This window comes from Solirubrobacter ginsenosidimutans (assembly GCF_027587205.1).
Window position 1 is genome coordinate 57,014 of sequence record NZ_JAPDOD010000008.1, and the last position, 54,450, is coordinate 111,463.

Annotated in this window: 61 protein-coding genes (1 of these 61 running past the window's edge); 33 read left to right on the top strand and 28 right to left on the bottom strand. The window is 70.8% G+C overall.

The annotated features are described in order from the left end of the window. Positions 1–28: 28 nt before the first annotated feature. Together OM076_RS11720 and OM076_RS11725 are read left to right on the top strand one after the other, a co-directional pair. On the top strand, positions 29–1,663 hold the full coding sequence (locus tag OM076_RS11720) for an ABC-F family ATP-binding cassette domain-containing protein (RefSeq protein ID WP_270040070.1): 1,635 nt from the start codon (positions 29–31) through the stop codon (positions 1,661–1,663). Positions 1,664–1,674: 11 nt separating this feature from the next. After that, positions 1,675–1,953, top strand: a complete 279-nt coding sequence (locus OM076_RS11725) for a hypothetical protein (RefSeq protein ID WP_270040071.1) — start codon at positions 1,675–1,677, stop codon at positions 1,951–1,953. A 370-nt stretch (positions 1,954–2,323) separates the two neighbouring features. On the opposite strand, the gene OM076_RS11730 is transcribed toward OM076_RS11725, so the two are convergent. Together OM076_RS11730 and OM076_RS11735 are read right to left on the bottom strand one after the other, a co-directional pair. Then, positions 2,324–4,186 carry an MDR family MFS transporter gene (locus OM076_RS11730; protein ID WP_270040072.1) on the bottom strand — a complete coding sequence of 621 codons (1,863 nt, stop codon included), beginning with the start codon at positions 4,184–4,186 and terminating at the stop codon, positions 2,324–2,326. Positions 4,187–4,189: 3 nt separating this feature from the next. Further along, a complete protein-coding gene (locus tag OM076_RS11735) occupies positions 4,190–4,825 on the bottom strand; it encodes a pentapeptide repeat-containing protein (RefSeq protein ID WP_270040073.1) in 636 nt (211 codons plus the stop codon). A 59-nt stretch (positions 4,826–4,884) separates the two neighbouring features. Here OM076_RS11735 and OM076_RS11740 point away from each other — a divergent pair, with 59 nt between their 5' ends. The 7 genes from OM076_RS11740 (at position 4,885) to OM076_RS11770 (ending at position 11,871) form a co-directional block, all read left to right on the top strand. After that, positions 4,885–5,577 (top strand): response regulator, encoded by a 693-nt coding sequence (locus OM076_RS11740; protein WP_270040074.1) that lies wholly within the window; start codon positions 4,885–4,887, stop codon positions 5,575–5,577. Further along, a complete protein-coding gene (locus OM076_RS11745) occupies positions 5,547–6,602 on the top strand; it encodes a sensor histidine kinase (RefSeq protein ID WP_270040076.1) in 1,056 nt (351 codons plus the stop codon). Before OM076_RS11740 ends, OM076_RS11745 begins: the two co-directional genes overlap by 31 nt. Before the next feature lie 51 nt (positions 6,603–6,653). Then, positions 6,654–7,001 carry a YciI family protein gene (locus OM076_RS11750; protein WP_270040078.1) on the top strand — a complete coding sequence of 116 codons (348 nt, stop codon included), beginning with the start codon at positions 6,654–6,656 and terminating at the stop codon, positions 6,999–7,001. Positions 7,002–7,005: 4 nt separating this feature from the next. Continuing rightward, positions 7,006–8,229: an RNA polymerase sigma factor gene (locus OM076_RS11755; protein ID WP_270040079.1), complete on the top strand. Its 1,224-nt coding sequence runs from the start codon at positions 7,006–7,008 to the stop codon at positions 8,227–8,229. Between the two features lie 48 nt (positions 8,230–8,277). Continuing rightward, positions 8,278–9,270, top strand: a complete 993-nt coding sequence (locus tag OM076_RS11760) for a DUF4253 domain-containing protein (protein ID WP_270040080.1) — start codon at positions 8,278–8,280, stop codon at positions 9,268–9,270. Positions 9,271–9,421: 151 nt separating this feature from the next. Then, a complete protein-coding gene (locus tag OM076_RS11765) occupies positions 9,422–10,942 on the top strand; it encodes an alkaline phosphatase D family protein (RefSeq protein WP_270040081.1) in 1,521 nt (506 codons plus the stop codon). 2 nt (positions 10,943–10,944) lie between these two features. After that, a complete protein-coding gene (locus OM076_RS11770; RefSeq protein ID WP_270040082.1) occupies positions 10,945–11,871 on the top strand; it encodes a hypothetical protein in 927 nt (308 codons plus the stop codon). Here OM076_RS11770 and OM076_RS11775 read toward each other — a convergent pair. Further along, positions 11,855–12,103 (bottom strand): hypothetical protein, encoded by a 249-nt coding sequence (locus tag OM076_RS11775; protein WP_270040083.1) that lies wholly within the window; start codon positions 12,101–12,103, stop codon positions 11,855–11,857. The two genes, OM076_RS11770 and OM076_RS11775, sit on opposite strands and share 17 nt — an antisense overlap. A gap of 76 nt (positions 12,104–12,179) precedes the next feature. Between OM076_RS11775 and OM076_RS11780 the strand changes: the two genes are divergently transcribed. After that, the gene (locus OM076_RS11780) at positions 12,180–12,935 is read left to right on the top strand and encodes a hypothetical protein (RefSeq protein WP_270040084.1); all 756 of its coding nucleotides are present in this window, start codon (positions 12,180–12,182) and stop codon (positions 12,933–12,935) included. Position 12,936: 1 nt separating this feature from the next. On the opposite strand, the gene OM076_RS11785 is transcribed toward OM076_RS11780, so the two are convergent. Together OM076_RS11785 and OM076_RS11790 are read right to left on the bottom strand one after the other, a co-directional pair. After that, positions 12,937–13,818, bottom strand: a complete 882-nt coding sequence (locus OM076_RS11785) for a WD40/YVTN/BNR-like repeat-containing protein (protein WP_270040085.1) — start codon at positions 13,816–13,818, stop codon at positions 12,937–12,939. Between the two features lie 63 nt (positions 13,819–13,881). Further along, positions 13,882–15,741, bottom strand: a complete 1,860-nt coding sequence (locus OM076_RS11790; protein ID WP_270040086.1) for an LVIVD repeat-containing protein — start codon at positions 15,739–15,741, stop codon at positions 13,882–13,884. Between the two features lie 170 nt (positions 15,742–15,911). Here OM076_RS11790 and OM076_RS11795 point away from each other — a divergent pair, with 170 nt between their 5' ends. Together OM076_RS11795 and OM076_RS11800 are read left to right on the top strand one after the other, a co-directional pair. Further along, positions 15,912–16,481 (top strand): hypothetical protein, encoded by a 570-nt coding sequence (locus OM076_RS11795; RefSeq protein WP_270040087.1) that lies wholly within the window; start codon positions 15,912–15,914, stop codon positions 16,479–16,481. A 10-nt stretch (positions 16,482–16,491) separates the two neighbouring features. Continuing rightward, positions 16,492–16,869: a DUF2203 domain-containing protein gene (locus tag OM076_RS11800; RefSeq protein ID WP_270040089.1), complete on the top strand. Its 378-nt coding sequence runs from the start codon at positions 16,492–16,494 to the stop codon at positions 16,867–16,869. Here OM076_RS11800 and OM076_RS11805 read toward each other — a convergent pair. Continuing rightward, a complete protein-coding gene (locus OM076_RS11805) occupies positions 16,857–17,792 on the bottom strand; it encodes an AraC family transcriptional regulator (RefSeq protein ID WP_270040091.1) in 936 nt (311 codons plus the stop codon). The genes OM076_RS11800 and OM076_RS11805 overlap by 13 nt on opposite strands. A gap of 75 nt (positions 17,793–17,867) precedes the next feature. Here OM076_RS11805 and OM076_RS11810 point away from each other — a divergent pair, with 75 nt between their 5' ends. Further along, positions 17,868–18,545: an SDR family oxidoreductase gene (locus tag OM076_RS11810; RefSeq protein ID WP_270040093.1), complete on the top strand. Its 678-nt coding sequence runs from the start codon at positions 17,868–17,870 to the stop codon at positions 18,543–18,545. On the opposite strand, the gene OM076_RS11815 is transcribed toward OM076_RS11810, so the two are convergent. Genes OM076_RS11815 through OM076_RS11825 form a run of 3 tightly spaced genes read right to left on the bottom strand, consistent with a single transcriptional unit; the run spans position 18,527 to position 21,016 of the window. Continuing rightward, entirely contained in the window at positions 18,527–19,960 is a 1,434-nt protein-coding gene (locus OM076_RS11815; RefSeq protein ID WP_270040094.1) for a flavin-containing monooxygenase, read from the bottom strand. The two genes, OM076_RS11810 and OM076_RS11815, sit on opposite strands and share 19 nt — an antisense overlap. Before the next feature lie 13 nt (positions 19,961–19,973). Continuing rightward, positions 19,974–20,675 carry a hypothetical protein gene (locus OM076_RS11820; RefSeq protein ID WP_270040095.1) on the bottom strand — a complete coding sequence of 234 codons (702 nt, stop codon included), beginning with the start codon at positions 20,673–20,675 and terminating at the stop codon, positions 19,974–19,976. Next, on the bottom strand, positions 20,639–21,016 hold the full coding sequence (locus tag OM076_RS11825) for a CBS domain-containing protein (protein WP_270040096.1): 378 nt from the start codon (positions 21,014–21,016) through the stop codon (positions 20,639–20,641). Before OM076_RS11825 ends, OM076_RS11820 begins: the two co-directional genes overlap by 37 nt. Positions 21,017–21,157: 141 nt before the next feature. Between OM076_RS11825 and OM076_RS11830 the strand changes: the two genes are divergently transcribed. Further along, the gene (locus tag OM076_RS11830) at positions 21,158–22,132 is read left to right on the top strand and encodes a VOC family protein (protein ID WP_270040097.1); all 975 of its coding nucleotides are present in this window, start codon (positions 21,158–21,160) and stop codon (positions 22,130–22,132) included. Here the strand turns inward: OM076_RS11830 and OM076_RS11835 are convergent. Then, positions 22,129–22,665, bottom strand: a complete 537-nt coding sequence (locus tag OM076_RS11835) for a CAP domain-containing protein (RefSeq protein ID WP_270040098.1) — start codon at positions 22,663–22,665, stop codon at positions 22,129–22,131. The two genes, OM076_RS11830 and OM076_RS11835, sit on opposite strands and share 4 nt — an antisense overlap. Positions 22,666–22,871: 206 nt before the next feature. On the opposite strand from OM076_RS11835, the gene OM076_RS11840 reads away from it, so the two are divergent. After that, positions 22,872–23,243 carry a hypothetical protein gene (locus tag OM076_RS11840; protein ID WP_270040099.1) on the top strand — a complete coding sequence of 124 codons (372 nt, stop codon included), beginning with the start codon at positions 22,872–22,874 and terminating at the stop codon, positions 23,241–23,243. Here the strand turns inward: OM076_RS11840 and OM076_RS11845 are convergent. The 3 genes from OM076_RS11845 to OM076_RS11855 are packed head-to-tail and all read right to left on the bottom strand — an operon-like array spanning position 23,236 to position 25,428. Continuing rightward, on the bottom strand, positions 23,236–23,889 hold the full coding sequence (locus OM076_RS11845; protein ID WP_270040100.1) for a response regulator: 654 nt from the start codon (positions 23,887–23,889) through the stop codon (positions 23,236–23,238). The genes OM076_RS11840 and OM076_RS11845 overlap by 8 nt on opposite strands. 54 nt (positions 23,890–23,943) lie before the next feature. Further along, positions 23,944–24,813 carry a hypothetical protein gene (locus tag OM076_RS11850; RefSeq protein WP_270040101.1) on the bottom strand — a complete coding sequence of 290 codons (870 nt, stop codon included), beginning with the start codon at positions 24,811–24,813 and terminating at the stop codon, positions 23,944–23,946. 27 nt (positions 24,814–24,840) lie between these two features. Beyond that, on the bottom strand, positions 24,841–25,428 hold the full coding sequence (locus tag OM076_RS11855) for a hypothetical protein (protein WP_270040102.1): 588 nt from the start codon (positions 25,426–25,428) through the stop codon (positions 24,841–24,843). A 107-nt stretch (positions 25,429–25,535) separates the two neighbouring features. Here OM076_RS11855 and OM076_RS11860 point away from each other — a divergent pair, with 107 nt between their 5' ends. Next, complete coding sequence (locus tag OM076_RS11860) at positions 25,536–25,925, top strand: response regulator transcription factor (RefSeq protein ID WP_270040103.1); 390 nt, start codon at positions 25,536–25,538, stop codon at positions 25,923–25,925. On the opposite strand, the gene OM076_RS11865 is transcribed toward OM076_RS11860, so the two are convergent. The 13 genes from OM076_RS11865 to OM076_RS11925 form a co-directional block, all read right to left on the bottom strand. Beyond that, complete coding sequence (locus tag OM076_RS11865; RefSeq protein ID WP_270040104.1) at positions 25,912–28,110, bottom strand: PAS domain-containing sensor histidine kinase; 2,199 nt, start codon at positions 28,108–28,110, stop codon at positions 25,912–25,914. The genes OM076_RS11860 and OM076_RS11865 overlap by 14 nt on opposite strands. Before the next feature lie 20 nt (positions 28,111–28,130). Next, on the bottom strand, positions 28,131–28,487 hold the full coding sequence (locus OM076_RS11870; RefSeq protein WP_270040105.1) for a response regulator: 357 nt from the start codon (positions 28,485–28,487) through the stop codon (positions 28,131–28,133). Positions 28,488–28,554: 67 nt separating this feature from the next. Further along, complete coding sequence (locus OM076_RS11875) at positions 28,555–28,848, bottom strand: putative quinol monooxygenase (RefSeq protein WP_270040107.1); 294 nt, start codon at positions 28,846–28,848, stop codon at positions 28,555–28,557. Then, entirely contained in the window at positions 28,827–29,993 is a 1,167-nt protein-coding gene (locus OM076_RS11880) for an XdhC family protein (RefSeq protein WP_270040109.1), read from the bottom strand. The genes OM076_RS11875 and OM076_RS11880 overlap by 22 nt, the downstream gene beginning before the upstream one ends. After that, a complete protein-coding gene (locus tag OM076_RS11885; RefSeq protein WP_270040110.1) occupies positions 29,990–30,883 on the bottom strand; it encodes an amidohydrolase family protein in 894 nt (297 codons plus the stop codon). Before OM076_RS11885 ends, OM076_RS11880 begins: the two co-directional genes overlap by 4 nt. Then, positions 30,880–31,905 carry a vWA domain-containing protein gene (locus tag OM076_RS11890; protein ID WP_270040111.1) on the bottom strand — a complete coding sequence of 342 codons (1,026 nt, stop codon included), beginning with the start codon at positions 31,903–31,905 and terminating at the stop codon, positions 30,880–30,882. Before OM076_RS11890 ends, OM076_RS11885 begins: the two co-directional genes overlap by 4 nt. Then, positions 31,902–32,741, bottom strand: a complete 840-nt coding sequence (locus OM076_RS11895) for an AAA family ATPase (RefSeq protein ID WP_270040112.1) — start codon at positions 32,739–32,741, stop codon at positions 31,902–31,904. Before OM076_RS11895 ends, OM076_RS11890 begins: the two co-directional genes overlap by 4 nt. After that, positions 32,738–33,745, bottom strand: a complete 1,008-nt coding sequence (locus OM076_RS11900) for a xanthine dehydrogenase family protein molybdopterin-binding subunit (protein ID WP_270040113.1) — start codon at positions 33,743–33,745, stop codon at positions 32,738–32,740. The genes OM076_RS11895 and OM076_RS11900 overlap by 4 nt, the downstream gene beginning before the upstream one ends. Continuing rightward, complete coding sequence (locus OM076_RS11905) at positions 33,745–35,076, bottom strand: xanthine dehydrogenase family protein molybdopterin-binding subunit (RefSeq protein WP_270040114.1); 1,332 nt, start codon at positions 35,074–35,076, stop codon at positions 33,745–33,747. Before OM076_RS11905 ends, OM076_RS11900 begins: the two co-directional genes overlap by 1 nt. After that, positions 35,073–35,552 carry a (2Fe-2S)-binding protein gene (locus OM076_RS11910; protein WP_270040115.1) on the bottom strand — a complete coding sequence of 160 codons (480 nt, stop codon included), beginning with the start codon at positions 35,550–35,552 and terminating at the stop codon, positions 35,073–35,075. The genes OM076_RS11905 and OM076_RS11910 overlap by 4 nt, the downstream gene beginning before the upstream one ends. A 4-nt stretch (positions 35,553–35,556) precedes the next feature. Further along, the gene (locus OM076_RS11915) at positions 35,557–36,264 is read right to left on the bottom strand and encodes an FAD binding domain-containing protein (RefSeq protein WP_270040116.1); all 708 of its coding nucleotides are present in this window, start codon (positions 36,262–36,264) and stop codon (positions 35,557–35,559) included. Continuing rightward, the gene (locus OM076_RS11920; protein ID WP_270040117.1) at positions 36,261–36,884 is read right to left on the bottom strand and encodes a fumarylacetoacetate hydrolase family protein; all 624 of its coding nucleotides are present in this window, start codon (positions 36,882–36,884) and stop codon (positions 36,261–36,263) included. The genes OM076_RS11915 and OM076_RS11920 overlap by 4 nt, the downstream gene beginning before the upstream one ends. Further along, positions 36,881–37,579, bottom strand: a complete 699-nt coding sequence (locus OM076_RS11925) for a FadR/GntR family transcriptional regulator (RefSeq protein ID WP_270040118.1) — start codon at positions 37,577–37,579, stop codon at positions 36,881–36,883. The genes OM076_RS11920 and OM076_RS11925 overlap by 4 nt, the downstream gene beginning before the upstream one ends. A gap of 74 nt (positions 37,580–37,653) precedes the next feature. Between OM076_RS11925 and OM076_RS11930 the strand changes: the two genes are divergently transcribed. The 6 genes from OM076_RS11930 to OM076_RS11955 are packed head-to-tail and all read left to right on the top strand — an operon-like array spanning position 37,654 to position 42,405. Further along, positions 37,654–38,394, top strand: coding sequence for an amino acid ABC transporter ATP-binding protein (locus OM076_RS11930; protein WP_270040119.1), 741 nt, complete (start codon positions 37,654–37,656; stop codon positions 38,392–38,394). A gap of 14 nt (positions 38,395–38,408) precedes the next feature. After that, positions 38,409–39,317 carry a glutamate ABC transporter substrate-binding protein gene (locus OM076_RS11935; RefSeq protein WP_270040120.1) on the top strand — a complete coding sequence of 303 codons (909 nt, stop codon included), beginning with the start codon at positions 38,409–38,411 and terminating at the stop codon, positions 39,315–39,317. A 3-nt stretch (positions 39,318–39,320) separates the two neighbouring features. Then, positions 39,321–39,974: an amino acid ABC transporter permease gene (locus OM076_RS11940; protein ID WP_270040121.1), complete on the top strand. Its 654-nt coding sequence runs from the start codon at positions 39,321–39,323 to the stop codon at positions 39,972–39,974. Next, a complete protein-coding gene (locus OM076_RS11945; RefSeq protein ID WP_270040123.1) occupies positions 39,971–40,768 on the top strand; it encodes an amino acid ABC transporter permease in 798 nt (265 codons plus the stop codon). Before OM076_RS11940 ends, OM076_RS11945 begins: the two co-directional genes overlap by 4 nt. Before the next feature lie 15 nt (positions 40,769–40,783). After that, positions 40,784–41,632: an ornithine cyclodeaminase family protein gene (locus tag OM076_RS11950; protein ID WP_270040125.1), complete on the top strand. Its 849-nt coding sequence runs from the start codon at positions 40,784–40,786 to the stop codon at positions 41,630–41,632. Then, positions 41,629–42,405, top strand: a complete 777-nt coding sequence (locus OM076_RS11955) for a nitrilase-related carbon-nitrogen hydrolase (protein WP_270040126.1) — start codon at positions 41,629–41,631, stop codon at positions 42,403–42,405. The genes OM076_RS11950 and OM076_RS11955 overlap by 4 nt, the downstream gene beginning before the upstream one ends. On the opposite strand, the gene OM076_RS11960 is transcribed toward OM076_RS11955, so the two are convergent. Next, a complete protein-coding gene (locus OM076_RS11960; protein WP_270040128.1) occupies positions 42,402–43,037 on the bottom strand; it encodes a GntR family transcriptional regulator in 636 nt (211 codons plus the stop codon). The genes OM076_RS11955 and OM076_RS11960 overlap by 4 nt on opposite strands. A 75-nt stretch (positions 43,038–43,112) precedes the next feature. On the opposite strand from OM076_RS11960, the gene OM076_RS11965 reads away from it, so the two are divergent. The 11 genes from OM076_RS11965 to OM076_RS12015 are packed head-to-tail and all read left to right on the top strand — an operon-like array spanning position 43,113 to position 53,793. After that, a complete protein-coding gene (locus OM076_RS11965; protein WP_270040130.1) occupies positions 43,113–43,985 on the top strand; it encodes a fumarylacetoacetate hydrolase family protein in 873 nt (290 codons plus the stop codon). Further along, the gene (locus OM076_RS11970; RefSeq protein WP_270040131.1) at positions 43,982–44,173 is read left to right on the top strand and encodes a ferredoxin; all 192 of its coding nucleotides are present in this window, start codon (positions 43,982–43,984) and stop codon (positions 44,171–44,173) included. The genes OM076_RS11965 and OM076_RS11970 overlap by 4 nt, the downstream gene beginning before the upstream one ends. Then, the gene (locus OM076_RS11975) at positions 44,173–45,276 is read left to right on the top strand and encodes an NAD(P)/FAD-dependent oxidoreductase (RefSeq protein ID WP_270040133.1); all 1,104 of its coding nucleotides are present in this window, start codon (positions 44,173–44,175) and stop codon (positions 45,274–45,276) included. The genes OM076_RS11970 and OM076_RS11975 overlap by 1 nt, the downstream gene beginning before the upstream one ends. After that, positions 45,273–45,932 (top strand): type 1 glutamine amidotransferase, encoded by a 660-nt coding sequence (locus tag OM076_RS11980; protein ID WP_270040134.1) that lies wholly within the window; start codon positions 45,273–45,275, stop codon positions 45,930–45,932. The genes OM076_RS11975 and OM076_RS11980 overlap by 4 nt, the downstream gene beginning before the upstream one ends. Beyond that, entirely contained in the window at positions 45,929–47,269 is a 1,341-nt protein-coding gene (locus OM076_RS11985) for a glutamine synthetase family protein (protein ID WP_270040135.1), read from the top strand. Before OM076_RS11980 ends, OM076_RS11985 begins: the two co-directional genes overlap by 4 nt. 6 nt (positions 47,270–47,275) lie before the next feature. Continuing rightward, positions 47,276–48,487, top strand: coding sequence for a cytochrome P450 (locus OM076_RS11990; protein WP_270040137.1), 1,212 nt, complete (start codon positions 47,276–47,278; stop codon positions 48,485–48,487). Next, entirely contained in the window at positions 48,484–49,350 is an 867-nt protein-coding gene (locus OM076_RS11995; protein ID WP_270040138.1) for a VOC family protein, read from the top strand. The genes OM076_RS11990 and OM076_RS11995 overlap by 4 nt, the downstream gene beginning before the upstream one ends. Further along, positions 49,347–50,141: an acetoacetate decarboxylase family protein gene (locus OM076_RS12000; RefSeq protein ID WP_270040140.1), complete on the top strand. Its 795-nt coding sequence runs from the start codon at positions 49,347–49,349 to the stop codon at positions 50,139–50,141. Before OM076_RS11995 ends, OM076_RS12000 begins: the two co-directional genes overlap by 4 nt. Beyond that, entirely contained in the window at positions 50,138–51,577 is a 1,440-nt protein-coding gene (locus tag OM076_RS12005; RefSeq protein ID WP_270040141.1) for an aldehyde dehydrogenase, read from the top strand. The genes OM076_RS12000 and OM076_RS12005 overlap by 4 nt, the downstream gene beginning before the upstream one ends. Positions 51,578–51,597: 20 nt before the next feature. Next, positions 51,598–53,109 (top strand): APC family permease, encoded by a 1,512-nt coding sequence (locus tag OM076_RS12010; protein WP_270040143.1) that lies wholly within the window; start codon positions 51,598–51,600, stop codon positions 53,107–53,109. Positions 53,110–53,121: 12 nt separating this feature from the next. Then, positions 53,122–53,793, top strand: coding sequence for a GntR family transcriptional regulator (locus tag OM076_RS12015; RefSeq protein WP_270040144.1), 672 nt, complete (start codon positions 53,122–53,124; stop codon positions 53,791–53,793). Here OM076_RS12015 and OM076_RS12020 read toward each other — a convergent pair. Next, positions 53,779–54,450: the 3' portion of a Gfo/Idh/MocA family protein gene (locus tag OM076_RS12020; RefSeq protein WP_270040146.1), read on the bottom strand. 339 nt of this gene lie beyond the right edge of the window; the window shows 672 of its 1,011 coding nt (coding positions 340–1,011); its start codon lies off the right edge, out of view — the gene reads right to left on this strand; the stop codon is at positions 53,779–53,781. The two genes, OM076_RS12015 and OM076_RS12020, sit on opposite strands and share 15 nt — an antisense overlap.

Genomic DNA, 54,450 nt, shown 5'->3' on the forward strand with positions numbered 1-54,450 from the left:
GTCCAAAGCCTGCTCGTACGCTGCAGTCATGGCCGGAACGCTCATCGCCCAGAACTTGCACAAGGCGCACGGCGCGGCCGCGATCCTCGCCGGCGTCTCGCTCACCGTGGCGCCGGGCGACGTGCTCGGCGTCGTCGGGCCCAACGGCGCGGGCAAATCGACGCTCCTACGCCTGCTGGCGGGCCTGGACCGCCCGGACCGGGGCGACGTCCGGCTGACCGCCGGCACCGCCGGTTACCTCCCGCAGGAGCCTGATCGCGCGCCGGGCGAGACGCTGCAGCACTACCTCGCGCGGCGCACCGGCGTGGCGGACGCCGACGCCCGCGTGCAGGCCGCCACCGCCGGCCTGGCGACCGACGAGGCCGGCGCCGCGGACCGGTATGCCGAGGCGTTCGAGGCCTGGCTGAACCTCGGCGGCGCCGACCTCGAGCAGCGCGCCGAGGCCGTCCTGCGCGACCTCGGCCTCGACGTGAAACTGCTCGACCTGGAGGTCGTGGCGCTCTCGGGCGGCCAGGCCGCGCGCGCCTCGCTGGCCGCGATCCTGCTGTCGCGCTTCGACGTCCTGCTGCTCGACGAGCCCACCAACGACCTCGACTTCGACGGCCTCGCCCGCCTGGAGCGCTTCGTGGCCGAGCGCCCCGGCGGCGCCGTGATCGTCTCCCACGACCGCGCGTTCCTCGCGCGCACGGTCACCCGCGTGCTCGAGATCGACGAGATCGCCCACACCGCCGCCGAGTACGGCGGCGGCTGGGCGGGCTACCTCGAGCTGCGCGCGACCGCCGCCCGCCACCACGAGGAGCGGTACGACACCTTCTCGGCGCAACGCGACCGGCTGACCGACCGCGCGCACACGCAGCGCCAGTGGGCGGATCGCGGAGTGCGGCGCGCCAAGGCCTCCGCGGGCGGCGAGAAGGACAAGTTCGTGCGCAACCGCGCCGCCGAGCGCTCGGAGAAGCAGGCCTCCAAGGTCCGCGCGAGCGAGAAGGCGATCGAGCGCCTGGAGGTCGTCGAGAAGCCCTGGAAGCGCTGGGAGCTGCAGCTGCGCTTCGGCGGCGGGGAGCGCTCCGGCGACGTCACCGTCCGGCTCGACGGCGCGGAGATCCGGCGCGGCACCTTCACCCTCGGCCCGCTCGACCTCGAGCTGGCCTGGGGCGAGCGGGTCGCGCTGGTCGGCCCGAACGGGTCCGGCAAGACCACGCTCGTCGAGGGCCTGATCGGCACCGCGCCGCTCGCGGCGGGCACGCGCTGGATCGGCCCGGGCGTCCGGATCGGCACGCTCGACCAGGCCCGCGCGGGCTTCGACGGCACGCACACGCTGATCGACGCCTTCGTCGAGCAGAGCGGCCTGCAACAGCAGGAGGCCCGGTCGCTGCTGGCCAAGTTCGGGCTCGAGCGCGACGAGGTCTCGCGCGCGGCGCGCAGCCTCTCCCCGGGCGAGCGGACCCGCGCGAGCCTCGCGCTGCTGATGGCCTCCGGCGCGAACTGGCTCGTGCTCGACGAGCCGACCAACCACCTCGACCTGCCCGCGATCGAGCAGCTCGAGACCGCCCTGGACGCCTACGACGGCACGCTGCTGCTGGTCACCCACGACCGCGAACTGCTGCAGGCGGTCAAGCTCGACCGCACGATCGACCTCGGAGCGGCTTCCGCGACCCACCGGTAGCGTGCGCGCGCATGCCCGATCTCTCGCACGCCGACACGGTTCAAGGCCACGTGATCGTCACCTTCGACGGGCACGTCCTGGAGAAGTTCTCCGAGCGCACCTCCACCACCGAGCGGATGATCGTCGGGATGCTCCACGTCGAGGTCGACGGCCCCGACCGCAAGGGCCGCCGCGAGGTGTGGTTCACGTGCCGGCCGAACAAGCGCGGCGGCGGCTTCAACCTGTGGGCCACCGGGGAGCAGTGGCCGGCGGTCGAGCCGTTCGTGCGCGAGGTCGCTTCAGCGCTCTAGGCGGGTTGAAAGTCAACTGCGCCGGGTGGGGGAGGGGGGAGTGGCAGTGCCACCCGTTCCGGGCTGCCGTGGGTCCGCTCGGCGCTCGGCTCTGTTGGGGTCGAAGTGCCGTGCTGGGATACCGACAATTACGGGCGTGGTGCTGACACCCCCATCCGCGCCGGGCCTTGCGGTGATCGGTTTCGGCGAGCAACGAAGTCATGCGCGAGGGGGTGACGAACAAATGCGTCCTGTGAGGACGCAAATGTTCATCACCCCCACCAGCGCGCCAACTCGACCAGTGCGAACCTGATCGAAACCCGCGATCTTTCCCTCAAGCGCGCACGGTCGACCACGGCGACCGCGACCGGCGCAGCTGACTTTCGGCACTCTAGGCCGGCACGGGGCTGAGCTCGACGGCCAGGCGGCGCAGGAGCGGGTCGAGCTCCGGGAAGCGATCGGGCTCCCAGTCGTCGATCAGCTCGCGCAGCGCTTCGGTGCGGGCGTCCACCAGCCGTACGCGCATCTCCACGCCCGCCGGCGTGACCCGATCGCCCGCGACGAGCCCGCCGTCGCGCAGCTCGCCCATCGCCAGCGCGAGCTTGTCGGTGCGCACGTGGGGCAACGCCGCGAGGTCGGCGACCGACGGCGCCTCGGGCGCGCCCAATCGCACCAGCGCCCAGGACGCACTGGGGGAGAGGTCCAGACCTGCCCGCTCCACCACGCCGCGCATGAACGCGAGCGTCCGCTCGCGGCCGGCCGCGCGGCTCAGGCAGCGGGTGAGCTCACGCAGCGAGTCCGTGTCGACCGGGCCGCCGAGCGTGTCACCGACCACGGTGGGATCGACGGACTTGCGCAGCGGCTGCTGCGGGATCAGCCAGCTGAGCAGGAACGCGACGCCCATGACCGCGGTCGCGACGAGGAAGACCACGTGCAGCGAGTCGACGAACGCGGTGACCTGCGGGTCGCCGGCAGCGGTCTCGGCGGCCAGCCGGCCGGAGAAGATCGCGCCGAGGATCGCGGTGCCGAGCGAGCCGCCGATCGAGCGGAAGAGCGTCGACCCGGACGTGGCGACGCCGAGCATGTCGTAGGGGACGGAGTTCTGGACCACCAGCACGAGGACCTGCATCACCAGCCCGAGGCCGAGGCCGAGGATGAGCATGTGGAACGCGGCGACGCCGGAGCCGGTGGTCTCGTCCAGCGACGAGAGCAGCCACAGCCCGAGGGCGGCGATCGCGGTGCCGGCGATCGGGAACGGCCGGTAGCGGCCCGTCCGCGCGATCACCTGCCCGGAGACGATCGAGGAGACCAGCAGGCCGCCCATCACCGGCAAGAGCTGGAGGCCCGACGCGGTGGGGGAGAGCCCGCGGACGGTCTGCTGGAACAGCGGCAGGTAGGTCAGCGCGCCGAACAACCCGAAGCCGACGACGAAGCCGACCGCCGAGGTCACGACGAACACGCGGTTGCGGAACAGCGCCGGCGGCAGGATCGGCTCGGCGGCGCGCCGCTCGACGAAGGTGAGCGCGATGAGGCAGGCGACGCCGACGACGCCCATCCCGACGATCTGGACCGAGGCCCAGTCATACGTGTTCCCGCCGAGCGTCGTCATCAGAATGATCGCGCTGAGCCCGGCCGCCAGCAGCACCGTGCCCGCGTAGTCGATCTTGTGCGAGCGGCGCTCGGTCATGGACGGCAGCGTCACCGCCAGCACGATCAGCGCGAGCACGCCGAGCGGGAGGTTCACGTAGAAGATCGACCGCCACGAGACGTGCGTCGTCAGGAACCCGCCGAGCACCGGGCCGGCGATCGAGGAGACCCCGAAGACGGCCCCGAACAGCCCGGTGTAGCGGCCGCGGTCGGCCGGCGGGACGACGTCGCCGACCGCCGCCTGCGCGCTGACCATCAGCCCGCCGCCGCCGAGCCCCTGGATGAAGCGGAACGCGATCAGCTCGGTCATGCCCTGCGCCAGACCGCACAACGCCGACCCCGCGAGGAACAGCAGCAGTGCGCCCTGGAGCACGATCTTGCGGCCGAAGAGATCGCCGAGCTTGCCGTACAGCGGCGTGACGGCGGTGACCGCCAGCAGGTACGCGGTCACGACCCACGAGAGGTGCTCGAGTCCGCCGAGCTCCTTGACGATCGTCGGCAGCGCGGTCGAGACGATCGTCTGATCCAGCGACGCGAGCAGCATCACCAGCATCAGCCCGCTGATCACCACCAGGGTCCGGCGGCGGTCGAGGGTCTCTGTCGGCATCAATCAGTCGTCGTCAACGCGGATGCCGGCGGCCTGGGCCAGGTGCCCGGCAAGACCCGCGAGCTGCGTGGAGTCGATCATCGCACCGCGCAGGCCAGCCACGTCGCCCGCCGGATCGAGCTCTGACCCGCGCAGGTCCACCCGCTTCAAGTTGGCACCACTGAAGTCGGCCCGCACCAGTCGGCAGTCCTCGAAGCGGACGGCCTGCATCGTGCCGCGCCCGAGGAAGGCCTCGTCGAGCTCGCAGCCCACGAAGACCACCTCGCGCAGCCGCGAGGAGTGAAAGGTCGCGAGCGTCAGCTTGCAGCCGCGGAAGACGACGTCGTCGAGCTCTGCGTCGACGAACTGCGTTCCCGCGAACCGCCCGCCGGAGAACACCACCCGCCGCAGCCGCGCGCCCGCCAGATCGGCGCCCGACGCCTCGCACCCGACCAACTCGACGTCCACCAGCGACAGCGATCGCAGCCGCGCGCCGGTGAGCACGACGCGCTCCAGCCGCGAGTGGCGCACCCGCCCGCCCGCGGCCCGGACCTCGGCGAAGTCGCCCGTGACCAGCGCGTCCTCGATGTCGAACTGCGAGGCCAGCTCACCCGACCACGGCGTCAGGTCCTCCTCGATCACGTCCGGCGGGGCGGGCACGGTCCTGAACAATTCCTGAACTCGTCTCAGAGTGTCGTGCGCCGCATCACAATGGTCGGATGCACGTACGCGGATCCGTCCTGGTGGTCGATGACGAACCGACGATCCGCGAAGTCGTCTCGGCCTACCTGCAGCGCGCCGGCTACGAGACCCGCGCCGCGTCGGACGGCTTCGCCGCGATGGACGCCGTCGGCGAGAAGTCCCCCGACCTGATCGTGCTCGACCTGATGCTGCCCGGCATCGACGGGCTCGAGGTGATGCGGCGCGTGCGTGACCGGCCGGACCGCAAGAGCGCGATCATCCTGCTGACCGCCAAGGGCGCGGAGGCCGATCGCGTGATCGGCCTGCGGCTCGGCGCCGACGACTACGTGGTCAAGCCGTTCTCGCCCGCCGAGCTCGTCGCCCGCGTCGACGCCGTGCTGCGGCGCGTGGACCACGTCGCCGTCGGCGAGCCCGCGCTGACGTTCGAGAACCTCGAGATCGACCCCGCGGGGCGCGCGGTACGCCGCGACGGCGAGCCGGTGCAGCTGACCGCGCGCGAGTTCGACCTGCTGCTCTTCCTCGCGCGTCACCCGCAGCAGGCGTTCACGCGCGAGCAGCTGATGGACCACGTGTGGAAGTACGCGTTCTACTCGGACACCTCGACGGTCACGGTCCACATCCGGCGGCTGCGGGCCAAGCTCGAGACCGACCCGGAGAAGCCGCGCTGGATCGAGACGGTATGGGGCGTCGGGTACCGCTTCGCTCCCTGAGCTTCGCGCTCGCGCTCTCGCTCGCCGTCAGCGCCGTCGTCCTCGTCGTCTACGACGCCCACGGCGCGCGGCTCACGCTGACGATCGTGGCGCCCGTCGCGATCCTCACCGTGCTCGCGGGGGAGGTGATCGCGGCCCGCCGCCCCGGCGGCCTGCGCGGCCAGTTCATCGCGGTGACGGTGCTCGGGATGGTCGCGCTGGGCGCGGTGGTCGCCCTGTTCGTGAACCTGATGTTCGTCTCCAGCCACGACGCGCTGATGACGATCCTGCTCGTGGTCTTCGCCGCCGCGCTGGTCTTCTGGATCGCCCGCCCGATCGGCCTGCGCGCGCTCGCCGACCTCGATCGCGAGGAGCGGATGCGGCGCGAGCTGTTCGCCGCCGTCAGCCACGACCTGCGCACGCCACTCACCGCGCTCAGGCTGCTGGCGACAGCGATCGACGACGAGGTCGTCGAGGACGCCAAGCGGCGCGAGTACGCGGCGCGAATGAACACCCACGTCCGCGCCCTCGGCGCGCTGATCGACGATCTCTTCGACCTCACCCGCCTGGAGGCCAAGGACATCGCGTGGACGATGGAGCGGGTGCGCATGGACGAGCTCGTCTCCGACGCGGTCGAGGCGATGCAACCCTCCGCCGACGCCGGCAGCGTCGCCGTGCGCGCGGAGCTGCGCCCGCCGCTGCATCCGTCCCAGGGCAACCACGAGCAACTGCAGCGCGTGCTCTTCAACCTGATCCAGAACGCGATCCACCACACGCCGCCGGATGGCAGCGTCACCGTGCGCGCGGAAGGCGTCAAGGGCGGCGTCGAGGTCGAGGTCGCCGACACCGGGAGCGGCATCGCGGCCGACCAGCGTGAGCGGGTGTTCGAGCCGTTCTACCGGGTGGACGCGTCGCGCACGGCGCCGGGTGCGGGCCTCGGCCTGGCGATCTCGCGCGCGATCGTCGAGGCCCACGGCGGCCAGATCTGGCTCGAGGAGGCCGAAGTCGGCACCCGCGTGCGTTTTCGGCTGCCGGTGTCGATTTGAGGCGCGGCCGTTCGTGTAGAGAGTGAAAGCCTCTACTCAAGGAGCGACCAGATGCCCCAGTACCTGCTCAACCTGATCCAGCCCGACGGCCCCGCGCCGGACGCCGAGACCCTCGGGCCGATCATGCACGACATCGACCGGCTCAACGGGGAGATGAAGGCCGCCGGCGCGTGGGTCTTCGCGGCCGGGCTGCACTTCGCCGACACCGCGACGGTCGTGCGCCATGCCGACGGCGAGCCGCTGCTGACCGACGGCCCGTTCGTCGAGGCCAACGAGCACATCGGCGGCTTCACGCTGATCGAGGCCGAGGACCTCGACGCGGCGCTGGGGTGGGCCGGCAAGCTGGCCAAGGCGAGCACGCTGCCGATCGAGGTCCGCCCCGTCGCCCACGTGTTCTAAGGCGTTGGACGTCGAACGTGTCTTCCGCGAGGAGTACGGCCGCGCGGTGGCCGTCCTGGTCCGCGTGTTCGGTGACATCGACGTCGCCGAGGAAGCGGTGCAAGACGCGTTCGCCGAAGCGGTCCGCCGCTGGCCCGAGGCTGGGCTTCCGCCCAGCCCGGCCGGCTGGATCATCACGACGGCGCGCCATCGCGGGATCGACCGCTTCCGGCGCGAGGCGACGCGCGACGAGCGCGAGACGCAGGCGCTCGCGCTGGCTGCGGCCGGCCAGCCGGACCCGGCGGCTGCGGCGGCGGACGAGGAGGGTGCCGTGCGCGATGACCGCCTGCGCCTGATCTTCACCTGCTGCCATCCGTCGCTGGCCACGCCCGCCCAGGTAGGGCTGACGCTGCGGCTGCTGGGCGGGCTCACGACGCCGGAGATCGCCCGCGCGTTCCTCGTCCCGGAGCCGACGATGGCGCAGCGGATCGTGCGCGCCAAGGCCAAGATCCGCGACGCGAAGATCCCGTACCGCATCCCGAGCGAGGCCGATCTTCCCGCGCGGCTGAAGCCGGTCCTGGCGGTCGTCTATCTGATCTTCAACGAGGGCTACAGCGCGAGCACCGGGGCAGAGCTCGTGCGCGAGGACCTGTGCAACGAGGCGCTGCGCCTCGCCCGCCTGCTGGCCGAGCTGATGCCCGACGAGCCGGAGGTGCTGGGCCTGCTCGCGCTGCTGTTGCTGATCGACGCCCGCCGGGCCGCCCGCACGAGCCCCTACGGCGCGCTGGTGCGCCTGCGCGACCAGGACCGCACGCGCTGGAACAGCGGCCAGATCGACGAGGGTCAGGCGCTCGTGCGCCGCCTGCTGCGCCGCGACCAGCCCGGCCCGTACCAGATCCAGGCCGCGATCAACGCCGTCCACAGCGACCCGCCGCCGACCGACTGGCACCAGATCGTCGCGCTCTACGACCAGCTGCTCGCGTTCACGCCGACGCCCGTCGTCCGGCTCAACCGCGCGATCGCGCTCGCCGAGACGCGCGGGCCGCGGACGGCGCTGGAGGAGATCGACGCGCTCGAGGGCCTCGACCGGTACCACCTCTTCCACGCCACCCGCGCGGAGCTGCTGCGCCGCCTGGACCGCGGCCACGAGGCCGAGGAGGCCTACGCGGCCGCCATCGAACGGACGGAAAACGCAGCCGCCCGCGATTTCCTCAAGACCAGACTGAGCCCGCCGATGAATGAACCGTGAATCTGAGGCGCGCGGCGGCTGAACAGCCCGTGGGGGCGCGTCGCCGGCGTGATCGTGGTCGCGTTCCTGGCGGTGCACCTGGCCAGGCACCCGTCATCCGGCGGCGTCGTCACCGGCCTGCCGACGTGCGGCGAGCTCGACGCGCGGATCAAAGCCCAGACGAACGTCTCGAGCGAAGCGCGCGAAGCGTTCCGGGCCGAATGCGAGAAGCACGGCTGGAGGATGGTGCCGGAGGCATCGCCGGAGCCGGTGGTGCCGTCTCCCGGGTGCGAACTGGCGGAGTCAGTCGCCAAGCTGAAGCTCGACCCGCTTCCGCGGCGGACGGTCGCCGCTCCCGTCCACCCGATCCCGTTCTTCGCTGCTCGCACCGGTGAGCTGCCGCCTGACGGGCGCGCGGTCGTCGGCGGCGTCTCCCTACCGGCCGGCAGCCGCTGCCCGTCCTATTGGGCGACCGACGTGCCCGTGGACAACCCGACGGTGATCGCGGCGCGGCTCGCCGCGAAGTTCCCCCAGACCGGCCTGTGGCCGGTGCTGTCGAGGCTCATCGACGAGCCGGACCGCACGCTGACACGCCTCGAGGACCCCGCCCGCGCGAACGGTGTCGACGTCTTGCGGGTCCTGCGCGGACTCGACCCGCGCGTCGAGCGGCTGGCCGCGGGCGCGCCGACCCAGCCGAAGCGCGCGGCCGATCCGTTCGCCGCCTTCGACGACTCGCCGGCCGATCAGTACGCCCTGCTGCTCGTGCCGGTCAACCGGCCGGCCGACGTCCTCAGCCTCCTCGGCGGGTTCATCGCCACGGACTACATGAGCGACGCGGAGCTGACCGCGGTCGCCCGTTCTTGGGAGGAGCGCTTCGGCGCGGTCGTGACCGGCGTCGAAAGCGGCGGACTCACGCTGTCCGTGCCCGCCCCACCGCGCCGCGAGGACGCGGCGCTCCTCGCTCGCGAGCACAACGCGTTCATCCCGGACGCGGCGATCGACGAGTCCCAGCTCGCGCTTGACCTGATGACGAGCACCCAGTTGGAGTTCGGCTGGCACTGACAGACCTTTTGTCACGAGTTATTCACGCTCCGGTCACGTTCCGGCAACGTCCAGCCTCAACCGGACCTAAAGGCTGCCCGGCATGGATAATCCCGGAGGGGGTCAACCCGTGCAGGGCAGAAATGCGCTGTCGCGGAGGAAGTTCCTTACAGTGGCCGGCACGGCAGGGGTCGCCGTTGCTGCCACGCAGTTCCCATTCGCCAAGGCCAAATCGGCGCCGGCGCGGTTCACCGGCTACCCGTTCACGCTCGGCATCGCCTCAGGCGACCCGACGTCGGACAGCGTCGTCCTCTGGACGCGCCTCGCGCCGTCGCCGCTGGAAGGCAACGGCGGGATGCCCGACAAGGCCATCCCCGTCCAGTGGGAGGTCGCCAAGGACGAGAACTTCACGCAGGTCGTCGCCAGCGGCGAGGAGCTCGCCACCTACGGTGACGCGCACTCGGTGCACGCCGAGCCGCAGGGCCTGCAGGCGGGCTTCGAGTACTTCTACCGCTTCAAGGCCAACGGCGAGATCAGCCCGGTCGGCCGCACGAAGACCGCGCCGAGCGGCCCCACGAGCGCGCTGGCGTTCGCGTTCGCGAGCTGCCAGCAGTACGAGCACGGCTACTACACGGCCTACAAGCACATGTCGCAGGAGGACCTGGATCTGGTCATCCACGTCGGCGACTACATCTACGAGTACGACTCGAACTCGTACACGGCGTCGGGCGGAAATGTCCGCGCGAACTCCAACCACGAGATCGTCAACCTGCAGGACTACCGCGAGCGTCACGCGCAGTACAAGACCGACCCGGACCTGCAGGCCGCGCACCAGAACTTCGCGTGGCTCGTGACCTTCGACGACCACGAGGTCGACAACAACTGGGCCGGCAACATCCCCGAAGAGGGCATGCCGCTGGACTTCTTCGCGCGCCGCCGCCGGGCCGCGTTCAAGGCCTACTGGGAGCACATGCCGCTGCGCAAGGCGCTGCGCCCCACGGGCAACGCGATCCAGATCTACCGCCGCGCGCAGTACGGCGACCTGGCCTCGTTCCACGTGATGGACACGCGCCAGTTCCGCTCCGACCAGGCGTGCGGCGACGGCGCCAAGGCCGGCTGCGACGACCGCAACAACCCGGCGCGCACGATCACCGGCGCCGCGCAGGAGCAGTGGCTCTACGACGGTCTGCAGGCGTCCCCGGCCAAGTGGCAGATCCTCGCCCAGCAGGTCTTCATGGCCCAGCTGGACTACACCGCGGGCGCCACCGAGACGTTCAACATGGACGCCTGGGACGGCTACCGCGTCTCGCGCGACAAGCTGCTCGACTTCATCGACACGCGCAAGATCGCCAATCCGATCGTCATCACCGGCGATGTGCACGCCAACTGGGCCGCGGACCTGCTGCGCGACTTCCGCGACTCCTCGTCGAAGATCCTCGGCTCGGAGTTCATCGGCACCTCGATCTCGACCACGGGCGACGGCTCGGACACAGGCAGCGCCGCGACGCTGACCGAGAACCCGTGGATCAAGTTCAACCAGTCCCAGCGCGGGTACGTCCGCGTTTCGCTGGACCAGAACCACTGCAAGGCGGACTACCGCGTCGTGCCCTACGTCAAGCGCCCGGGCGCGCCGATCTCCACCCGCAAGTCCTTCGTCGTCGAAGCCGGCAACCCGGGTCTGAAGGACGCATAGCCATGAAGACCGTCCTTTCCCTGGCGGCCGTCGCCGCCCTCTTCGTCGCCTTCCACAACGCCCGCGCGGTCGAGGACCCGCCGCAGGCGCACCTGCAGCTCGTCGAAGTCGAGCAGCAGACCCCGTACCTCGAGTCGTTCGCCGGCGTCACCGCCGGCACGGCCACGACGTCGATCATCCGCCGCGTGTCCCTCACCGGCACCTCGAGCGCCGCCTACGCGCAGTTCGACAACCACAACGGCGACGGCAGCCGGGCATCGTTCCCGCTCGACGTGGCCGACGCCGACAACTACGGCCTGACCGCGGCGCTGGTCAAGGGCCCGAACTTCGGCATCGTGCAGCTGTTGATCGACGGTCGCCAGATCGGCTCCACCTACGACCTCTACGCCGCGACGCTGGCACGCGCCGAACCGGTCGCGCTGGGCGCGTACGCGCTCTCCGAGGGCCGGCACATCCTGACGATGAAGGTCGTGGGCAAGAACGACGCGTCGACCGACTACCTCGGCGGCATCGACCTGCTCGTCCTGGACTCGGCGGCCGCTCCGGTGCCGACGCCGACCGCGGTCGCCACGGCCGAAGTGGGCGCGCAGGTGCCGGCGACGCTCGCGCTCACGCTCGGCACGCCGCCTTCGTTCGGTCCCTTCCAGCCGGGCGTGGCGAAGGAGTACACCGCCGCCACCACGGCCAACGTCGTCTCGACGGCCGGCGACGGCATGCTCACCGTCTCAGACCCCGGGCACCTGATGAACGGCACGTTCACGCTGCCGGAGCCGCTGCGGGTCGACATCACCCCGAACACCTGGAGCGAGCCGGTCTCGAACGCCACCGTGGCGATCGGCTTCAAGCAGCTCGTCAAGGCCTCCGATGCCCTGCGCACCGGGACCTACTCGAAGACGCTGACCTTCACGCTGTCTACGACAAACCCCTGAGCCGGATCTCCACGACTGCGGGTCGCACCGGCGTCGCCAGTGACAGGAAGTCACGGACGACCCCGGTGTGCCCGCAGTAGGGGCAGCTCACGTACTCGCGCAGCGTGAGCGCGCGGTCGCCGGGGGAGACCGGGGCGTCGCAATGCGGGCAGGCGAGCGTGCCGACGGCCAGCAGGCCGGAGTGACCGGGCCGGATCTCCTCATGCCCGATCCCGTCGCGCTCGAAGGCCATCGCTTCGAGTCTAGGAGTTCGAAGAGGCGGTGAAGAATGCGGGCGCATCCGCGCGGCGGCCGGTCATGGTAGGGGCATGGGTTTTCGTCACGTCCTCTCATTGATCGCCGTCGGAGCCGCCGCTGTCGGTCTTTCGGCCTGCGGGAGCGCCGCCAAGGCGCCCACGCATTCGGCCACCGACAAGGCCTCCGGCCTGACGGTCAGCGTGGAGGGCGATCAGGTGACGCTCAAGCGCGCCTCCTCCAGCGCGTCCGGCACCGCCGGGACGGCCGGCCAGGTCTCCTGCACCACCGACTACTCGAAGCTCGTCAACGCGACGGCGCAGCCCGCGCCGAGCCTGTCGTGGTACGCGGCGACGCTGATCACGTGGCCCGACAAGGCGAAGTCGACGACGGCGACGCTGTCGCACAGCCTCACCAAGACCCCCGATCTCTGCATCGCGCAGTCCGCCGACCAGCAGACCTCGGTCGTCATGTACTTCGGCGCGAACGTCAAAGCGGCGATCGAGAAGCAGCAGATCACCAAGCAGCGCGACACGCAGGCCGCGTCGGTCGACGACGCGCTCAAGAGCGCCGCCCAGGCCGCGGTCACCGCGGTGGCGTCCGGCAAGTTCCCCGACGTGGCGACGCTGACGCAGGGCCTGACGTCGCAGGGCTTCTACGTCAAGACCGCCGCGAACGCGGCCGCCGCGACCGAGAACGGGACGATGTACATCGTCCAGGGCGACACGACCGCCAAGCAGATGGTGCTCTCGCTCAAGGGCAAGGACGGCAAGGCCCACGTCCTGACGCAGAAGACGACGGGCGATCCGAAGATCGCCACCGCCAAGTAGCTCAGCGGAAGGTGGCGACCTTCGCCCAGGTCGCCCCGCCGTCGGCCGAGCGGCGGATCTCGCCGCCGGCCACCGACGCGTAGAGCTCGCCCTTGGCGCTGAACGCCAGCTCCTTCGGCCCGGCGCCGATCGAGCCCACGTCCTGCCACGTCTTGCCGGCGTCCGGGCTCTTCTTGACCTTGCCGTCCTTGCCGGCGAGGTAGAGCGCGTCCGGCTTGACCCAGGCGATCCGCGGGCCGAAGGTCGTGTCCCACTGGCGCCAGGACTTGCCGCCGTTGGCGGAGATGAACGTGCCCTGGTCGGTCGAGACCGCCCACTGATCGCGGTTGCCCGGGTTGACCGCGATGTCGATCGGCGCGGCCACCGACGGCGCTTCGCGCTTGTCCCACGTCTTCCCGCCGTCGGAGGAGATCTGGATCATGCCCGGCTCCTCGTAGCGCAGGGCGAGGATCCGGTCGCCGTCGACCTCGATCTCGTGGTAGTCCGCGGTGCCGAGGCCGGAGACCGGCTGCCAGGTCTCGCCCTCGTCGGTCGACTTGACCAGGCCGAGCACCGACGGCAGCGCCGCCTCTCCGGAATGGCCGGAGGCGATCATCGTCCCGTCGGCCAGGAAGCGCGCCACGACGTCCTTCGTCAGCGTTCCGCTGCCCTTGGGCGTCGTGATGTTCCCCGCGGCCGTCTCCGGCGCCTTCTCGCCCGGCTTGAGCCGGTAGAACGCCGGCCCACCGCCGGCCAGCAACGTGCCGTCGGCCGGGTCGATCGCGATCGACAGGACGTCCGTGCCGGAGCCGGGGGCGGCGCTGGAGGCGTTCTCGGAGGCGTCCCCGCCGCAGGCGGCGAGGGCCAGGAGGGCGAGCAGTGCGGGCAAATATGTGCGCGACATGAGAAGTAGGCGAAGGTAGCGGCTGGGCGGGCGCTCAGCACCCGCCCAGCCGTTGATTTGTCTCTACGGGTTCGTCGTCGACAGTGTGAACGTCAACGTCTTGCTGTAGCTACCGGTGCGCAGCGCGTCGGTGGCGTTGATGTGCTGCGTGAACGTGATCGTCACCGGATCGTTGGACGCCGGGCCGGTCCAGGTCGACTTCGAGAGGTTCACCTGCAGCGGCTGCGGCAGCGCGAACGCCCCGTTCATCAGGTGGCCGGGATCGGAGTTCGTCAGCGTCGCGTCGCCCGCCGAGGTGATCACGTTGGCCGTCGAGGTCGCCGTGTAGTCCTTCGCGATGCCGGGCGCGAACGCGCCGAACGTGGCCGGTGCGCCCAGCGTGAGGGCGAGCGTGGCGGGCACCGTGCCGCCCGCACCGCCGTTGGTGTCGGTCTTCGCGGAGCAGTCGACCGGCACCTGGCCGGGGACGGGCTCGAAGCACAGCGCGTCGCCCTGGTTGGAGTTGCCCTCCAGGAAGCCGATGTTGTCGACCTCCTGCGAGTACGGGCCGTTGTACTTGAGGATGTAGAGGCCGTTGCGCAGGTCGACCGTGTAGATCAGGCCGTCCTGGATGACCGGGTAGCTCCACATCACGACCTTGTTGTCGGTGCGGCCTTCGAGCGTGTCGGAGGAGAGCCGCGGGTCCTCGACGGAGACCATCGGCAGCGGGTCGGGCTTGAACTCCGCCAGTTGCGTCGGGCTGGCGGGGTTGGTGATGTCGATCGCCTGGAAGCCGCCCGAGTGCCAGGTGCTGAACGCGATGCTCGGCGTCAGCGTCGGGTTGTGCGCGGAGTACGAGGTGCGGGGCGGGTTGAACGCGGTGCACGCGAGCGTCTGGTTCTCGGGTAGCCGGAACTCGCTGCGCACCACCGGCCGCGTCTCGTCGGCGACGTCGACGAAGCGCGCCCAGCCCCACGGGCAGCCGTGGCCGGCGCCGGTGATCGAGCCGTAGACCTCGTCGGAGACGTAGACCCAGTTCTTGTTCCACAGCTTCACGGCGCTGTGGGCGCCCGGGCCGGGCCAGGACACGCGGTTGGCGGCGGGCGTGATCAGGCGGTAGGTGTTGGTCGCCGGGTCGGTGTCGGTGAAGTCCGAGACGTCGGTGATGCCGAACCCGCGCGTGAGCAGCGCGAAGTACGCCTTCTTGCCGTCGTTGGAGACGCTGAAGGAGTGGATGCCGGAGCCGTTCGAGTTCCCGAAGCCGTGGTTGCCGCTGAACAGCTGCACCGGCGCTTCCTTGTTCAGGACCGGCGAGATGTCATAGATCTGGAACGCGCTGCCCGCGCTGGCGGCGAACATCAGCGCGCGCTTGGGGTTCTTCGGGTCCTCCCAGATGTAGAACTCGTGCGTGTCGCGCGTGTTCTGGTAGAGCAGCTCCGGGTTGGCGGCCTTGTCGCCCGAGATGTCATAGAAGCGCATGCTGCTGCGGCTGGCGATCGAGCACTGGTGCGCGCCGTTGCCGCCGCAGTTGGTGTGCAGGACGATCAGGACGTTCTGCGAGCGCCACACCCGCAGCTCGCGCGAGGACTCGCCCGGCAGGCCCTCGTACGGCGGGCCCATCTCCTTGGTGATGAACGGGTGCGCCGGGTCCTGCGCATCGACGATGAAGACGCCGGCGTGGTTGGCGTTGTTGTTCTTGCCGTCGGTGCGGCTGCCGACGTACACGTAGCGCTTGTGGACGGCGATCGCGGCGTTCATCCCGCGGTTCATCAACGGCTCGTGCCCGATCTGCGTGAACGAGCCGGGCGTGACCGCCTCGCGCTGCAGGAACGTGCCGACGCCGTCGTCCGGGTTGCCGATCTCCCGCGCGTACTCGCCACCCGGCGTGTACATGTAATCGGCGGGATGCGCCTGCGCCGTCGCGACGGGCACGGCAAGTGCCACCGCCAGCAACGGTACGACCCAGCGTCCGCTGGTACCCCTCATGAGCTTCCCTCTCTCTTAGCCCCTCCGGCGCCGTCCCCTCAGACGGCCCTCGGTGAACGGAAGTCAACCACACGGTGAGTATTTCTGTGGGGTGGGTATGAGCGCTGACCAACCGTAGAATCGGTGCGGTGCTCACCGCTGCCGTCGTCACCGCCGCCCTCTTCGCCGCGCAGGCGCCCGCCACGACCATCAACGTGCCGGATTCCGGCCAGATCGTCGCCGTCGGCGCGTTTCACCCGAAGCAGCTGCTGGGCGAGCACACGTTCTCCGGCGGCGTGACCTCCAACCGCCGCAACGCGATCAAGGCCTACGGCAAGCCGGACGGCAAGAGCCCAGCCGGCTGCCCGAACAAGTGGAAGAAGCTCGGCGTGCGCGTCGTCACCGCGGACTTCGGCGGCGGGCCGGCGTGCGCGGGCGGCACTCCGGTCCAGCAGATCGTCATCACCGGACGTTCGTGGGTCACCGAGCGCGGTCTGAAGATCGGCGACTCGCTCGACCGCGCCCGCGAGCTCTACCCCGAGCTCGAGCGCTTCAACGACCTCTACGGCAAGACCCCGCTCACCCGGTACACGTGGGCGCTGGTGCTCGAGGAATCGCAGATCGCCGGCCCGCCGAACGTCATCGACCGCCTCTCCGCCGAGATCCGCGATCGCAAGATCCGCTCATTCACGGTGTCGCCCTACGGCGCGGGTGACTAGCTTTCCCGGGGTGAGGCATTCCCGGCATTTCACACTCGACGAAGCCAACGCCCAGATCCCGTGGGTCGTGGACAAGCTCGCCGCCCTGCGCGACGCCCGCGCACGCCTGACCGACCAGCAGGCGCGCCAAGCTCTGACCGAGGGCTCGCCGACCAACGGCGGCGGCCATCCCGGCAAGGTCGTGGGGGAGGCGTTCGTCGAGCTCCAGAACGGCATCGCGGCCTTCGACCACCGCGGCATCGTCCTCCGCGACCTCGACAGCGGCCTGATCGACTTCCCCTCCGTCCAGGACGGCGTCGAGGTCTACCTCTGCTGGATCTCCGGCGAGACCGAGATCGCCTTCTGGCACGACCTCGACGCGGGCTACGGCGGCCGTCAGCCGCTCTGAGCCGACCGGGCGTCCGTCCGGTAGCGGCCGGGCGGGAGCGCACGAGCCCGGCTGAAGGCGCGGCTGAAGGCATAGACCGACGTGTAGCCGACGGACTGCGCGATGCCCTCGAGCGAGTCATCGGTGTCGCGCAGGCGCCGGGCGGCCAGATCCATGCGCCAGCGCGTCAGGTAGGCGCCAGGGGTCTCTCCGAGCACCGTCCCGAAGCGCCGCAGGAGTGTGGCGGGCGAGACCGCGACTTCCGACGCGAGCGCGACGTTGGTCCACGCTCGCGCCGGCTCGGCGTGGAGCCGCGTGACGGCGGTGCCGACGATCGGATCGCGCAGCACGCCGAGCCATGACGGATGCGGGGCCGGCTCGGGCGCACCGTCAAGCCAGGCACGGAGCAGCTGGACGAGCAGGATGTCGACGAGGCTGTCGAGGACGACCGAGGTCGCGAGCCGGGGCGTGGCGAGCTCGCGGCTGAGCAGGCGGACGGTGTCGTCCAGCCCGCCGCCGTCGTTGTGGGCGCGGATGTGGACGAGGTCGGGCAACAGCGAGAAGACCTGGGTGGAGACCGCGCGGTCGTACTCGTAGTGCGCGCAGAGGATGTGGGTGCGGGTAGGGCCGGAGCCGATACGCACCAGCGCGCCGCCCGCCTGCTCGTACCCGCTCGAGTTGTCCGGTCCGGTGCGCGCCACGGTGGCGGCGTCGGATGCGAGCGCGTGGTCGGTGCCGCGGGGGAGCAGGACGATGTCGCCTGGCATCAACTCACGCGGCGCCTGCCCTCGGGGCGCCAGCCAGGCGGTGCCCGATGTCACCGCGTGGAACGCCGCGCCCGGGATGCCGGCCGCCCACCAGCCCCAGCGCTCACCCGCCTCGATCCGCGCGCCGAGCGTGCCCCGGACCCCGGCCAGTGAGAGCACATCGGCAAGAACGTCCACGCGATGATCGTAATGGATATGGATCTGCGAGGAATACGCATCGAAAGCTGCACGGCATTCCATACCGTGTGCGACATGAACCTCGAAGGCAGCACCGCGCTGATCACCGGCGCCAACCGCGGCATCGGCCGCCACTTCGCCCAGCAGCTGCTCGAACGCGGCGCCGCGAAGGTCTACGCCACCGCCCGCGACCCGCGGACGATCGACATCGACGGTGTCGTCGCGCTCGCGCTGGACGTCACCGACCCGGCTCAGGTCGCTGCGGCCGCGCAGGCCGCTCCCGACGTCAGCCTGCTGATCAACAACGCCGGAGTCTCGACCGGAACCGACCTCGTCACCGGCGATCTCGATCGGATCCGCCTGGAGCTCGACACCAACCTCTACGGCACGCTGGCGATGGTCCGCGCCTTCGCCCCGCAGCTGGCCGGCGGCGCGATCCTCAACGTCCTCAGCCGCCTCTCCTGGCTGAGCTTTCAGGGCGCGAACGCGTACGCCGTCTCAAAGGCCGCCGCGTGGAGCCTGACCAACGGGATCCGGCTGGAGCTCGCAGAGCAGGGCACGCTCGTCACCGGCGTGCTGCTCAGCAGCACCGACACGGACATGATGGCCGGCTGGGACATCCCCAAGAACGACCCCGCCGACGTCGTCCGCGCAGCGCTCGACGGCCTCGAGGCGGGCGAGCTCGAGGTGATCGCCGACGCCGAGACCGCCGCGGCCAAGGCCGCCCTGAGCCGTTACCCGCTCAGCGTGTAGGCATCGGGCGCCAGTTCCGCCGTGCGGCGGCGGTACTCGGTCCAGGTCCAGGGCCAGTTGCTGGGGTCGTTGCCGTCGGCGTCGACGTACCAGTTCGTGCAGCCCGAGTGCCAGACGGTGCCGGCCAACGCGGCCCGCACGGAGGCGTTGAAGGCATCCGCGGCCTCGGGCCGGACCTCGATCGTGGAGGCGCCCGCCCGCTCGAGCTCGCGCAGCGCCGCGAGGACGTGGGCGATCGACGACTCGATCGTCGAGATCACGGACCCGGTGCCGCCGTTGGTGTTGGGGCCATAGAGCAGGAAGAGGTTCGGGAAGCTCGGGACGGTGACGCCGAGGTAGGCGCGCGCGACGGGGTCCCAGGCGTCGGCGAGGGTGCGGCCGTCGCGGCCGGTGATCTCCATCGGCGCGACGAACTCGTGGCTCTTGAAGCCGGTGGCGAGCACGAGCACGTCGGCGGGGCGCTCGACGCCGTCGCGAGCCACCACGCCGCCGGGCGTGATCGCGGAGACTCCCGACGAGATCAGCGACACGTGCGGCCGCGCCAGCGCCGGATACCAGTCGTCGGTGAGCATCACCCGCTTGCAGCCGACGTGGTCGGTGGGCGTGACCCGCCGGCGCAGCGACGGGTCCTTCAGGCCCCGGCGGATGTTGAACTGACCCGCGCCGCGCAGGAGCGCGAGCCGCCAGTTGTCGCGAACCATGCCGTGGGTGAAGAACTCGTGGAAGTGCCAGTTCCCCGCGCGGTCGAGCCGCTGCAACGCCGGGAACCGCGCGAACCAGGCCCGCACGCGTGGGGGATAGGGGAAGTCGAGCTTCGGGATCGTCCAGCCGGGCGAGCGCTGGTAGACGTCCAGGGCCGCCACCTCGTCGGCGATCGCGGGCACGACCTGGACGGCGCTGCAGCCCGTGCCGATCACCGCCACCCGCCGCCCCGCCAGCGGCACGTCATGGCGCCAGCGCGCCGTGTGGAAGGCCGGACCGGCGAACGAGTCGAGCCCCGGCAACGGCGGCACCTGTGGGATCGAGAGCTGCCCGCACGCCGTGATCAGCACGTCGGCGGTGAACGGGCCGGCGCTCGTGGAAAGCACCCAGCGCCCGCCGTCCCACACAGCGGACGACACCTCCGTCGACGTCCGCGCCCGCACCCCGAAGCGCCGCGCGACGTCCTCCACATACGCCTGGATCTCCGGCTGCGGCGCGTAGCGGCGCGACCAGCCCGGGTTCGGCGCGAACGAGTACTCATACAGATGCGACGGGATGTCACACGCCGCACCCGGATACGTGTTGTGATGCCACACGCCGCCCAGGCGCTCGCCACGCTCGAACAGCGTCACGTCGTCGTGACCCGCGCGCGCCAGCAGCGCCGCGGCACCCACGCCGCCGAACCCACCACCCACGATCGCCACCGACGGCATCAGAACGCAAAACCTACCCGTGCGGCGTCAAGAGGTGGATGAACAGCGGCAGCAATCGCGCGTCGGGCCAGTCGACCAAGACCCGCCGCAGCAACTCGGCGGCGCCCGCACGGCATCCGTCCGGCGAGCGCTCCGCGTGCCACGTGTCGATCTCCGAGTCCGGGTCGTCGCGGTGCGGGTACTCGATCCGCAGCCCCGGCTCGCCCACGACGTCCCAGACGAACGCCCACACCCCCGCCGGCCGCCCGCCGAAGACGTGCACGCGGTTGAACTCGCCGCGGACCATGGCGCGCATCGCCGCCGCGACGTGCTCCTCGTACGCCGCACCCACCGGCGGCGCGTCCTGCCACGACACGCCGGTGCCCGTGTAGGTCCGTGCGACCGCGCCCGGATCGAGGCCGAACGCGCCTTCGAGCGCCGCGCTCCAGCGCGCTGCGGCCTCCGTATCGGAAGTCGTCGCAGGGAGCGGCAGGACCCAGCAATCGACACCCTGCACGAACCCGTGCGCCTGCAGCCACCGCTGCTCGTCCCCGGCACGCCGCAGCAACCGCCGCGGCGGCATGCCCACGCGCAGTTCCAAGGAGCCGTCGACCGCCGCGACGATCGCGCTCCAGCGCCGGGCGTCCGCGGGCTCGAGGTTGATCGACCCGCGGATCCGGCGCGCTTCGGCGACCGCCTCTACGAAGTCGCTACGGGACGTGCGCTCGGTCGCCACACCCGCATGATGTCGCGCATCGAGATGATCCCGCAGAGCTCACCATGCCGGACCACGACCAGGTGGCGGAAGCCGCCCTTGGCCATCGTGTCCGCGGCCTCCTCGAGGTCCCACTCGATGTCGGCGAACGCCGCGTGCGCGGTCAGGTGCTCGGCGACGTGCTCGTCGTCAGGATTCTCGCCCTTGCCGATCGACCGTACGAGGTCACGCTCCGTGAAGATGCCCGGCCCGGGCTGCTCGGGATCCATGATCACGACCGCGCCCACGTTGTGGTCGGCCATGAACTTTGCGGCATCTCGCAGTGACCGGCCTGGCGTCATCGTCAGAACGTCCCCTGTCATCGCGTCTCGGACCTTCACAACTGCTCCTCTCCGACTGCTGCCTCGTCAGATGAGGAAACCTTACCGGGTCCTTGAGGCATTTGTCACGAGCCCTCGTCCCGGATAATACGTTCGACGGTTACCAGCGAGGAGGAGCTCACGATGCCCAACCCAGGGACGATCGAAGGCACGCACCACCTGACCTTCTGCGTCGGCGGCGCCCAGGAGGACTACGACTTCCACGTCCGCACCCTCGGCCTGAAGAGCGTCAAGAAGACGGTGCTCTTCGACGGCGAGATCCCGATCTACCACCTCTATTACGCCAACCGCGTGGGGGATGCGAGCACGATCCTGACCGCCTTCCCCTACCGCCAGGCGGGCTGGATGGGCAAGCGCGGGACCAACCAGGCGAAGTCGATCAACCTCGCCGTGCCGGCCCAGGCGATCGGCTACTGGCGCGACCGCCTGACCAACGCGGGCGTCGACGTCAGAGAAGTCGAACGCTTCGGCACCGAGCGCCTCGAGTTCGCCCACCCGTGTGGCATCCCGTACCAGATGATCGGCGAGACCGAGGAGGACGACCGCGAGCCCTACGGCGGCGGCGACGTCCCCTCCGAGCGGGCGGTCCGCGGCGCCTGGGGCACCACGACCTCCGTCCGCGAGCCCGAGCCGATGGACCACTTCCTGCGCGAGGCCTTCAACGCCGAGCACATCGCCTCCGAGGGCGCGCACCACCAGTACCGCCTGACCGGCTCGGGCAACGGCCAGATCCTCGAGCTGGTCGAAGAGCCCAACCTGCCGCAGGGCACGTGGCACTTCGGCGAGGGGACGATCCACCACCACGCGTTCGACGTGGGGACCTCCGAGAACCAGCTGCGCGTGAAGGACTACATCGTCGGCCTCGGCTACACCGACGTCTCAGACGTCAAGGATCGCGGCTACTTCTTCAGCGTCTACCTGCGCACCCCGGGCGGCGCGCTGTTCGAGCTCGCCTACTCGACGCCGCAGGGCTTCACGATCGATGAGTCGGTGGACGAGCTCGGCACCCACATGTGCATCCCGCCGCACTGGGAGAACCGCCGCTCCGAGATCGACCAGCTGGAGCCGATCGACACCATCGAGACGGTGAAGTCCTAGCAACGCGAGCCGAAGTGCTGGACCCAGAGCTCGACCCGGCCGGTGTCGGAGAGCGTGACGACGCGGTTCGCGACGCCGGTGTCGCGGAAGCGCGAGTCGAGCAGGTTCGCCCGGTGCTGCGGCGAGTCCAGCCACGCCTGCACGATCTGCCGGGGCGTTGAGCCGGGGTCGGCCCACGCCAGGTTCTCACCCACCGAGAAGCAGCCGCGCGCGTAGCCGGTGCGGGCCATCGGGGCCCACATCCGGCTCCCGCACGGCGTGTGGGTGAAGGTGCCGCAGCGCTCGATCGAGTCGACCTTCAGGGCGGCGGAGCGCTTGAGCGCGGCGGCGCCGCGCAGGGCGGCGCGGTGCGCCTGCGAGCGCGCCTGCGTCGTGAGGCAGAGCACGGCCGCCGCTCGCGCGCCCGCCGGCCCACCTGCCGCATCGGCTCCGGAACATTGCGCGGCGCGCGCTGGGGCCGCGGTCGCGAGGGAGCACAGCAGGAGGGCGGCAGCCAGCGTGAGACCGGCGGCCGGGCGTACGGCAACAGACATGGACCAACCCGTGAGACGAACGTCGGAGGGAAGCGGCTCTGACCGAAGCCGCCGACCGGCAGTCTCGCCCGCCTAAGAGCAGGCCAAAAGGGCGCCGTCCCCGGTATGGGGGAGCCACCCCCCACCTGGGGGAGAAGCCGTTCGCGCACCCCCCGGCGGAGGCGTATACCTCGGCGCGTCCTGTTCGTTCGCTCAGGAGCCCCTCCTTGCCCCTCCAGTCTTCGGTCTCGCCCGGCCGCACCCGTCGCGAGAACCTCCGTTTCCTGTTCTTCTGCGCGGCCTTGATCCAGGCCGCCGACGCCGCCCCCGCGGACGTCACGCTCGACGCCGATCTGGAGCGCGTGCTCGCCGCCCTCGCCCGCGGGGAGGACACCGGCGATCTCGCGCTCACCGGCAAGGGCTTCGAGCTGCACGGCCCGCTCGCGGCCGACACGTTCGCCGACGCGATCGACGAGCTCACCGCCAACGTCCGCGCCTGGACCGAGGCGGGCGAGGACATCGACGCCGCCGTGCGCGAGGTCGTCGCCGACAGCTACCGGCGCCACCGCGCGAAGACCAGCGCGTACGCGTTCAGCTGACCGCGATCTCGCCTTCGTACTCGAAGAGCGAGTTGATCAGCCCGATCGCGACCGCCTGGGCGCTCGTGCGCGCGCCCAGCTTGCGCCGCACCTCGGCGAGATGTGACTTCACGGTCTCCTCGCCGACGCCCATCTGCTCGGCGATGGCCTTGCGTTCCAGGCCCTGGGCAAGCAGCCGCAGCGCCGCCAGCTGCTTCGGGGAGAGATCCTCGAAGTCGCGCAGGTCGGCGCGCGCCGCGAACGCCGGCGACGTGTAGGAGCGCCCGCGCGAGGCGAGCAGCACCGCCTTGAGCAGGTCCGCCGCCGAATCGCCCTTGGACACCACGCCCTGGGCGCCCACCGCGAAGGCGCGCTCGGCCAGCCCGAGCTCGTCGACCCCGGTGTAGAAGACGACCTCGACGTCCTCGTGCTCGGTGCGCAGCCGGCGGCACAGCTCGAAGCCGTCGATGTGCGAGCCCTCCAGCGCGACGTCGAGCACGACCACCCGCGGGTGGCGCTCGCGGACCGTCGCCATCGCGTCCTCGGCGTCGTGCGCGAAGGCGACCACGTCGATCTCGGGCCGGTTGTGAAAGAGGGTGCGCAGACCCAGGACCACCATCTGGTGGTCGTCCACCAAGACGACTGGTACGGCGAGCGCTGACGACATGGGCCTCCCGACCGAAATCCTAGTCGAGCCCGATCGACCGCTCACGCGATCCAATCAGCCAGATGGCGGTGCGGCGGGAAGGACCAGCGCGATCCCGAACGGGTCCGTCACCACGGCCGAACCGCCCGCCGCAGCAACGATATGTCCGGCATGGGCGAGGTCGCCGACGGACCGCTCCGTCCAGTTGACCGGTATCCCGGAAGTTGTCGTGGTGACGTTCCAGCCGCCCGAATCTGGTCCGACCGCGAACACTGCGAAACGCTCATCTGCCGCCAGTCGCCGCGCGCACGCTCCCCAGCCGGCTCCGGGGATCAGCGTCAGGGGCGTCTCGCCCTCCGGGCCGGTCACCCTCACGGTCGCGTCGCGGCCCGCCGCGTCGAGCTCCGCACGCAGCGTCGCGACGATCGGCTCGGCCTCGCGGCGTGACTCCGGGTCGAGCACGGTCATCACCTCGCGCACGCCGGAGAGCCGCCGCAGCGCCTCGCGCGTCGTGCGCCCGAGCTCCTCCGGCAGCCCGTCCAGGTCCGACGCGTCGAACAGGCCGGCGATCGCCCCGTCGGCCACCGCCGACAGGGTCGACACGTCCGTTCGCAGCCGGTGAGTGATCCGCTCGAGCAGCTCCGCGCCCATCGCCGACGCCTGCCGCCCGGCGGCCTGCAGGCGCAGCGCCGCCTCGCGCGCGACGAAGTGCTCGAGCAGCCGCGCCGCCCGCGCGGGATTGGCCGGCGCGGCGTCGGCGAGCAACCAGCCGGCGGCGTCGCCGCAGCGCGCCTCGATCACCCACCCGCCCGCGGGCGGGACCGGCTCCACATGGCGCGGCGCGACGGGCCCGCCGGCGACGCGCACGGCGGCACGCCCCGCGACGTCGAAGCGCAGCTCGAAGCGAGCCGGACCGAACAGCGCCGCGAACTCGTCGCCGGTCATCGCCGGTTGTCTAGCACGCGCAGATGATCATTCGCGGCGCTCGCCCGCGGCCGCCGCGCGGCGCAGGTCGCCGGGGCGCAGCTCGGTGCCGCCGGACTCGTCGAGCAGGTCGCCCATCATCCGCTGCGCCTGCTCGAGCGACCGCTCGCTGGCGATCCGAGCGTCCTCGACCTCGCCGATCGCGTACAGCTCCCGTGCCGCCAGCAGGCCCTGGACGATGTTGTCGTTGATCTCCAGCGCGCGCCGGCGCCGCGCGGCGAGGTCGGGAAACAGCGAGGCCTCGTCGCGGACCGATGCGTGCAGGCGCATGGAGAGGTAGAGCACGCCGGCCGCCGCGGTTCCCAACGGCAACAGGACCGAACCCCACGTCACGCCGTTGCGCAGCGCGAGGGCGTGGGCGTTGTCGATTCCGAAGGAGGGGAGCAGCATGTTCCCGGCCGTCCACAGCGAGCGCAGCGCGCTCGTGAGGAAGACGAGCGCGAGCGCGACGCCGAGCGGGTTGGCCCGCAGCGAGAGCTGCCCTGTCCGTTTCAAAGGCGCCGTGATCAGCCACGCGATCAGCAGGTAGGTGAACGCGGTCAGGAGGTTCCCAACGGTCACGACGGGCCAGAGCATCAGATCCAGCATGCCGTGCGGGCCCGACGTAACGAACCCCGGCCTCACCCACTTGGGGGTGGCCCGCGGTTTCGGCCGCGGCCGCACGGCGATACTTAGCAATAACCGTGTCCGATGCCACCACCCGCGCCCGCGTGCTGCTGGCGGACGACCATTCCCTGATGCGCAGGCTGCTGCGCCGTGCGATCGACGCGCACCCGCAGCTCGAGCTCGTCGCCGAGGCCGCCGACGGTGCCGAAGCCCTCGCGCTCGCGCGGTCGCTCGCGCCCGACGTCGTCGTGCTCGATCTCGCGATGCCCGAGCTCGACGGGCTCCAGGTCGCGGGCTCGCTGCGCGCCGACCTGCCGGACTGCGCGATCCTCGTCTTCTCGGCGTTCGAGGCCGAGCGCGCGGCGAGCGCGGCGCTGGCCGCCGGAGCCGACCGCTACCTCGAGAAGGCCGCGGGCTTCGAGGCGGCGGCGCAGGCCGCGGCCGAGCTGGCCGTCACCCGCCGCTGAGCGGGACGAGCACGGTGAACTCCGAGCCCTCGCCGCGGCCGGGGGAGCGCGCGAGGATCGTGCCGCCGAGGCGCTCGAGCATCCGCCGCGCGACGGCCAGCCCCATACCGGTCCCCGGCTGATCGGAGACGCCCCGCTCGAAGAGCCCGAAGATGCGATCGAGCTCCTCGTCGGAGAGCCCGACGCCGTTGTCGGCGACGCGGACCTCGATGATCGTCTCGCCCTTCTCCGCGGCGATCACGATCCGCGGCGTGACGCCATCGCGGCGGTACTTGATCGCGTTGCTGATGACGTTCTGCAGCACGGCGGAGAGCTCGGTGCGCGGGACGTCGACCGCCGGCACGGGCTCCTGGACCTCGATCGCGGCCCCGCACTCGACGGCGGCGGCCCGCAGCGCGTCGATCGCGTCCCGGATCGCCACTTCCAGCGTGACCTGCTCGCCGGACTCGCGGCCCAGCGCCACCTGCGCGACCTCCATCAGCCCGCGGACCTGCCCGCTGAGCCGGCTCGCGGCCGCGTCGATGTGCTCCATCAGCTCGCGCTCGTCGGGGTCGAGGCGTTCGCGCGCCGCTTCGATCACGGCTCCCGCGCTGAGCCGGATCGAGTTCAGCGGCTCCTGCAGGTCGTGGCTGGCCGCGTAGGCGAAGCGCTCGAGGTCGGCGTTGGAGCGCTCCAGCAGCGCCGCACGCTCGCGCAGCTCCTCCTCGGCCTCCACGAGGTCGGTGATGTCGCGGATCATCGCCAGCGCGCCGTGCCAGCTCCCGTCGAGCAGCGTCAACGGCGCCACCGAGATCTGTGCCGGGAAGACGCTGCCATCGGCGCGGATGCGGTTCGAGCGCCCGCTGAGGGTCTCACCGGCGTTGACGCGCTCGATGATCTCGTGGACGCGCTCGCGCTCGCCTTCGGGCACGGTCAGCTCGACGTAGCTGCGGCCGATCGCGTCCTTGGCCGCGAGGCCGAACATCTGCTCGGCGCCGGGGTTCCAGGTCGCGATCCGGTCTTCGCGGTCGCGCGCGATGATCGCGTCCGGCGCGGCCTGGACGAGCGCCGCGAGCTGCATGCGGTCGGTCTCCGCGCGCCGCATCTCGGTCACCTCGGCGGCGATCACGCCGAGCGCCTCGGGGTCGCCGCCGGGCCCGGGGATCGGGAACTTCGTGGTGACGAAGGTCCAGTTTCCACCGCTCGACCCGCGCCACGTGTTCTCGAACGTCAGCGGCGCTCCGGCTTCGAGCACCGCGCGGTCCTGCTGCTCGAGCTGCTCGCCGAACTCGTCGCCCCAGATGTCGCGATCGGTGCTCCCGATGATCTCTTCCGGGGTGCGCCGGACCGCCTGGGCGCCGAGCGTGCTGAACATCAGGTAGCGGCCCGAGATGTCCTTGACCGCGAGCACGTTGGGCGCGTGCTCGACGAAGCGCTCGAGCATCCGCTGCGCGCGGCGGCGCGCGGAGATGTCGAGCACGATCAGCGCGGTGCCCTGCATCTTGCCGTCCGGGCCCATGATCGGGCTGGCGTTGAGCTCGGCCTCGACGTGCGAGCCGTCACGGCGCCGCGCGACCCCCTCGCGCCGGACCGTCTGCCCGGCGATGAGCGCGTCGCGCACGTCGGGCATCAGGTGCTGCTCGTGATCGGCGACCAGCACGCTGACGGGCCGGCCGATGACCTCGTCGGCGCGCCAGCCGTACAGGCGCTCGGCGGACGGGCTGAAGAAGAGGATGTCGCCCTGGCGATCGACGCCGACGATCGCCTCCTCGGCCGCGTCGACGATCGCCCGCAGCGTCGCGACGTCGGCTTCCGTCGCGAGCCGCTCGGTCACATCGCGAACCACGCCGACGGTGCCGAGGATGTCGCCGTCCGCGCCGCGGATGGGGGAGATGACGACCTCGGCGCGGAACCCGGAGCCGTCGCTGCGCAGCAGCCGGATCGGCAGCGTGACCCGGTCGACCTCGCCCGCGGTGACCCGCCGACAGGACTCGCGCGTCGCCGCACGCGCCGCCGGCTCGACGAGCGTGTCGATCGATTTTTGGCCCAGGATCTCGCTTTCGCGCACGCCGAAGAGCGCCTCGGCGGCCGGGTTGACCAGCCACAGGCGGTTCTCGAGATCGGCCGCGATGGTCGCGTCAGGCAGGCCGGCGAACGCCGCGGCCAGCCTCGCACCCTCGTCTGCATGCCCGCGGTGATCCGTCACTCCGCGACCCAGCATAGGTCTCATGCACCGGTCAGCCGCTCCAGAGCGGCCAACATCTCGGTGAATCCACTCTTGGCGACGACCGCGTCGACCAGTGGGCGGACGGCTTCGACCTCGGCCGTGTCGTCGGCGGCGGAGTGCAGGATCAGCTTCGCGCCCGGCTCGCGGTCGCGGAACGCCTGCACGAGCTCGAGCCCGCTCATGTCGGGAAGGTAGAGATCGAGCAGCACGGCGTCCTGGCCGCCGAGCAGCCGCAAGCCCTCGGCGGCGGTCGGCGCGGTGTCTGAGACCTCGTAGCGACCGTCGGAGCGCAGGAAGACTTTCAGCGCGAGCGCGACGGCCGGATGATCGTCGACCACGAGCACGCGCTTGGGCATCGGTGCGCACGCTACTGATCTTCCGAGGCGCCCGCGAGCGAGCGGACGCCTCGGTCCAGTCGACCGGTTAGTCGACCATCGGCGCGTAGAACTCGCGCTTGCGCTCCTGCAGGCGCGGGATCGCGTCCCCGAACCCGTGGGTCTTGAAGTGCTCGGTCTCCGTGTGGGCGGTGTAGGCGGCCTCGTCGACGTACTGCTCGTAGATGAAGAACTTCGTGGGGTCCTCGGGGTCGCGATTGGGGATGTACACGAGCACTCCCTCCTCGGCCCGCGACGGCTCCACCAGCGCCTGCAGGGCGGACGCGACCGCGTCCTCCTCGCCCGGCTTGGCGATCCACGTCACGGCGACGGTATAGGCCATGCTGCCTCTGCTTTCTCTTGGTCTTCGGTGGTGTCGGCGTGGCGGATCGGCCCTTCGGCCTCCCGCAACGGTTGTCCGTGGCGCCCGGCCCGGTGCGCGATGATCTCGGCGAGCACGGAGACGGCCGTCTCCTCGACGGTGGAGGCGCCGATGTCCAGCCCGCACGGGGCGAACACGCGCTCGATCTCCTCGTCGGTCACGCCGACGTCGCGCAGCCGCCGGTTGCGGTCCGACGTCGTGTTGCGCGAGCCGAGCGCGCCGATGTAGCCCGCGCCGGTGGAGAGCGCGGCCTGCACGGCGGGCACGTCGAGCTTGGGGTCGTGGGTGAAGATCAGGACCGCGTCGCGCGGCCCGAGCTCGACCCCTTCGAGGACCTTGTCCGGCCAGCCGATCTCGATCTCGGCGGCGGCGGAGAAGCGGCTCGACGCGAGGAACGCGGAGCGCGGATCGGCGATCGTCACCTGGTAGCCGAGGCCCTTGGCGAGCGGCGCGAGCGCGGCGGAGAAGTCGATCGCGCCGAAGACGACCATCCGCGGCGGCTCGGCCTGGATCGAGGAGTACACCCGCAGGCCGGAGCCGAGGCTCGAGCCGTCGGTGCCGAAGTCGCGCATGCTCGACCGGCCTTCGGCGAGCAGCCCGCGGGCCTCGCGCGCGGCGTTCTTGTCGAGCAGCTCTCCGCCGCCGAGGCTGCCGGTCACGCCGGCGGCGTCGACGAAGAGCTTGGCGCCCGCGCGCTCGCCGTCGACCAGCGTGACGAGCGCGGCCGGGGTGTGCGCGATCGTCGCCTCGAGATCGCGCAGGACCGCGTCGCGGTGCTCGTCCTTGAGCTCGTGGATGAAGATGTGGACGATCCCGCCGCACATCAGCCCGACGGTGCCGGCCAGCTCGTCGCTGATCCCGTAGGTGACCAGCTGCGGCGGTCCGCCCGCGTCGAGCATGTCCATCGCCGCGGCGGCCACCGCGCCCTCGACGCATCCGCCCGTGATCGAGCCCTCGATGCCGCCCTGATCGTCGATGTACATCGAGGCGCCGACGTCCAGCGGCGAGGAGCCGTCGACCTGCACCAGCAGGCCCGCGACGACCCGCCGGCCATCGCGCAGCCATCCGGCGACGGCGGCGGCGGTGTGCTGTACGGGTCGAGTCATCCGTGATCCTCCTCCTCGGCAAGCCGGTAAACGCGACGTGCGGTCCGGCCCAGGACGTCCGCGCGCACCTGGTCCGGATACTCGGCGAGGACACCGAGCCACGTATCAATGAGGCTAGAGAAGTCGGTCCACAGGCTTTCGATCGGGAAGTTCGATCCGAACATCGCGCGGCCAGGGCCGAAGGTGTCGAGGACGACCTTCGTCACGTCGGCGATCAGCTCAGGGTCCACTGTGTGGACGAACGTGCCCTGGCCGGAGAGCTTGACCGCGACGTTGGGGTGGTGGGCGAGCTGCGTGAGCGCCTCGCGCCACGGCTCGCCGGCGATCGGCATGCCCGCGTGGATCAGCACGAACGTCAGGTCGGGGTGGGCGGCCACGAGGCGCTGCGCCGACTCGAGCTGGTTCGGGAAGACCTGCAGTTCGAACAGCAAGCCCAGCTCAGGCAGCTTCGCGAGGTTTTCGTTGAACGTACGATCCGACGCCCGGTCGGGGCCGGTGGCAAAGCGAAACGCCTCCTGCTCATGCCAGTGCAGCTGCAGGCGGGTGCCGCGCAGCAGCGGTGAGACCTCGAGCTGCTCTCGCATCGTCGCGAGCGCGTCCGGGCTGAAGAGGTCCGCGGAGCCGACGATCGCGTGCGGCCAGCCGGTCCGCTCGTGCTGCTCCTGCACCCACGCGACTTCTTTGACCGAGTCCTCGAGCCGCCAGTTGGCCTGCACGTAGACGGACTGGCTGAACCCCTTCGCCTGCGCGTCGGCCTTGTACTCCTCGGCGGTGTACGCCTTGCCCTGCAGCGGCTCGTAGGGACCGAAGATGCGCGGGATCATCGGGCCGTCGAGCCAGGGGAGGCCCTGGGCCGGCCAGATGTGGTGATGCGCGTCGACGTAATTCAAATCCGTTGCACCTGTTCGAGAAGGGAGGGGAGATCACGCGCGCCGGCAAGGGCGTCGATGTCGTCCTGGATCGCCGCCATCGCGCGGGTGACCGGGCGGTAGTTCGGATCGAGGCCCAGCGGCGTCCACCACAGCAAGCGATGGCTCAGGCGCGAGAGCCGCTGCACCGCGTGGGCCATCACGGCGGGGTCGCCGCGTTCGAGGCCGTCGGAGAGGACGATCGTCAGCGCGCCGCGGGCGCGGTCGGCGTAGCGCGGCGTGTCGAGGAACTCCTGCAGCGCCGGGCCGATGCGGGTGCCGCCGTCGGCGTCCTCGACGGTCTCGGATACGTTGGCGAGCGCATGGTCGACGTCGCGGGTGCGCAGCTGCTTGGTGATCCGCGTCAGGCGGGTGCCGAACGTGAACGTCTCCGCCTGCGCGGCCCAGGCGAAGCGCAGATAGTCCGGTACCTGCGGGCGCAGCGAGCCGGAGACGTCGATCAACAGCAGCAGCGGGCGCGTGCGCTGCGGCCGGTCGCGGCGGGCCAGGTGGGTGATCTCGCCGGTGCGCGTCGCGGCGCGCAGCGTCCGGCGGAGGTCGATCTGCGGGCCACTGCGCGCCGGCCGGTGGCGCCGCGAGCGGATCGTCGGCAGGTGTTCGCGGATCGCCTTGCGCAGCGCGGCGAGGTCCTCGGCCGTGGGGTCGTAGGTGCGGCGGTTGGCGAGGTCGTGGACGCTCGCGCTGCGGCCGGTGCCCTCGGAGAGCTGGACGGGGTGCAGCTCGCCGTCGGCCTTGGGCCGCGGCGCCTGCTCCTCGCCCTCCTCCTGGGACTCGTGCTGCGGCGGGGCGCCGGCGAACCACTGCGCGAACAGCACGTCGAACGCCGGGAGGTCGTCGACGCGGGTCACGAGGGTCACGCGCGCCAGCCAGTAGAGGCGGGTGATGTCGGCCGGCGGGTTGTCGCGCAACGCGGTCAGGAAGTCGATCCGCTTCTCCGGGATCGGGCTCCACGCGTCGAGGAACCCGTCGAGCACCGCAGTCACAGGCCGAGGGCCTCCGCGTGCTCCAGGACGACGTCGGTGTCCTCGGCCTCCTTGAGCAGGAGCCCGAGCGAGCGGCGCAGCGCCAGCGGCCACGGCGCGCCCTCGCCGGTGAGCAGCTTCGCCGCCTGGGCCCAGTCGATCGTCTCGGCGATGCCGGGCGGCTTGATCAGCTTCAGCGCGCGCACGCCGGTGACGGCCGCGACCAGTGACGCGGCGGCCTCGTCCGCCAGGCCCGGCACGCGCGCGTCGATGATCGCCCGCTCGCGCTCGGCCTCGGGGAACGCGATCCAGTGATAGAGGCAGCGGCGCTTGAGCGCGTCGTGCAGCTCGCGCGTCCGGTTGGAGGTGAGCACCACGATCGGCGGCTCGACCGCCGCGATCGTCCCGAGCTCGGGGATCGTGATCTGGAAGTCGGAGAGGAACTCGAGCAGGAACGCCTCGAACTCCGAGTCCGCGCGGTCGATCTCGTCGATCAGCAGCACGCACGGCGTGCGCAGCGCGCGCAGCAGTGGGCGCTCCATCAGGTACGCGTCGGCGTAGAGGTCGCCGACCGGGCGGCCTTCTGCCTCGCACGAACGGATCGCCAGCAGCTGCTTGGGGTGATCCCACTCGTAGAGCGCCTGCGCCGCGTCCAGCCCCTCGTAGCACTGCAGCCGGATCAGCTCACGGTTCTGCGTGCGCGCGAGCACCTTCGCCAGCTCGGTCTTGCCCACGCCCGGCTCGCCCTCGAGGATCAAGGGCCGGCCGAGCGAGAGCGCGAGGTGGACCGCGGTGAGCAGTCCCTCGTCGGCGAGGTACCGCTCCTCCGCGAACCGCCGTTGGAGGTCTTCGGTCACGCGGTGGCCCGCAGCGCGTCGAGCCCGCGCAGCACCCGCTCAGGCGTGAAGGGCATCTCCTCCAGCCGCACCCCGCAGGCGTCGAAGATCGCGTTGGCGATCGCCGGGATCGGCGCGTTGGCGGTCATCTCGCCGATGCCCTTGGCTCCGAAGGGCCCGCTGGCGGCGGGGAACTCGATGATCTGGGACTCCATCACCGCGTTGTCCGCCGGCCCGGGCATCAGGTACTCCTCGAAGTCCCGCGGCCCGTGGTCGCGGTTCGGGTAGTAGGGCTCGGTCGTCTCGAACAGCGCGTGCGAGATGCCCATCCAGGCGCCGCCCTCGATCTGCTGCTTGGCCATCGCGGGGTTGATCGCGCGACCGACCTCGTAGACGTTGTGCAGCGCGGTGACCTCGACAACGCCGGTCTCGTCGTCGACGGTCACGTCGGCGACGGTGCAGGCGTGCGCCTGGCAGGAGTCCGGGTTCATCTCGCCCGTCTCGGGCACCGGGTAGGAGCGTTCCTTGAGGAAGATGCCCCGCCCGGAGATCGTGCGGCCGAGCTTGAAGTGCGCGGCCAGCGCGAGGTCGACGACGTGGATCTTCTTCTCGTCGGAGCCCTTGAGCTTGATGAAGCCGGTGCCGTCGGTCTCGAGGTCCTCGGCGTCGACCTCGAGCTCCTCCGCGGCGGCCGAGAGCATCGCCTCACGCGCCTCCTGGGCGGCCATGATCACCGCGTTGCCGACGCGGTGGGTGCCGCGCGACGCGAACGTCCCCATGCAGTGCGGGCCCGTGTCGGTGTCGGCGGTGTCGACGATGATGTTCTCGTAGGGGAGGCCGAGCGTCTCGGCCGCGACCTGCGCGGCGACGGTCTTCAGGCCCTGGCCGAGGTCCACCGACGACAGCGAGACGACGAAGTTGCCGGTCGTCGTCGCGTGCACCAGCGCCTGGGTCGGGTCCCCGCCCAGGTTCATGCCGGTCGGGTAGTTGACGGACGCGTACCCGCGTCCCGTAAGGATCGCCATCAGCGCGCCTCCTGCGACGACATCGACCGGTACTCCGCGCCCAGCTCGTGCCCGACGAGCTCCGCGGCCTTCTGGATGACCTCGATCAGCGCCGTGCCCTCGGCGATCTTGCGGTGCGCCTTCATGTCGCCGTCGCGGTAGGCGTTCTTCAGCCGCAGCTCCAACGGGTCCAGCTCCAGCGCCCGCGCGATCCGGTCCATCTGCGTCTCCAGCGCGAAGTCCCCGATCGTCACGCCGAAGCCGCGCATCGCGCTCGACGGCGTGCGGTTGGTGTAGATGCAGTAGGAGTCGACGTAGACGTTGGGGATGTTGTACGGGCCGGGCATGTGCGCCGCGGCCTTGGTCGTCGCGTACGGGCTGTGGCGCGAGTAGGCGCCGGCGTCGGCGTAGAGCGTGACCTTGCGGGCGACGATCCGCCCGTCGTTCATCACGCCGTCCTTGATGTAGATCCGCTCGGCGGCGCGCGGCGAGGAGACCTGCATCTCCTCCTCGCGGTCGTAGACGAACTTGACCGGCTTGTTGGTCGCCATCGCGGCGACGCAGGCGATCGGCTCGACGATCACGTCGACCTTGCCGCCGAAGCCGCCGCCGACGGTCCCGCCGACGACCTGCAGCTTGCCGAACGGCACGTCGATGATCAGCGCGGTGTTGTCGAGCGTGAAGAAGCACGCCTGCGTGTCGGAGTGGATCTTCAGCCGGCCGCTGGCCTGGGGGATGACGATGCAGCCCGTCGTCTCCGTCGGCGCCTGCTCGATCGGCCGCGACTGGTAGCGCCACTCGAAGACGTGGTCGGCCTGGGCGAAGCCCTCCTCGACGTCGCCGAAGCGCACGCGCCGGCAGTGGTAGTCCTCGTAGATGAAGTGGTTGGTCCCGTGCGGCTTGATCACCGGCGCCTCGGGGGTCAGCGCCTCCTCGACGTCGAGCACGTGCGGGAGATCCTCGTAGGTGACCTTGACCGCGGCGGCGCCTTCGCGGGCGGCGCGCTCGGAGGTCGCCACGACGGCGACGATCGGCTCGCCCCGGTACATCACCTTGCCCTCGGCCAGCACGGGCTCGTCGTCGTAGCCGACGTTGATCAGCTTCAGGACCGTGTACCAGTTGTTCGGCACGTCCTTGTAGGTGAGGACCTTCACGACGCCCTTGACCTGCTCGGCGGCGCTCGTGTCGACGTCGACGAGCGTCGCGTGATGGCGCTCGGACCGGTGCATGCGCAGGTGCAGCAGCCCGGTCGGGTTGACGTCCTCGAAGTACTGGGTGCGACCGGTGACGTGGCCCAGCGCGTCCGAGCGCTGGACCGGCTTGCCGATGACGTTGAAGCCGTTGGTGCTCATGCCACCGCCATCCGCTCGGCCGCGTCGAGGATCGCTTGAATGATGCTCTCGTAGCCCGTGCAGCGGCAGACGTTCCCGCTGATCGCGCGCACGACGTCCGCGCGGGTGGGGGTGGGGTTGTCGGCGAGCAGGGCCTCGGCGGCCATGATCATCCCCGGCGTGCAGAATCCGCACTGGGTGGCGAAGCCGTCCAGGAACGCCTGCTGCAGCGGCGCCAGCGTGCCGTCGGTGGGCGTCACGCCCTCGAGCGTCTTCACGCGCGAGCCGTTGACGGTCTCCACCGGCACCAGGCAGGACATGACGGCGTCGCCGTCGAGCAGGCACGTGCACGTGCCGCACGTCCCGACGCCGCACCCGCGCTTGGTCGCGGTCAGGCCGAGCGTGTCGCGTAGCGCGCTGAGCAGCGTGGTGCCGGGCTTGGCGATGAACTCCTCGTCGGATCCGTTGACTTCGAGCTCGATGACTGTTGACGGCATGCGCTTACTCCTCCGTGAGCGCTCGGCGGACGTGGACCGGGAGAACGCGGCGGCGATACCACGCGCTGGCGTAGGCGTCGTCGAACGGGTCGGCGGCCTCGACGGACAGCTCGGCGGCCTTGGCGATGTCACCTTCGGCCAGCGCCGCCTCGGCGGCGGTGGCCCGGACCGGCCGCGGCGCGACGCCGCCGAGCGCGATCCGCGCGCCGTCGGAGGCGACCGTGACGATCGAGGCGGAGTTCTGGCGCCGGCGCATCGCCTTCGTGTAGAACCAGCGCTCGGGCTCCTTGAAGCTGATCGACGTGACCAGGCCCTCGGCTTCGAGCACGCCGACCTCGCGGGCCCCGTCGGCGTCGATGATGCTCACCGTGGCGTCGAGCGCGAGCAGGCAAACGGCCAGGTCGCCGTGCGGCTGGCGGGCGAACAGGTTGCCGCCGATCGTGGCAAGGTTGCGGATCGTCGGGGACGCGATCGACTCGATCGCATCGTGCAGGAACGGGACCTCGCGGCCGACCCGCGCGAGCGTCGTGGCGGCGCCGATCGTCAGCGTGTCACCGTCGCGCTCGATGCCGGTCAGACCCACCCGGCGCAGGCTGACCAGCGACGTCGTCGGCCCCACGTGCGGCATCACCGACGTCCCGCCGGCGAGCAGGACGCCGGCGCCGAGCAGGCCGACGGCCTCGTCGACGGACTCCGGAAGATGCACGTTCATGCCTCGATCACCGGGTTGCGCAGCACCCCGACCCCCTCGATCTCGCATTCGACCACGTCACCCTGCTTCAGGGAGCGCTTGGGCTCCATGAACTCGCCGCACCCCCACGGCGTGCCCGTGAGGATCACGTCGCCGGCCTCGAGCGTGAAGGAGTGCGAGCAGAAGCTGATCAGCTCCGCGACGCCGAAGATCATCTCCGAGGTGTTGGAGTCCTGCATGACCTCGCCGTTGACCCGCGTGATCAGCTTGAGGTTCTGCGGGTCCTCGACCTGCACGAGCTCGGAGCCGAGCGGGCAGAAGGTGTCCAGCGACTTCGCGCGCACCCACTGGCCGTCGGCGAACTGGACGTCGCGGGCGGAGACGTCGTTGGCGACGGTGTAGCCGCGGACGTAGGAGAGCGCGTCGGCTTCCGCGACGTCCTTCGCGTCGCGGTCGATGACGACGGCGAGCTCGACCTCCCAGTCGACGCGCTCGGTGATCGCGCGGGGAATCCGGATCTCGTCACCGTCGCCGATCACCGCCGTCGTGAACTTCGTGAACACGAGCGGTTTCTCGGGCGGCGTCGCGCCCGATTCCCGCACGTGATCCATGTAGTTCAGTCCGATCGCAACGATCTTCATTCCGTCACCGCCCGTTCGACGTTCTCCAAGTGCTGCAGCATCGCGGCATACGCCGCATCGGGTTCGTGGGCCGCGATGGCGGCCACGATGTCCCGGTGGTCGTGCGCGCTCTGCTCGCGCACGGGGCCGAGGCGGCCGGTGCGCCGCCGGCTGGCGATGCCCATCCCCGCGATCGACTCGAGCAGCCGCTCGAGCACGGCGTTGTTCGCCGCCTGGGCGATCCGCGCGTGCAGCTCGATGTCGGCCCACATGAAGGCCTCGGCGTCGCCGAGGGCGCTCGCGCTCGCCTCCGCGCACTGGTGCAGCTCTTGAGCTTCGGCTTCGGTGATGCGCTGCGCGGCGAGCTTGGCGAGACCCGGCTCGACCAGCTTGCGCGCCTCGAAGAGCTGCTGGAGGCCGGAGTCGCTCAGCGCCAGGACCAGGCCCACCGAGCGCATCAGCGACCCGGGCTGCAGGTTCGTCAGGTACGTGCCGTCGCCGTGGCGCATCTCGGCCACGCCGAGCATCGCCAGCGCGCGCAGCGCCTCGCGCAGGGAGGAGCGGCTGACGCCCATCGTCGCGGCGAGTTCGCGCTCCGGCGGAAGGCGGTCGCCCGCCTTGAGCTGGCGCTCGGTGATCAGGTCGATCAGGCGCGCGGCGATCTGATCGGGCAGCGCGTCGCGGGTGACCGTGCCGAAGGCAATTGGCCGGACCATTGGACCAGCCACGCTATCACGCCCGTCGTTCCGGGGGACGGAGCGTGTAGGTTTGAAAACGGGATGAGGGGCGTATGAGAGACCGGAATTTGGTCGAATTGGTGGGGATTCACAAGGCGTTCGGCGACAACGTCGTCCTCGACGGCGTCGACCTGAGCGTTACCCGCGGCGAGGTGATCGTGATCGCCGGGCCTTCGGGCTCGGGCAAGTCGACGATGCTGCGCTGCGTCAACGGGCTGGAGACGGTCGACAGCGGCGAAGTCCGCTTCGACGGCCGGCCGGTGACCCCCGGCAAGGGCCTCTCCGCGTTGCGGGCCCAGATCGGGTTCGTCTTTCAGCAGTTCCACCTCTTCCCGCATATGACGGTGCTGCAGAACATCACGCTGGCACCGGTGAAGGTGAAGGGCATCGCGGCCGACACGGCCCGGACGACGGCGCATCAGCTGCTCGAGCGGGTTGGCATCGCCGAGAAGGCCGAGCAGTTCCCGGCCGACTTGTCAGGAGGACAACAACAGCGGGTGGCGATCGCGCGGGCGCTCGCCATGGACCCGCAGTTGATGCTCTTCGACGAGCCGACCTCGGCGCTTGACCCGGAGATGATCCGGGAGGTGCTCGACGTCATGCGCGACCTCGCGCGTGACGGCATGACGATGCTGGTCGTCACCCACGAGATGGGCTTCGCCCGCGAGGTGTGCGACCGGCTGGTGTTCATCGACGGCGGTCAGATCGTGGAGGAGGGACCGCCGGCCGAGTTCTTCGCCAACGCGCAGTCGGAGCGGGCGCGGGAATTCGTGGACAAGATCATCCACCACTAGGGGAGGGCTGGGGAATGCAGGTATCTCGATGGCTGGGCGTCGCGCTCAGTGCGGGTGTGCTGGCGATGGCGGGATGCGGTGGTGACGACGACGCGGGCGGTTCCGGCACGCCGGCCGCCAGTGGGTCCACGCCGGCCGCGACGGCCGAGAAGTTCGCGGCGGACACGACGTTGGGCAAGATCCAGGCCAAGGGCGAGATGACGATCGGCGTCAAGTTCGACGTGCCGCCGTTCGGCGTCAAGAACCCGCAGTCGGGCGAGGTCGAGGGCTTCGACGTGGAGATGGGCAAGGCGGTCGCCGCCAAGCTCGGCGTGAAGCCGAAGTTCATCGAGGCGATCTCCGACAACCGGATCCCGTTCCTGGAGGACGGGACGGCGGACCTGATCCTCTCGACGATGACGATCAACGAGGAGCGGGTCGGGCAGATCGCGTTCTCGGACCCGTACTTCATCGCGCGCGGGCGGGTGCTCGTGCCGGGTGACTCGGCGATCACCGGCGTGTCCGACCTGGCGGGCAAGAACGTCTGCACGGCACTGGGCTCGACCTACGAGGCGAACCTGAAGAAGCAGGCGCCCGACGCCAAGCTCAAGCTCGTGGACTCTTACTCGGAGTGCCTGGAACTGGTGCAGAACGGCGCGGTCGACGCGGTCTCGACCGACGACGTGATCCTCACCGGCATGATCATCCAGGACGACACGCTCAAGCTGGTCGGCGACCAGTTGACGCAGGAGCCCTACGGCGCCGGCATCAAGAAGGACGACACCCAGATGGTCGACTTCGTCAACGGGGTCTTCAAGGGCCTCAAGGACGACGGCACCTGGGCCAAGCTCCACCAGGAGTGGATCGGCAAGTACACCGGCGAGAAGGGCGAGGTCCCCAACATCTCCGTCGACGAAGCCGTCGAGCTCGTCAAGAACAACTGAGCGTTGCTCAACGTCCTCACGGATCACTGGTCCGAGTTCAGCTCGGGCTTCTGGGTGACGGTGCGCCTCGTGGTGATCTCGTTCGGGATCGCCATGGTCGTCGGCACCCTCGTGGCGGCGTTGCGCATCGCGCCCTCGAAGGGGCTGCAGCGGGTGGGCGGGGTGTATGTGGAGATCTTCCGCAACATCCCGCTGCTCGTGCTGCTGTTCATCTCCTACGCAGGGCTGCGGCGCGGCGGGGTGGACATCAACGCGTGGGTGGCGGGTACGGCGTCGCTGGGGCTCTACACCGCCGCCTATGTCGCCGAGGCGCTGCGCTCGGGCGTATTCAGCGTGGGGAAAGGGCAGATCGAGGCGTCGCTGTCGCTCGGGTTCTCCTACGCGGAGACGTTGCGGCGGATCGTTTTGCCGCAGGCGTTTCGCACGGTGATCTCGCCGCTCGGGTCGCTGACGATCGCGATGATCAAGAACTCGGCGATCATCGGCGTGTCGCTGCTCGCGCTGCCTGACCTGCTGAAGGAGGCGCGGATCGTGCAGGCGCGCACGTTCCAGACCGACGAGACGTTCTTCTGGGCCGCCGTCGGCTACCTGATCCTCACGGGCACCGTGACGCTCGTCATCCGCAACCTCGAGCGCCGGTTCGCGATTCGCAGATGAACTATCTCTTCGATCCGGACAACTGGGAGTGGCTGACGACCGGCAACAACGTCCGCTTCATCCTCGAGGGTTTCCTGATCAACCTCGAGATCGCGCTGGTCTCGATGGTGCTGGCGCTGATCTTCGGGCTGGCGCTGGCGCTCCTGCGGCTCTCGACCGCTCGCCCGGTGAGCGTCGCCGCGGGCGCGTGGATCGACCTCTTCCGCAACCTGCCGCTGATCTTCCTGATCCTCTACTTCGCGCTGGGGCTGCCGTCGTCGTGGAAGCGGGCGTGGGAGGACGCGATGCCGGCGTGGGCGCCGGAGGCGTTCCAGTCGGGGCTCGTGCTGGGCGCGCTTTTGGGGCTCGTCCTGTACAACAGCGCCGTCCTGGCGGAGATCATGCGCGCCGGCATTCTCTCGCTGCCCCGCGGGCAGAGCGAGGCCGCCGCGGCGCTGGGCATGACCTACCGGCAGTCGCTGCGCCACGTGATCCTGCCGCAGGGCCTGCGGCGGATGGTGCCGGCGACCGTGTCGCAGCTGATCACCCTCAACAAGGACACGACGCTGGTCTCGATCATCGCCATCACCGAGGTGATGCGGCGTGCGCGGATCGTCACCGCCTCGAACTTCTTCACCGTCGTCGAGGCGCCGATCCTGCACGTCTTCATCTTCGTCGGGCTGCTGTTCGTGATCGTCAACTACTCGCTCTCGCGGCTGTCGCGGCGGCTGGAACTGCGCGAGCGCAAGCTGACGGGCACGCAGATGAAGCGCGTCCGCGGGCTCGAGGACCAGGTGACGGTCGACCCCGTCTAGGGTTCGCGCCGTCCTATGTCCCACCTTCCGTATCTGACCGGCGACGACGTCGCCCGCCACCTGACCCCCGTCGTCGCGATCGACGCGTTGCAGGCCGCGCTCACGGCCGGCTTCGACCCGGAGACCGACCCGCCGCGGCGGTTCGTCTCACTCGAGGGCGGCGACCTGATCATGATGCCCTCCGAGCTGGGCGGGCACCTCGCCGTGAAGCTCGTGACGATCGGCGGCGACCCGCGCGTGCAGGGCGTCGTGGTCGTCTTCTCGAGCGAGACGCTCGCGCCGGTCGCGGTGATCGACGGGATCGCGCTGACCAATGTGCGCACGTCGGCGGTCTCCGCGCTCGCGGTGCGGCACCTCGCTTCTGCCGACGCCTCGCGGCTGTTGATCTTCGGGCGCGGCCCGCAGGCGCACGCGCACGTGGAGGCGATCTCGGCGATCCGCCCGATCGCCCACGTCGACCTCGTCGGGCGCGAGGCGGGCGGCGCGCCCGAGTTGGTCGCCGCCGCCGACGTCATCTGCTGCTGCACGACGTCCTCGACGCCGCTGTTCGACGGGTCGCTCGTGCGCGACGGCGCCGTGGTCGTCGCGATCGGCACGCATGACGCGGACGCGCGCGAGACCGACGACGCGCTCGTCTCGCGCGCGAGCGTGATCGTGGAGTCGCGCACGTCCGCGCTGCGCGAGGCGGGTGACGTGGTCTGCGCGATCGAGTCCGGCGCCCTGTCAGCGGACGCGCTCGTCACGCTCTCCGAGCTGGTGCGCGGGAACGCGGAGATCGGCTCCGGGCCGCGGCTGTTCAAGAGCAGCGGCATGTCGTGGGAGGACGCCGTGATGGCAGGGAAGCTCACTACGCTCCTGCGATGACCCGGATCGCCTGCTGCCGGCTCGCCCCGCGCGTCGGCGAGCCGGCCTTCAATCGCGAGCTCGTGCTGCGCGGGCTGGACGGCGTGGACGCGGACATCGTCGTCCTCCCCGAGCTCGTCACCTCGGGCTACGTGTTCGCCTCCCGCGAGGAAGCGTCCGCGGCGGCGATCGCCGCCGACGATCCGCGGTTGCGCGAGTGGGGCTCGTTCGGCTCGCTCGTCGTCGGCGGGTTCTGCGAGGCGGGTGAGGACGGTGCGCTCTACAACAGCGCCGCGGTGGTCGACGGCAGCGGTGTGCTGGCCGTCTACCGCAAGACCCACCTGTGGGATCGCGAGCGCCTGATCTTCACGCCCGGCGACGTGGCGCCGCCACTGCTCGAGACGCCGTTCGGCCGCGTGGGCGTGCTGATCTGTTACGACATCGAGTTCCCGGAGATGCCACGCTCGCTCGCTCTGCGCGGCGCGGACCTGATCTGCGCGCCGGTCAACTGGCCGGTGATCGAGCGCCCGCCCGCCGGCGAGCACCCGCCCGAGCAGCTCACCGCGATGTCGTGCGCGCGCGTGAACCGCATCTTCATGGCGATCTGCGACCGCGAAGGCACCGAGCGCGGCGTCGAGTGGGTGGGTGGCACGGCGGTGATCGACGAGAACGGCTGGATCGCGGGCGCAACGTCTGCCGACGTCGACCTCATCCGCGCGCGCGACAAGGTCTATTCCGGCCTCAGCGACGCCTTCGCCGACCGCCGCCCCGAGCTCTACGGCGACCTCGTCTAGCGCTTCTCTTCCCAGTGTTGGACGGCGGCGCGGACGTGCGCCTCCATCAAATGCGCCGCGTCGTCTCCACGACGATCGGCCACGGCCTGTGCGATCTCGCGGTGCTCGGAGACGTCCGCGCCCTGCCACTCCACCTCGGTCGCGCGGCGTGAGAGCAGGCGGCGGCCCACTTCGACCAGCCACAGCGAGTCGAGGATGCGGACGTGCTCTTCGTTGCCGGTCGCGCGGGCGAGGACGAAGTGGAACTCGCGGCTGGCGTCGTGCGCCGCGCTGCCGGTGCGCGCCTTCTCCTCACGCGTGATCGCGCGCTCCAGCTCGCTCAGGTGACGCTCGCTGCGGCGCTCGGCGGCCAGGCGGGCGATCCCCGGCTCGAGCAGCAGCCGCACCTCCAGCCGGCGCAGGACCGCGTCGAGGCTGAGCTCGGCGACCCAGAAGCCGCGGTTGGGGTGGGAGTCGACCAGACCTTCGGCGGAGAGCCGTCGCAGGGCTTCGCGCACGGGCGTCCGCGAGATGCCCAGGCGCTCCGCGAGCTCCACCTGCGCAAGCCGCGCACCGGGCGCGATGTCACCCGCGAGCACGAGCTCGCGAATGCGCTCGTAGGCGAGATCCACGACGCTGTCGACCTGAAGCATGAGCAGCACAGTAATGCATACATTATTTGTTCGCAAGGCCTTGACAGGCGAAACAGAATGGATACATTATGCGCCATGCCAGCCGCCGAAACGCATCGTCGGGTCCGCGTCGAACACGCTGGTGAGCCGGTGTGGGGGCGTCTGGACAGCGGCGCGATCGTGCTCGACACCGGCGAGCGGATCGCCGAGGCGCAGGCGCGCTACCTCGCGCCCGCGACGCCGTCGAAGATCATCGCCGTCCACCTGACGTACCGCAGCCGGGTCGAGGAGTACGCCGCGCGCATCCCGCCGCAGCCCTCGTACTTCATGAAGCCGCCGACCACGCTCAACGGTCACCGCGGCAGCGTCCGCCGCCCCGCGGGCACGCGCTTCCTCAACTACGAGGGCGAGCTCGCGGTCGTGATCGGCGAGCGCATGAAGGGCGTCAGCGCGGACGAGGCACTGACGTACGTCGCCGGCTACACGTGCGCGAACGACGTCGGCCTGCACGACTTCCGCCACGCCGACCGCGGCTCGATGCTGCGCGTCAAGGGCCAGGACGGCTTCCTGCCGCTCGGCCCCGAGCTCGTCCCCGCGGGCGAATTCGACCCCACCGACTTCACCCTGCGCACGTACCTCAATGGCGAGGTCGTCCAGGAGGCGCACGCGAGCGATCTGCTGTTCGCCGTCGCCTACCAGCTGGCCGACCTGTCGCGGCTGATCACCCTCGAGCCCGGGGACGTGATCCTCACCGGCACGCCGGCCAATTCCCGTCCCATGGAGCCCGGTGACACCGTCGAGGTGGAGATCGACGGCATCGGCCGGCTCACGAACTCCGTCCAGGAGTGGGACGTTGACCTGTCGGGGCCGGGCGATCAGCCCGAGACCTCGGCGCAGACCCTGCATGTGGCGCTCGCGATTCCGGAGGAGGAAGCCGAGCGCATGGTCGAGGAGAGGACCGCCCGATGACCCGAGTCCACGTCGATATGAACCTGTGCCAGAGCCACGGCGAGTGCGTGTACGTCGCGCCTGACATCTTCGAGCTCGGTGACGACGACGTCCTGCGCTGGCGCGAGGAGATCTCGCCCGAGGAGCGCGAGGTCGCCCAGGAGGCCGCCGACGCCTGCCCGATGCTGGCCATCCGGCTCGAAGGCTGATGCGCCCGATCGTCATCGTCGGCGCCTCGCTCGCCGGCCTGCGCGCGGCGACCGCCGTACGGGCGGCAGGCTGGGCGGGCCGCGTGGTGCTCGTCGGCGACGAGCCGCACAAGCCGTACACGCGCCCGCCGCTCTCCAAGGAGGTGCTCGACGGTCGCCACACGGTCGAGACCGGCGCCTTCCCGTGTGAGGAGCTCGACGTCGAGTGGCGCCTGGGCGAGCCGGCGACCGCCCTCGACGTGGCCGCGCGCACCGTCACGATCGGCGACGAGGCGGTCGAGTACGAGACGCTGATCATCGCCACCGGCACCCGCGCCCGCACCTGGCCGGGGGAGACGGCCGCGAACGTCTTCACGCTGCGAGACCGCGACGACGCCATCGCGCTCAAGGCCGCCTTGGCGACCGCCAAGACCGTCGCGATCGTCGGCGCGGGCTTCATCGGCTGCGAAGTGGCTTCGAGCGCCCGCAAGCTCGGCCTCGAGGTCACGCTGCTCGACGTCGCCGAGCAGCCGATGCTCGCGCTCGGTGCCGAGCTGGGTGCCCGCTGCGCGGCTCTGCACCGCGACCACGGCGTCGAGCTGCGTCTGGGCGCGCCCGCGGACCTCGCGGCGCTGGATCATGACGTGATCGTGGTCGCCCTCGGCGCGCTCCCGAACATCGAGTGGCTGGAAGGCTCGGGCCTGACTTTGGACCGTGGCGTGGTCTGCGACGCGAACCTGCAGGCCGCCCCGCACGTCTTCGCGGCCGGTGACGTCGCGGTGTGGCCGCACCCGCTGGCCGACGGCGAGCCCATCCGCGTCGAGCACTGGACGAACGCCGCCGAGCAGGGCGCGCACGCCGGCCGCAACGCACTGGCCGAGACGCCGAAGCCCTACGAGGCCGTGCCGTACTTCTGGACCGACCAATACGACGTCAAGATCCAGGCCGCGGGCCTTCCCGCCCGCGCGGAGCGCGTCGAGCTGATCGAGCCCGACGTCGCGGTCGGCGTCCGCGGGGAGCATGTCGTCTCGGTCGTGACGTTCAACGCTCCGCGCAAGCTGATGCAGTACCGCCGCCGGCTGGCAAGCCGCCCACGGCTCGACGAGCTGGTGTCGCTCGCATGATCCTCGTCCGCCAGCACGGCGAATCCGGGCCGCCGGCGCTGCTGGGGGAGTGGCTCGACGCGCGTGGCATCGCCTACGTGGTCAGCGACTCGCGCACCAACCACACGCCGGACGTGCGCGAGTTCGAGGCCGTCGCCAGCCTCGGCTGCCGCTACTCGCCGGTCGACGCCGACGTGCCGCAGGTCGCGGCCGAGATCGCGCTGATCACGCGCGCCGTCGAACACGACGTCCCGGTCCTCGGCCTGTGTTACGGCGGCCAGGTGCTCGCCCACGTGCTCGGCGGCACGATCGAGGCCGCTCCGACGCCCGAGTTCGGCTGGCGCGAGATCGAGACCGACGAGCCGGACGCCGTTCCGAGCGGGCCGTGGCTGCTGTGGCACTACCAGCGCTTCACCGTCCCGCCGGGGGCAACGGCGATCGCCCGGACCAGGGACGCCACGCAGGCGTTCCGCCACGGCCGCCATCTCGGCCTGCAGTTCCATCCCGAATCCACGACGGACATCGTCGAAGGCTGGGCTCGCAAGGACGTCGAGAAGCTCAAGACCGTCGGCGTGACCGACGGTCTGGCGCTGATCGAGGCGCCTGCCGAGCAGCAGGACGCGGCGAGGCAGGCGGCGTTCCGCCTCTTCGACGCCTTCAGAGGAGAGAGCGCATGATCGAGGAGAGAGGGTTGATGGCCCGCCCGCCGGAGCTCAACGACCAGTCCGTGACATCGGTGCGGGTGGTCTACAGCGACCTGCACGGCGTCACCCGCGGCAAGGACGTCCCGATCGGCGAGTTCGATCGCGCGGCCGAGCACGGCCTCGCGTTCTGCTCGGCGATCATGGGCACCGACCTGCGCCACACGCCGGTGGTGGGTGGGGAGGCCGGCTACCCGGACCTCGTCGCCAAGCCGGACCTGAGCACGCTCACGCTGCTGCCGTGGGAGCCGGGCGTCGCTTGCTGCATCGCCGATCTGGAGCCCGTGAGCGGCACGAGCGCCGCGCCCGCCGACCCGCGCGGCGCCGTGCGCAAGGCCGTCGCCGCGTTCGAGGAACTCGGCTACAGCCCGATCTCCGGCCCCGAGCTCGAGTTCTTCCTCTGCGTCGCCGACCCGAGCGCGCCCAACGGCATCCGCCGCTACGTCGACCACCTGAGCATGGTCTACACCGTCGGCCCGCAGGCGGACCCGAAGGGCGTCGTGCGCCAGATCACGGAGGCGTTGTCGCGGCTCGGCATGGGCACGTTCGCCGCCAACCACGAGTTCATGAACTCGCAGTACGAGATCAACCTCCGCCACGCGCCCGCGCTGACCGCCGCCGACCGGGCCTTCCGGCTCAAGAGCGCCGTGAAGGACGTCGCCGCGATCCACGGCCTGATCGCGACCTTCATGGGCAAGCCGTTCAACGACCAGGGCGGCTCGGGGTTCCACTTCCACTTCTCGCTGGACCGCGAGGACGACAACGCGTTCGCCGACCACGGCGACCCGGACGGCGTGTCGGACACGTTGCGTCACTTCACCGCCGGCATCCTCGCGCACGCCCACGCGCTGACCGCGTTCCTGAACCCGACGATCAACGCGTACCGGCGCCTGGTCCCCGACTCGCTCGCGCCCACCCACGCCAACTGGGGCTGGGACAACCGCACGAGCTTCATCCGCATTCCCGCCGAGCGCGGCCGCGCGTCGCGGGTCGAGGTTCGCGTCGGCGACGGCAGCGCGAATCCCTATCTCGCCACCGCCGCGCTGCTGTTCGCCGGCCTGCACGGCGTAAGGGAGGAGCTGCCGCTCGGCCCGCCCGTCGGCGGCGACGCCTACACGCTCGACGACCCGGGTGAGCCGCTGCCCACCAGCCTCGAGCAGGCGCTCGACGCGCTCGAGGCCGACACCGTCCTGCGCGACGCCATGGGCCCGCAGATCGTCGACACCTTCCTCGCCGTCAAACGCTTCGAGGTCGAACGCCATCGCACGTGGGTGTCCGACTGGGAGCTGGCCGAGTACCTCCACCACCTCTAGGACGCCATGACCACGCTGCAACAGATCGACCTGGCCGATCACGACGCCTTCAAGGACCGCGTGCCGTACGAGTGGTTCAAGACGCTCCGGCACGAGGACCCGGTCCACTTCAACGAGGAGGCCGACGGGACCGGCTTCTACGCCGTCACCCGCTACCACGACATCCGCGAGGTCCATCGCCACACGGAGATCTACAGCTCCGAGCTCGGCGGCACGTCGCTGGAGGACCTCGAGCCCGACCAGATCGAGGCGCGCAAGTCCATGATCGACATGGACCCGCCGCGCCACGACGAGCTGCGCGGGCTGATCGCCCGCCGCTTCACGCCGCGTGCCGTGCAGGTGTGGGAGGAGGCCGTGCGCACGGTCACCGACCGCGTGCTCGACACGGCTCTGGAGCAGGAGGAGTTCGACTTCGTCCGTGACATCAGCTCCGAGATCCCGATGCAGGTGTTCGCCGAGATCCTCGGCGTGCCGCTCCAGGACCGGCGCTACATCATCGAGCTCGGCGACCGGCTGCTGGGCAACCAGGACCCGGAGTACGCGCAGCCGACCGATGACAGCCACCGGCTGCTGCCGTTCTCCTCGCCCGCCGCGATCGAGATGTTCGAGTTCGGCCGGAAGATGGCCGCCGCGCGGCGCAAGGCGCCGGGCAACGACATCATCACCCAGCTCGCGTTCGAGCCGCTCACGCAGCGCGAGTTCGACGTCTACTTCGTGCTGCTGGCCACCGCCGGCAACGAGACGACGCGGCACACGATCACGCACGGCCTGCTCGCGCTGCTCGAGCACCCCGACCAGCTGCAGCGCCTGCGCGAGGACCCGTCGCTCTACAAGCCCGCGGCCGAGGAGATGCTGCGCTGGGCGACGCCCGTGCACCACTTCCGCCGCACGACGACGTGCGCGACCGAGCTGGCGGGTGTGGAGCTGCCCGCGGGCGCGAAGGTCACGACGTGGTTCGTGTCGGGCAACCGCGACGAGACCGTCTTCGAGGACCCGGACACGTTCGACGTCGGCCGCACGCCGAACAAGCACATGGCGTTCGGCCCGGGTGGCATCCACCACTGCATGGGCGCGCACCTCGCGCGGCTGGAGATCAAGATCGCGTTCGAGGAGCTGCTCAAGCGGGTGTCGTCGATCGAGCTGGCGGGTGAGCCCGAGCGGCTGCGCTCGAACTTCTTCAACGGCATCAAGCGCCTGCCGGTGCGGGTCACGCGATGATCGCGCTGCGCCGGATCGATCACGTCGCGCTGCGCACGCCCGATGTCACTGAGGCCTCGCGACGCTGGTGCGCGCAGTTCGGCCTGGTCGAGCGCGAGCCCGGACGCTTGAGCTGCGACGACGAGCCGTTCTGCCTCGAGCTCGTGGAAGGCGAGCCGGGCGTCGAGCACGTCGCCTACGAGCTGCGCCGCTCCTGCACGCTCGACGCTGCGCGTGCCCACCTCAGCGACTGCGAGGAAGTCGACGGGGGCCTGCGCGTGACCGACCCCGAGGGCAACCGGATCCTCATCCTGCCCAACCGCGGTCAGACGGCGATGACGTCGCACGTCCGGCCGGCGGGCGACCGCGTCCTGGGCGCGCCGCGAAAGCTCGGCCACGTCAACTTCCTCACCGGCGCGATCGCCGAGCAGACCGCGTTCTACACACGCGAGCTGGGCATGGCGGTCACCGACCACCTCGGCGACGGCGGCGTCTGGTTCCACATCAACGGTGACCATCACGTGATGGCGCTGGTGGACAAGGGCTATTCGCACTTCCATCACCTCGCGTTCGACGTCGTCGACATCGGCCAGATGCGCGACACGCTCGACCACCTCGGCCGTCACGGCCGCTGGCTCGCCTGGGGCCCGACGCGGCATGGCATCGGCGGCAACATCGCGTCCTACGTGCGGATCGTCGAGGAGGAGTGCTTCGTCGAGCTCTACTGCGACATGGAGCAGCTCGAGGCCGAGCACGAACCGCGCGTCTACCCGGACAACCGCTACTCGTCCAACACCTGGGGCCCGCTGCCGCCCCGCTCGTACTTCCGCTTCGATCCCGAAGCCGTCGCCGCTGAGCGCGAGAGCCTGGAGATGATCGCGTGAAGGGCTACTCGATCCCGCGGACGGAGACGGGTCTCTCGAGCCTCGTTCCGTCACCGCCGTGGCACTACGTCGGTGACTTCCTCGTCGTCGACTACTGGGCCGATCCGGACGCGGTCCGTTCCATCCTGCCCGAGGGACTCGAGCCGCACGAGGACACCGGCCGCTGCGCCGCCGTCTTCGCCGACTGGCAGTCGTGCAGCGAGACCGGTGACGAGCTGCTGGACCCGGTGCGTTCGCACTACAAGGAGTTCTTCATCGTCGCCAACGCGATGCTCGGCGAGGAGGAGGTCACGACCTGCCCGTTCATCTGGGTCGACCAGGACTTCGCGCTCGTGCGCGGGTGGATCCAGGGCTTCCCGAAGAAGCTGGGGGAGGTCTGGATGACCCGCACCTACGGCCTCGGAGGCCCTGCCGATCCGGGGCTGCGCGCCGGCGCTCGCCATGGCGCGACGTGTTCTGCTCGCGGCCGCGAGATCGCCGACATGACCCTCACGATCGACGGTGTCAGCGAGGACGGCCCCAAGCACAACGCGCCGCCGATCGTCAACGTCCGCCACTTCCCGCGGCTGGCCGCCGGCCGCCACGACGAGCCGCAGGTGCACGAGCTGGTGCGGGCGGTCTCGCGCGACCGGATCGCGTCGACCGTCTACGAGGGCGAAGCGACGCTGAACATCCACGAGGCGCGCGGTGAGGAGCATCACCTCCTGGCGCCGGTCGAGGTCGGCCGCGGCTACCGCTTCACGTTCGCCTACACCGTCGACGACCTCGAGACCGTGAAGGAGCTGACATGAGCGCCCTCGCCCTCGCCGTCTCACCCGACCACTTCATCGGCGGTGAGCGGGTCGCGTCGAAGGAGCACTTCGAGGACATCTCGCCGATCGACGGCACTGTCATCGCGGAGATCTCGCGCGGGGGCGCGGCTGAGGCCGACGCCGCGGTGCGCGCCGCCCACGCCGCCTTCCCCGCCTGGGCCGCTCTCGGTCCGCAAGGCCGCGCGCCCTACCTGCACAAGCTCGCCGACCTGATCGATGCAAACGTCGAGCGCCTGGCCGAGGTCGAGTGCCTGGACATGGCGATGCTCCTGCGGTCGCTGCGCGCCCGTGTCATCTCCCGCGGCGCCCGCAACTACCGCGCCTACGCGGACCTCGCGGTCGCCTACGAGGAGCGCGACTGGCGCTCGAACGGCACGTGGAACCGCGTCCAGCGCATGCCCGCCGGCCCCGCTGCGGTGATCACGCCGTGGAACGCGCCGTTCATGCTCTCGACCTGGAAGACCGCGCCGGCGCTGGCGGCGGGTTGCACGATGGTGCTCAAGCCCGCCGAGTGGTCGCCGTTGAGCTGCTCGCTGCTCGCCGACCTGATCGCCGAGGCCGGCTTCCCGCCCGGCGTCTTCAACATCATCCAGGGCATCGGCGAGGAGGTCGGCGCGGCGCTGGTGTCACACCCGCTGCTGCGCCGCGTGTCCTTCACCGGCTCGCCCGAGACCGGACGCCACATCGCGGTCGCGGCGGGTGCGAACCTCGTCCCGTTCACGGCCGAGCTCGGGGGCAAGGGCCCGCTGATCGTCTTCGAGGACGCGGATCTCGACGCCGCGGCCAGGAAGGCCGCGGGGCAGTACGACGACTCCGGCCAGGTCTGCCTCGCCGGCACCCGTCTGCTCGTCCAGGACAGCGTCCGCGACGCGTTCTTGCAGCGCTTCCACGCGTACGTCGACGAGCACGTCCTCGGCGACCCGCGGGAGGACGCCACGACGCTCTCGCCGCTGATCCATCCCGACCATCTCGCACGCGTGTCCGGGTTCGTCGAGCGCGCCCGGGAGGCGGGTGACACCATCGTCCGCGGCGGCACGCGTGCCGGCGGGCTCCACTACGAACCGACGCTGATCGAGCCGCGCTCGAATGACGCAGAGGTCGTCCAGCGCGAGATCTTCGGGCCTGTGCTGACCCTGCAGGGCTTTGCGACCGAGGAAGAGGCGGTCGCGCTCGCCAACTCGACCGAGTACGGGTTGTCGGGCATCGTCTACACGTCATCGCTCGGCCGCGCGGACCGCGTCGGCCGGCAACTGCGCGCCGGGACCGTGTGGGTCAACACGTTCCTCGTGCGCGACCTCACGGCGCCTTTCGGCGGCGTCGGCATCTCCGGGATCGGCCGCGAAGGCGGCAACTACGCGCTCGACTTCTACTCGGAGTTGAAGGCGTTGCAGATCCTCGAAGGCACCGTTCAGTAGTTCCCAGGAGGAGAGAGTCCATGTCCGTTGCTGAGACCGCGCCCGCCGCGGCGCCTCGGGGATCCGAATCGGCGAAGCTCCACCGCCGCGCGCTGGGTGTTCCCGACCTCGTGTTCTTCATCGTCGCCGCGTCCGCGCCGCTGACCGCCGTCGCCGGCGGCCAGGCCGCGACCTACCTGGTCACGGGGAACCGCGGCGTCGCGTTCATGTTCATCCCGCTCGGGATCATCCTCGGCCTGTTCGCGGTCGGCTATGCCGCGATGAGCCGCCACGTCGCCAACGCGGGCGCCTTCTACGCCTACGTCGCGCGTGGTCTCGGCAAGGTCCAGGGCGTCAGCGCCGCGTTCGTCGCGCTGCTCGCCTACAACGCGATGCAGATCGGCATCTACGGCCTGTTCGGCGTCGCGATGGGCGCGTTCATGGCCGACAAGGTCGGGATCACGCTCGACTGGTGGTGGTGGTGTTTGATCGCCGGCGCCGTCATCGGCGGGCTCGGCGTGCTGCAGATCGACCTCAACGCGCGCGTGCTCGCCGTGCTGCTGATCCTCGAAGTGATCGTGGTCGCACTGTTCGACTTCGCGATCGTCGCCGATCCCGGCCCGCAGGGGATGACCACCGTCGCGTTCGATCCCTCCGTCGCCTTCGGCACCGCGGTGGGCGCGACGCTGACGTTCTGCGTCGCCTCGTTCGTCGGCTTCGAATCCGCCGCGATCTACAGCGAGGAGTGCCGCGATCCGAAGCGCACCGTCGCCCGCGCCACGTTCATCGCGGTGGGGCTGATCGCGGTCTTCTACGCGCTCTCGAGCTGGCTGCTCGGCGTCGCCGCGGGCCCCGACACGATGATCAACCCGGACAAGCTCGTCGCCGCCGGCTTCGCGACCAATGGCGGGCCGGACCCGACCACGGTGCTGTTCATCACGGGCCAGGACCGGCTCGGCGCGTTCTGGGGCGACGCCGCCTCGCTCCTGTTCGCCACGTCGCTGTTCGCGGCGCTGCTCTCCTTCCACAACGCCGTCGCGCGCTACGCGTTCGCTCTGGGGCGCGAGGGCGTGCTCCCGTCCGCGTTCGGGCGCGTGAACCCGAAGACCGGCTCGCCGTGGATCGCCTCGATCACGCAGACCGTGCTCGCGCTGGCGATCGTCCTCGTGTTCGCGATCGCGGGTGCCGACCCGGTGCTCAAGCTCTTCACCTGGCTGACCAACCTCGGCGCCCTCGGTGTGCTCGCGCTGATGGCGGCGACGTCGTTCGCGGTCGTCGGCTACTTCCGCACGCGGCCCGAGGCGGGGCTGAGCGCCTGGTCCTCGAAGATCGCACCGGCGATCGCGGGCGTCCTGCTGCTCGTGATCCTCGTGCTGGGCGTGCTCAACTTCAACGTGCTGATCACGTCGGCCACCAACGCGCCGACCGACAAGATGACGATCATCCTGCCGCTGATCCTGCTGGTCGGCGCCGTCCTGGGGCTCGTGGTGGGTACGTTCCTCAAGCGCAACAAGCCGGAGATCTATGCCCGGATCGGGGAGGGCCGCGAGTAGGATCGGGAGCCGATGGCGAAGGGTCGCGTAGACATCACCTCGGTCCCTGACCGCGTTTACGCGATCCTGCGCGAGCAGATCCTCGCGGGTGAGTTGGAGCCCGAGTCGCGCCTGCACCAGGAGGGCATCTCGGCGGAGCTGGGCGTCTCGCGCACGCCGGTGCGCGAGGCGATCGCGCGGCTCGCCGCCGAGGGCCTGGTCGAGCTGCTCGCTAACCGCGGCGCCCGCGTGGCGGCGGTCCGCTCAGGCGACATGGCCGCGGCCTACGAGGCGCGCCTGGGCATCGAGCCGCTCGCCGCCCGGCTGGCAGCCGCACGGCGCGACGCCGCCGAGCTGGCGAAGCTGCGCAAGACGCTCACGCCCGCCCGGCGCGGTCCGAAAGCGGCGTACGCGGCCTCGCGCGCGTTCCACCTCGAGCTCGCGGTCGCCTCGGGCAACCCGTTCCTCGTCGACTTCTCCGAGGCGCTGTGGGCGGGCCGCCTCGGCCTGCACGTCTACGCGCAGCAGATGACGCCCGAGCAGTTCGCCAAGGACGCGCTCGAGCACGAGCACATCCTCGACGCGATCGAGGCCGGCGACGGTGCCACCGCCGAGCGGCTCACCCGCGAGCACATCACGCACGCGCAGGACGTGCTCGCGGGGCGCGTGGACGCCGACGGCCGCGCGCTGTCAGACGCCGCTTAGCGCGCAGTCGCGGATATCCAGCAGCGTTTCGAGGACCTGCAGCCCGAGCTCCCCGCTCGCGCGCTGCGGCGTGCCGTCACGTGCCGCGCGGCAGAGGTCCTGGAGGCCGAGGCCGCGGGAGTTCTCGTTCCACTCGCTGACCAGCGGGAGCGTCTGATCGAGCTCGCCGCGGCGGGCGAGGACGACCGGGCCGTCGAAGGTGTTCGGGTCACCGCCGAGCAGCGTGCCGTCGAGGCCATGCACCTCGACGCCGTAGCGGGCGGGAGCGTTGGCGTCGTCGGTGGTCGTGATCGTCGTGAGCACGCCGCTCTCGTGGGCGAGGACGCCGGCGACGCGGGTGGGTTCGACGATCGGGAACTCCGTGCCGTCGAGCGTCACGCCCGACGTGCGCGGGCGGGTGCCGAGGCCGGTCACGGCCTCCACGTCGCCGAACAGCTCGATCGCGGTGGCGACGGCGTACGGGCCGAGGTCCATCAGCGGGCCCGACAGCTCGGCGTACAAGAACGCGGGGGACGGGTGCCACGTCTCCGGCGGGCGGGCGAGCAGCCGGATCTGGGCCACGGCGGGTGCGCCGATGCGGCCGTCGTCGATCGCCGCCTTGATCGTCTGGATCCCGGCGCCGAGGAACGTGTCCGGCGCGGAGCCGACGAGCACGCC

Bases quoted from the DNA above. Each gene is read 5' to 3' on its own strand.
- OM076_RS11995 (WP_270040138.1), top strand. From the start codon at position 48,484: ATGATCGCGCTGCGCCGGATCGATCACGTCGCGCTGCGCACGCCCGAT.
- OM076_RS11980 (WP_270040134.1), top strand. From the start codon at position 45,273: ATGATCCTCGTCCGCCAGCACGGCGAATCCGGGCCGCCGGCGCTGCTG.
- OM076_RS11945 (WP_270040123.1), top strand. From the start codon at position 39,971: ATGAACTATCTCTTCGATCCGGACAACTGGGAGTGGCTGACGACCGGC.
- OM076_RS11870 (WP_270040105.1), bottom strand. From the start codon at position 28,487: ATGCCCAAGCGCGTGCTCGTGGTCGACGATCATCCGGCCGTCGCGCTC.
- OM076_RS11770 (WP_270040082.1), top strand. From the start codon at position 10,945: ATGAAGACCGTCCTTTCCCTGGCGGCCGTCGCCGCCCTCTTCGTCGCC.
- OM076_RS11875 (WP_270040107.1), bottom strand. From the start codon at position 28,848: ATGGCCTATACCGTCGCCGTGACGTGGATCGCCAAGCCGGGCGAGGAG.
- OM076_RS11985 (WP_270040135.1), top strand. From the start codon at position 45,929: ATGATCGAGGAGAGAGGGTTGATGGCCCGCCCGCCGGAGCTCAACGAC.
- OM076_RS11915 (WP_270040116.1), bottom strand. From the start codon at position 36,264: ATGAACGTGCATCTTCCGGAGTCCGTCGACGAGGCCGTCGGCCTGCTC.
- OM076_RS11830 (WP_270040097.1), top strand. From the start codon at position 21,158: ATGCCCAACCCAGGGACGATCGAAGGCACGCACCACCTGACCTTCTGC.
- OM076_RS11960 (WP_270040128.1), bottom strand. From the start codon at position 43,037: ATGCTTCAGGTCGACAGCGTCGTGGATCTCGCCTACGAGCGCATTCGC.
- OM076_RS11750 (WP_270040078.1), top strand. From the start codon at position 6,654: ATGCCCCAGTACCTGCTCAACCTGATCCAGCCCGACGGCCCCGCGCCG.
- OM076_RS11720 (WP_270040070.1), top strand. From the start codon at position 29: ATGGCCGGAACGCTCATCGCCCAGAACTTGCACAAGGCGCACGGCGCG.
- OM076_RS11740 (WP_270040074.1), top strand. From the start codon at position 4,885: ATGCACGTACGCGGATCCGTCCTGGTGGTCGATGACGAACCGACGATC.
- OM076_RS11930 (WP_270040119.1), top strand. From the start codon at position 37,654: ATGAGAGACCGGAATTTGGTCGAATTGGTGGGGATTCACAAGGCGTTC.
- OM076_RS11810 (WP_270040093.1), top strand. From the start codon at position 17,868: ATGAACCTCGAAGGCAGCACCGCGCTGATCACCGGCGCCAACCGCGGC.
- OM076_RS11785 (WP_270040085.1), bottom strand. From the start codon at position 13,818: ATGTCGCGCACATATTTGCCCGCACTGCTCGCCCTCCTGGCCCTCGCC.
- OM076_RS11950 (WP_270040125.1), top strand. From the start codon at position 40,784: ATGTCCCACCTTCCGTATCTGACCGGCGACGACGTCGCCCGCCACCTG.
- OM076_RS11955 (WP_270040126.1), top strand. From the start codon at position 41,629: ATGACCCGGATCGCCTGCTGCCGGCTCGCCCCGCGCGTCGGCGAGCCG.
- OM076_RS11825 (WP_270040096.1), bottom strand. From the start codon at position 21,016: ATGACAGGGGACGTTCTGACGATGACGCCAGGCCGGTCACTGCGAGAT.
- OM076_RS11900 (WP_270040113.1), bottom strand. From the start codon at position 33,745: ATGGCGATCCTTACGGGACGCGGGTACGCGTCCGTCAACTACCCGACC.
- OM076_RS11910 (WP_270040115.1), bottom strand. From the start codon at position 35,552: ATGCCGTCAACAGTCATCGAGCTCGAAGTCAACGGATCCGACGAGGAG.
- OM076_RS11815 (WP_270040094.1), bottom strand. From the start codon at position 19,960: ATGCCGTCGGTGGCGATCGTGGGTGGTGGGTTCGGCGGCGTGGGTGCC.
- OM076_RS11880 (WP_270040109.1), bottom strand. From the start codon at position 29,993: ATGACTCGACCCGTACAGCACACCGCCGCCGCCGTCGCCGGATGGCTG.
- OM076_RS12005 (WP_270040141.1), top strand. From the start codon at position 50,138: ATGAGCGCCCTCGCCCTCGCCGTCTCACCCGACCACTTCATCGGCGGT.
- OM076_RS12010 (WP_270040143.1), top strand. From the start codon at position 51,598: ATGTCCGTTGCTGAGACCGCGCCCGCCGCGGCGCCTCGGGGATCCGAA.
- OM076_RS11845 (WP_270040100.1), bottom strand. From the start codon at position 23,889: ATGTCGTCAGCGCTCGCCGTACCAGTCGTCTTGGTGGACGACCACCAG.
- OM076_RS11970 (WP_270040131.1), top strand. From the start codon at position 43,982: ATGACCCGAGTCCACGTCGATATGAACCTGTGCCAGAGCCACGGCGAG.
- OM076_RS11920 (WP_270040117.1), bottom strand. From the start codon at position 36,884: ATGAAGATCGTTGCGATCGGACTGAACTACATGGATCACGTGCGGGAA.
- OM076_RS11925 (WP_270040118.1), bottom strand. From the start codon at position 37,579: ATGGTCCGGCCAATTGCCTTCGGCACGGTCACCCGCGACGCGCTGCCC.
- OM076_RS11775 (WP_270040083.1), bottom strand. From the start codon at position 12,103: ATGGCCTTCGAGCGCGACGGGATCGGGCATGAGGAGATCCGGCCCGGT.
- OM076_RS11730 (WP_270040072.1), bottom strand. From the start codon at position 4,186: ATGCCGACAGAGACCCTCGACCGCCGCCGGACCCTGGTGGTGATCAGC.
- OM076_RS11745 (WP_270040076.1), top strand. From the start codon at position 5,547: ATGGGGCGTCGGGTACCGCTTCGCTCCCTGAGCTTCGCGCTCGCGCTC.
- OM076_RS11975 (WP_270040133.1), top strand. From the start codon at position 44,173: ATGCGCCCGATCGTCATCGTCGGCGCCTCGCTCGCCGGCCTGCGCGCG.
- OM076_RS11725 (WP_270040071.1), top strand. From the start codon at position 1,675: ATGCCCGATCTCTCGCACGCCGACACGGTTCAAGGCCACGTGATCGTC.
- OM076_RS11835 (WP_270040098.1), bottom strand. From the start codon at position 22,665: ATGTCTGTTGCCGTACGCCCGGCCGCCGGTCTCACGCTGGCTGCCGCC.
- OM076_RS11855 (WP_270040102.1), bottom strand. From the start codon at position 25,428: ATGCTCTGGCCCGTCGTGACCGTTGGGAACCTCCTGACCGCGTTCACC.
- OM076_RS12015 (WP_270040144.1), top strand. From the start codon at position 53,122: ATGGCGAAGGGTCGCGTAGACATCACCTCGGTCCCTGACCGCGTTTAC.
- OM076_RS11905 (WP_270040114.1), bottom strand. From the start codon at position 35,076: ATGAGCACCAACGGCTTCAACGTCATCGGCAAGCCGGTCCAGCGCTCG.
- OM076_RS11935 (WP_270040120.1), top strand. From the start codon at position 38,409: ATGCAGGTATCTCGATGGCTGGGCGTCGCGCTCAGTGCGGGTGTGCTG.
- OM076_RS11850 (WP_270040101.1), bottom strand. From the start codon at position 24,813: ATGACCGGCGACGAGTTCGCGGCGCTGTTCGGTCCGGCTCGCTTCGAG.
- OM076_RS11990 (WP_270040137.1), top strand. From the start codon at position 47,276: ATGACCACGCTGCAACAGATCGACCTGGCCGATCACGACGCCTTCAAG.
- OM076_RS11965 (WP_270040130.1), top strand. From the start codon at position 43,113: ATGCCAGCCGCCGAAACGCATCGTCGGGTCCGCGTCGAACACGCTGGT.
- OM076_RS11780 (WP_270040084.1), top strand. From the start codon at position 12,180: ATGGGTTTTCGTCACGTCCTCTCATTGATCGCCGTCGGAGCCGCCGCT.